Source organism: Shinella agrisoli (assembly GCF_046557955.1).
GTDB lineage: Bacteria > Pseudomonadota > Alphaproteobacteria > Rhizobiales > Rhizobiaceae > Shinella.
In genome coordinates this window covers 1-56,689 of the sequence record NZ_JBJIEP010000027.1, presented here as the reverse complement: position 1 = coordinate 56,689, position 56,689 = coordinate 1, and the positions used below count along the sequence as shown (strand labels likewise).

51 protein-coding genes (1 of these 51 cut by a window edge) are annotated in these 56,689 nt (G+C 64.9%); 13 read left to right on the top strand and 38 right to left on the bottom strand.

The genetic code is table 11. The features are described 5' to 3' along the window. Positions 1 to 225 carry the final stretch of a pyrroline-5-carboxylate reductase family protein gene (locus ACIIOY_RS22890; protein WP_411036984.1) on the top strand. The gene continues 603 nt to the left of window position 1, outside the view, so only the last 225 of its 828 coding nucleotides appear in the window; its start codon lies off the left edge, out of view; its stop codon occupies positions 223 to 225. A 67-nt stretch (positions 226 to 292) separates the two neighbouring features. Next, on the top strand, positions 293 to 1,294 hold the full coding sequence (locus ACIIOY_RS22885; RefSeq protein WP_411036983.1) for an ABC transporter substrate-binding protein: 1,002 nt from the start codon (positions 293 to 295) through the stop codon (positions 1,292 to 1,294). A gap of 86 nt (positions 1,295 to 1,380) precedes the next feature. Here ACIIOY_RS22885 and ACIIOY_RS22880 read toward each other — a convergent pair whose 3' ends face one another. Next, positions 1,381 to 2,259, bottom strand: coding sequence for a LysR family transcriptional regulator (locus ACIIOY_RS22880; RefSeq protein ID WP_411036982.1), 879 nt, complete (start codon positions 2,257 to 2,259; stop codon positions 1,381 to 1,383). Between the two features lie 141 nt (positions 2,260 to 2,400). Here ACIIOY_RS22880 and ACIIOY_RS22875 point away from each other — a divergent pair, with 141 nt between their 5' ends. Both ACIIOY_RS22875 and ACIIOY_RS22870 read left to right on the top strand, forming a co-directional pair. Then, a complete protein-coding gene (locus ACIIOY_RS22875) occupies positions 2,401 to 3,639 on the top strand; it encodes an aromatic ring-hydroxylating oxygenase subunit alpha (RefSeq protein ID WP_411036981.1) in 1,239 nt (412 codons plus the stop codon). A 4-nt stretch (positions 3,640 to 3,643) separates the two neighbouring features. Next, positions 3,644 to 4,705: an FAD-binding oxidoreductase gene (locus ACIIOY_RS22870; RefSeq protein WP_411036980.1), complete on the top strand. Its 1,062-nt coding sequence runs from the start codon at positions 3,644 to 3,646 to the stop codon at positions 4,703 to 4,705. Positions 4,706 to 4,767: 62 nt separating this feature from the next. Here the strand turns inward: ACIIOY_RS22870 and ACIIOY_RS22865 are convergent, their stop codons facing one another. The 5 genes from ACIIOY_RS22865 to ACIIOY_RS22845 all read right to left on the bottom strand — a co-directional run bounded on the left by ACIIOY_RS22865 (position 4,768) and on the right by ACIIOY_RS22845 (position 9,520). Beyond that, positions 4,768 to 5,502, bottom strand: coding sequence for an SDR family NAD(P)-dependent oxidoreductase (locus ACIIOY_RS22865; RefSeq protein WP_411036979.1), 735 nt, complete (start codon positions 5,500 to 5,502; stop codon positions 4,768 to 4,770). Further along, positions 5,499 to 6,233: an SDR family NAD(P)-dependent oxidoreductase gene (locus ACIIOY_RS22860; protein ID WP_411036978.1), complete on the bottom strand. Its 735-nt coding sequence runs from the start codon at positions 6,231 to 6,233 to the stop codon at positions 5,499 to 5,501. The genes ACIIOY_RS22865 and ACIIOY_RS22860 overlap by 4 nt, the downstream gene beginning before the upstream one ends. A 248-nt stretch (positions 6,234 to 6,481) precedes the next feature. Beyond that, positions 6,482 to 7,468 (bottom strand): glycine betaine/L-proline ABC transporter substrate-binding protein ProX, encoded by a 987-nt coding sequence (gene proX / locus ACIIOY_RS22855; RefSeq protein WP_411036977.1) that lies wholly within the window; start codon positions 7,466 to 7,468, stop codon positions 6,482 to 6,484. Between the two features lie 28 nt (positions 7,469 to 7,496). Then, the gene (locus ACIIOY_RS22850; RefSeq protein WP_411036976.1) at positions 7,497 to 8,432 is read right to left on the bottom strand and encodes an ABC transporter permease; all 936 of its coding nucleotides are present in this window, start codon (positions 8,430 to 8,432) and stop codon (positions 7,497 to 7,499) included. After that, complete coding sequence (locus tag ACIIOY_RS22845; RefSeq protein ID WP_411036975.1) at positions 8,432 to 9,520, bottom strand: quaternary amine ABC transporter ATP-binding protein; 1,089 nt, start codon at positions 9,518 to 9,520, stop codon at positions 8,432 to 8,434. The genes ACIIOY_RS22850 and ACIIOY_RS22845 overlap by 1 nt, the downstream gene beginning before the upstream one ends. Positions 9,521 to 9,649: 129 nt before the next feature. On the opposite strand from ACIIOY_RS22845, the gene ACIIOY_RS22840 reads away from it, so the two are divergent. From ACIIOY_RS22840 to ACIIOY_RS22815, 6 genes are all read left to right on the top strand, one after another. Beyond that, positions 9,650 to 10,357 (top strand): GntR family transcriptional regulator, encoded by a 708-nt coding sequence (locus ACIIOY_RS22840; RefSeq protein WP_411036974.1) that lies wholly within the window; start codon positions 9,650 to 9,652, stop codon positions 10,355 to 10,357. A 9-nt stretch (positions 10,358 to 10,366) separates the two neighbouring features. Then, a complete protein-coding gene (locus tag ACIIOY_RS22835) occupies positions 10,367 to 11,272 on the top strand; it encodes a dihydrodipicolinate synthase family protein (protein WP_411036973.1) in 906 nt (301 codons plus the stop codon). A gap of 1 nt (position 11,273) precedes the next feature. Further along, a complete protein-coding gene (locus ACIIOY_RS22830; protein ID WP_411036972.1) occupies positions 11,274 to 12,773 on the top strand; it encodes an aldehyde dehydrogenase in 1,500 nt (499 codons plus the stop codon). Continuing rightward, complete coding sequence (locus ACIIOY_RS22825; protein ID WP_411036971.1) at positions 12,770 to 14,116, top strand: NAD(P)/FAD-dependent oxidoreductase; 1,347 nt, start codon at positions 12,770 to 12,772, stop codon at positions 14,114 to 14,116. The genes ACIIOY_RS22830 and ACIIOY_RS22825 overlap by 4 nt, the downstream gene beginning before the upstream one ends. 70 nt (positions 14,117 to 14,186) lie before the next feature. Next, the gene (locus ACIIOY_RS22820; RefSeq protein WP_411036970.1) at positions 14,187 to 15,740 is read left to right on the top strand and encodes a trimethylamine methyltransferase family protein; all 1,554 of its coding nucleotides are present in this window, start codon (positions 14,187 to 14,189) and stop codon (positions 15,738 to 15,740) included. Positions 15,741 to 15,800: 60 nt separating this feature from the next. Continuing rightward, positions 15,801 to 16,907 (top strand): mandelate racemase/muconate lactonizing enzyme family protein, encoded by a 1,107-nt coding sequence (locus ACIIOY_RS22815; protein ID WP_411036969.1) that lies wholly within the window; start codon positions 15,801 to 15,803, stop codon positions 16,905 to 16,907. Between the two features lie 72 nt (positions 16,908 to 16,979). On the opposite strand, the gene ACIIOY_RS22810 is transcribed toward ACIIOY_RS22815, so the two are convergent. The 5 genes from ACIIOY_RS22810 to ACIIOY_RS22790 all read right to left on the bottom strand — a co-directional run bounded on the left by ACIIOY_RS22810 (position 16,980) and on the right by ACIIOY_RS22790 (position 21,593). Beyond that, on the bottom strand, positions 16,980 to 18,017 hold the full coding sequence (locus tag ACIIOY_RS22810) for a CE1 family esterase (protein WP_411036968.1): 1,038 nt from the start codon (positions 18,015 to 18,017) through the stop codon (positions 16,980 to 16,982). 375 nt (positions 18,018 to 18,392) lie between these two features. Then, a complete protein-coding gene (locus ACIIOY_RS22805) occupies positions 18,393 to 19,532 on the bottom strand; it encodes a formylglycine-generating enzyme family protein (protein ID WP_411036967.1) in 1,140 nt (379 codons plus the stop codon). After that, positions 19,529 to 19,915 (bottom strand): DoxX family protein, encoded by a 387-nt coding sequence (locus ACIIOY_RS22800; protein WP_411036966.1) that lies wholly within the window; start codon positions 19,913 to 19,915, stop codon positions 19,529 to 19,531. Before ACIIOY_RS22800 ends, ACIIOY_RS22805 begins: the two co-directional genes overlap by 4 nt. A 9-nt stretch (positions 19,916 to 19,924) precedes the next feature. Then, a complete protein-coding gene (locus ACIIOY_RS22795) occupies positions 19,925 to 20,665 on the bottom strand; it encodes an SDR family NAD(P)-dependent oxidoreductase (RefSeq protein ID WP_411036965.1) in 741 nt (246 codons plus the stop codon). After that, positions 20,652 to 21,593, bottom strand: coding sequence for an NAD-dependent epimerase/dehydratase family protein (locus ACIIOY_RS22790; RefSeq protein WP_411036964.1), 942 nt, complete (start codon positions 21,591 to 21,593; stop codon positions 20,652 to 20,654). The genes ACIIOY_RS22795 and ACIIOY_RS22790 overlap by 14 nt, the downstream gene beginning before the upstream one ends. 91 nt (positions 21,594 to 21,684) lie before the next feature. Between ACIIOY_RS22790 and ACIIOY_RS22785 the strand changes: the two genes are divergently transcribed. Next, positions 21,685 to 22,575: a LysR family transcriptional regulator gene (locus ACIIOY_RS22785; protein WP_411036963.1), complete on the top strand. Its 891-nt coding sequence runs from the start codon at positions 21,685 to 21,687 to the stop codon at positions 22,573 to 22,575. Positions 22,576 to 22,820: 245 nt separating this feature from the next. Here ACIIOY_RS22785 and ACIIOY_RS22780 read toward each other — a convergent pair whose 3' ends face one another. After that, on the bottom strand, positions 22,821 to 23,939 hold the full coding sequence (locus ACIIOY_RS22780) for an NADH:flavin oxidoreductase (RefSeq protein WP_411036962.1): 1,119 nt from the start codon (positions 23,937 to 23,939) through the stop codon (positions 22,821 to 22,823). A 100-nt stretch (positions 23,940 to 24,039) separates the two neighbouring features. Here ACIIOY_RS22780 and ACIIOY_RS22775 point away from each other — a divergent pair, with 100 nt between their 5' ends. Further along, a complete protein-coding gene (locus ACIIOY_RS22775) occupies positions 24,040 to 24,405 on the top strand; it encodes a winged helix-turn-helix transcriptional regulator (protein ID WP_411036961.1) in 366 nt (121 codons plus the stop codon). Positions 24,406 to 24,504: 99 nt separating this feature from the next. Here the strand turns inward: ACIIOY_RS22775 and ACIIOY_RS22770 are convergent, their stop codons facing one another. Both ACIIOY_RS22770 and ACIIOY_RS22765 read right to left on the bottom strand, forming a co-directional pair. Then, entirely contained in the window at positions 24,505 to 25,287 is a 783-nt protein-coding gene (locus tag ACIIOY_RS22770; RefSeq protein ID WP_411036960.1) for an aspartate/glutamate racemase family protein, read from the bottom strand. Between the two features lie 151 nt (positions 25,288 to 25,438). Next, positions 25,439 to 26,239: a transporter substrate-binding domain-containing protein gene (locus ACIIOY_RS22765; RefSeq protein WP_411036959.1), complete on the bottom strand. Its 801-nt coding sequence runs from the start codon at positions 26,237 to 26,239 to the stop codon at positions 25,439 to 25,441. Between the two features lie 197 nt (positions 26,240 to 26,436). On the opposite strand from ACIIOY_RS22765, the gene ACIIOY_RS22760 reads away from it, so the two are divergent. After that, entirely contained in the window at positions 26,437 to 26,853 is a 417-nt protein-coding gene (locus ACIIOY_RS22760) for an Lrp/AsnC family transcriptional regulator (RefSeq protein ID WP_411036958.1), read from the top strand. Positions 26,854 to 26,898: 45 nt separating this feature from the next. Here ACIIOY_RS22760 and ACIIOY_RS22755 read toward each other — a convergent pair whose 3' ends face one another. The 24 genes from ACIIOY_RS22755 to ACIIOY_RS22640 all read right to left on the bottom strand — a co-directional run bounded on the left by ACIIOY_RS22755 (position 26,899) and on the right by ACIIOY_RS22640 (position 56,315). Continuing rightward, positions 26,899 to 28,860, bottom strand: coding sequence for a pyridoxamine 5'-phosphate oxidase family protein (locus ACIIOY_RS22755; RefSeq protein WP_411036957.1), 1,962 nt, complete (start codon positions 28,858 to 28,860; stop codon positions 26,899 to 26,901). A gap of 66 nt (positions 28,861 to 28,926) precedes the next feature. Then, on the bottom strand, positions 28,927 to 29,811 hold the full coding sequence (purU, locus tag ACIIOY_RS22750; protein ID WP_411036956.1) for a formyltetrahydrofolate deformylase: 885 nt from the start codon (positions 29,809 to 29,811) through the stop codon (positions 28,927 to 28,929). 7 nt (positions 29,812 to 29,818) lie between these two features. After that, positions 29,819 to 30,352 carry an aminomethyltransferase family protein gene (locus ACIIOY_RS22745; protein WP_411036955.1) on the bottom strand — a complete coding sequence of 178 codons (534 nt, stop codon included), beginning with the start codon at positions 30,350 to 30,352 and terminating at the stop codon, positions 29,819 to 29,821. Further along, positions 30,345 to 33,209 carry a 2Fe-2S iron-sulfur cluster-binding protein gene (locus ACIIOY_RS22740; RefSeq protein WP_411036954.1) on the bottom strand — a complete coding sequence of 955 codons (2,865 nt, stop codon included), beginning with the start codon at positions 33,207 to 33,209 and terminating at the stop codon, positions 30,345 to 30,347. The genes ACIIOY_RS22745 and ACIIOY_RS22740 overlap by 8 nt, the downstream gene beginning before the upstream one ends. Beyond that, the gene (locus ACIIOY_RS22735) at positions 33,206 to 33,469 is read right to left on the bottom strand and encodes a sarcosine oxidase subunit delta (protein ID WP_411036953.1); all 264 of its coding nucleotides are present in this window, start codon (positions 33,467 to 33,469) and stop codon (positions 33,206 to 33,208) included. The genes ACIIOY_RS22740 and ACIIOY_RS22735 overlap by 4 nt, the downstream gene beginning before the upstream one ends. A 9-nt stretch (positions 33,470 to 33,478) precedes the next feature. Beyond that, a complete protein-coding gene (locus ACIIOY_RS22730; protein WP_411036952.1) occupies positions 33,479 to 34,738 on the bottom strand; it encodes a sarcosine oxidase subunit beta family protein in 1,260 nt (419 codons plus the stop codon). Between the two features lie 134 nt (positions 34,739 to 34,872). Next, positions 34,873 to 35,640 (bottom strand): amino acid ABC transporter ATP-binding protein, encoded by a 768-nt coding sequence (locus ACIIOY_RS22725; protein WP_411036951.1) that lies wholly within the window; start codon positions 35,638 to 35,640, stop codon positions 34,873 to 34,875. Then, on the bottom strand, positions 35,637 to 36,293 hold the full coding sequence (locus ACIIOY_RS22720; RefSeq protein WP_411036950.1) for an amino acid ABC transporter permease: 657 nt from the start codon (positions 36,291 to 36,293) through the stop codon (positions 35,637 to 35,639). Before ACIIOY_RS22720 ends, ACIIOY_RS22725 begins: the two co-directional genes overlap by 4 nt. Continuing rightward, entirely contained in the window at positions 36,290 to 36,952 is a 663-nt protein-coding gene (locus ACIIOY_RS22715) for an amino acid ABC transporter permease (RefSeq protein ID WP_411036949.1), read from the bottom strand. Before ACIIOY_RS22715 ends, ACIIOY_RS22720 begins: the two co-directional genes overlap by 4 nt. Before the next feature lie 35 nt (positions 36,953 to 36,987). After that, positions 36,988 to 39,399: a GcvT family protein gene (locus ACIIOY_RS22710; protein WP_411036948.1), complete on the bottom strand. Its 2,412-nt coding sequence runs from the start codon at positions 39,397 to 39,399 to the stop codon at positions 36,988 to 36,990. Between the two features lie 192 nt (positions 39,400 to 39,591). Further along, complete coding sequence (locus ACIIOY_RS22705) at positions 39,592 to 40,251, bottom strand: TetR/AcrR family transcriptional regulator (RefSeq protein WP_411036947.1); 660 nt, start codon at positions 40,249 to 40,251, stop codon at positions 39,592 to 39,594. Positions 40,252 to 40,477: 226 nt separating this feature from the next. Next, positions 40,478 to 41,641, bottom strand: coding sequence for an acetylornithine deacetylase (gene argE, locus ACIIOY_RS22700; RefSeq protein WP_411036946.1), 1,164 nt, complete (start codon positions 41,639 to 41,641; stop codon positions 40,478 to 40,480). A gap of 40 nt (positions 41,642 to 41,681) precedes the next feature. After that, positions 41,682 to 42,359 (bottom strand): DUF1028 domain-containing protein, encoded by a 678-nt coding sequence (locus ACIIOY_RS22695; RefSeq protein WP_411036945.1) that lies wholly within the window; start codon positions 42,357 to 42,359, stop codon positions 41,682 to 41,684. A 12-nt stretch (positions 42,360 to 42,371) separates the two neighbouring features. Continuing rightward, positions 42,372 to 42,794, bottom strand: coding sequence for a RidA family protein (locus ACIIOY_RS22690; RefSeq protein ID WP_411036944.1), 423 nt, complete (start codon positions 42,792 to 42,794; stop codon positions 42,372 to 42,374). A gap of 100 nt (positions 42,795 to 42,894) precedes the next feature. After that, positions 42,895 to 44,511: a GMC family oxidoreductase gene (locus ACIIOY_RS22685; protein WP_411036943.1), complete on the bottom strand. Its 1,617-nt coding sequence runs from the start codon at positions 44,509 to 44,511 to the stop codon at positions 42,895 to 42,897. Continuing rightward, positions 44,511 to 46,160 (bottom strand): amidohydrolase, encoded by a 1,650-nt coding sequence (locus ACIIOY_RS22680; RefSeq protein WP_411036942.1) that lies wholly within the window; start codon positions 46,158 to 46,160, stop codon positions 44,511 to 44,513. The genes ACIIOY_RS22685 and ACIIOY_RS22680 overlap by 1 nt, the downstream gene beginning before the upstream one ends. Positions 46,161 to 46,212: 52 nt before the next feature. Beyond that, the gene (locus ACIIOY_RS22675; RefSeq protein WP_411036941.1) at positions 46,213 to 47,229 is read right to left on the bottom strand and encodes an extracellular solute-binding protein; all 1,017 of its coding nucleotides are present in this window, start codon (positions 47,227 to 47,229) and stop codon (positions 46,213 to 46,215) included. 19 nt (positions 47,230 to 47,248) lie between these two features. After that, positions 47,249 to 48,058 carry an ABC transporter permease gene (locus ACIIOY_RS22670; protein ID WP_411036940.1) on the bottom strand — a complete coding sequence of 270 codons (810 nt, stop codon included), beginning with the start codon at positions 48,056 to 48,058 and terminating at the stop codon, positions 47,249 to 47,251. Further along, positions 48,055 to 48,984 (bottom strand): ABC transporter permease, encoded by a 930-nt coding sequence (locus ACIIOY_RS22665; protein ID WP_411036939.1) that lies wholly within the window; start codon positions 48,982 to 48,984, stop codon positions 48,055 to 48,057. The genes ACIIOY_RS22670 and ACIIOY_RS22665 overlap by 4 nt, the downstream gene beginning before the upstream one ends. Further along, positions 48,981 to 50,054, bottom strand: coding sequence for an ABC transporter ATP-binding protein (locus ACIIOY_RS22660; protein ID WP_411036938.1), 1,074 nt, complete (start codon positions 50,052 to 50,054; stop codon positions 48,981 to 48,983). The genes ACIIOY_RS22665 and ACIIOY_RS22660 overlap by 4 nt, the downstream gene beginning before the upstream one ends. A gap of 10 nt (positions 50,055 to 50,064) precedes the next feature. Continuing rightward, positions 50,065 to 52,146, bottom strand: a complete 2,082-nt coding sequence (locus ACIIOY_RS22655) for an oxidoreductase (RefSeq protein ID WP_411036937.1) — start codon at positions 52,144 to 52,146, stop codon at positions 50,065 to 50,067. Positions 52,147 to 52,444: 298 nt separating this feature from the next. After that, positions 52,445 to 53,929 carry an aldehyde dehydrogenase gene (locus tag ACIIOY_RS22650; RefSeq protein WP_411036936.1) on the bottom strand — a complete coding sequence of 495 codons (1,485 nt, stop codon included), beginning with the start codon at positions 53,927 to 53,929 and terminating at the stop codon, positions 52,445 to 52,447. Continuing rightward, complete coding sequence (locus tag ACIIOY_RS22645) at positions 53,926 to 54,885, bottom strand: LysR family transcriptional regulator (RefSeq protein ID WP_411036935.1); 960 nt, start codon at positions 54,883 to 54,885, stop codon at positions 53,926 to 53,928. Before ACIIOY_RS22645 ends, ACIIOY_RS22650 begins: the two co-directional genes overlap by 4 nt. A 173-nt stretch (positions 54,886 to 55,058) precedes the next feature. Beyond that, a complete protein-coding gene (locus ACIIOY_RS22640; RefSeq protein ID WP_411036934.1) occupies positions 55,059 to 56,315 on the bottom strand; it encodes a flavin-containing monooxygenase in 1,257 nt (418 codons plus the stop codon). Between the last annotated feature and the right edge of the window lie 374 nt (positions 56,316 to 56,689).

Sequence of the window (56,689 nt, the reverse complement as noted above, 5' to 3'; positions counted from 1 at the left end):
CGCCAGGTCGCCCGGCGCGCGGTCAATGCGGTTCTCGTCGGCGCCGGCCGCCTGCTGGAACAGCGTGACGACTGTCCCACCGAGACGGTCAAGACGTTCCTCGACTATCGCGGCACCACGGCGGCCGCGATCGAGGAAATGATCAAGGCGGGCTTCGGCACCGCCGTTATGCGCGGACTGACCGCCGCATTCGAGAAATCGGTACGCATGGGAGAAACCTCCTAGCTCCGTCAGGGCGGGCTTTGCGGCGCCCCGCCCCTAGAACATCTGCCGCACAACAGAGGGAACAACAATGAAGAGCCTGCTTGCATCGACATGCCTGATCTTCGGCACTCTCGCCGTATCGTCTTCCGCCCATGCCGCAGACTGCGGAGACGTCACGATCGCCAGCATGAACTGGCAAAGCGCGGAAGTGATCTCCAACCTCGACAAGTTCATCCTCAACGCGGGTTATGGCTGCAACGCCGAGATCACCATCGGCGACACCGTTCCGACCATCACGTCGATGGCCGAGAAAGGCCAGCCCGACATCGCGCCCGAGGCCTGGATCGACCTGCTTCCCGATGTCGTCAAGAAGGGTACCGACGAAGGCAGGATCATCCAGGTCGGCTCCCCTCTTCCCGATGGCGGCATCCAGGGCTGGTGGATCCCGAAATACTTCGCCGACGCGCATCCCGACATCAAAACCATTCCGGACGTTCTGAAGCATCCCGAACTCTTCCCCGATCCGGAGGATCCGGGCAAAGGAGCGATCTACAACGGCCCGCAGGGCTGGGGCGGCACGGTCGTGACGGCACAGCTCTACAAGGCCTTCGAGGCCGAAAAGGCTGGCTGGACCCTCATCGACACCGGCTCCGCTGCCGGTCTGGACGGGGCGATCGCCAAGGCCTACGAGCGTGAGCAGCCCTGGGTCGGCTACTATTGGGCGCCGACCGCCCTTCTCGGCAAATACGAGATGGTGCAGCTGGAAGCGGGCGTGCCGTATGACGAAGCGGAATGGAAGCGCTGCAATACCGTCGCGGATTGCCCGGACCCCAAGCCGAGCGCCTGGCCTGTCGATACGATCGTGACGCTCGTTGCCAAGCCGTTCTCCGAAAAGGCCGGCCCGCAGGTCATGGACTATCTGAACAAGCGCTCCTTCAGCAACGACACCATCAACAAGCTGATGGCCTGGATGACCGACAACCAGGCGACCGGCGAGTTGGGCGCCAAGCATTTCCTTGAGGAAAATCCTGACATCTGGAAGCAGTGGGTCTCCTCCGAAGCCGCAGCCAAGATCGAGGCTGCCCTCTGACCGGTGTGCCTACGGCGTGCCAAGGCGCGCCGCAAGTATCGGCGCGATGCGCGGCGAGCACATCGCGCCGAATACCGGCCTTCGGCCTACGTGGTCCTGACAAGCCAATCGGCGAACAAGCGCGACTGAGCGGTCGCCTTCGCATGGATTTTCAGATGGAACGGCACAGGCGAGGCAACGGTCTCGGGCACGAGAGGCACGAGCCGCCCGGCGTCCATCACCCCTTTCACCAGCCCGTCCCAGCCCAGCACCGCTCCCACATCGTCTTGGGCGGCCTGAAGCGCGATCATGTAGTTGTTCACGTAGAAACTGCGGCCCTTCGGCGCCCCTCGCCCCAGCGCCTGAAACCAATCCGCCCAGGTCGTCCAGCCGTTCTCCTCGTTGCTCATGTGAATGAGCGGCACCTTGAGCAGGTCCTCGACGCTCGTGATGCGATACTGAGCGGCGAATGCTGACGTCCCCATCGCCACGATGCGGTCCTGAAAGAGGATGCGGTGCTCGACGCCGTTCTCGTCCGGGTCTCCATAGTGGATGCTCAGGTCGCAGGGACCGCTTACGCCGGGAACATCGCTGGTAATCTGGGAGACGGTGACGGCCGGATAGATTTTCCAGAAGGCGGAGATCTTCGGCGTGAGCCAGAGCGAACTCACCGCCGTCGTCGTGCGGATCGTCACGTCGACGGTTTCGCGGCGGTCGCGGATCTGCGCGACGGTATCCGATATCGCCTCGAAGCCACGCCGGATCGAGAGGAACAGGAAAGCCCCCTTCTCCGTCAGCTCGACGCCGCGGCTGCGACGGACGAAGAGGCTGCACCCGAGATCCGTCTCCAGCGCCTTTATCTGATGGCTGACGGCCGCCGGCGTCACGTTCATTTCCTGGGCGGCGTCCTTGAAGCTCGCCTTTCGCGCTGCGGCCTCGAAGCAGGCAAGGGCAGTCAGGGAAGGAAGATCATATGGCCGGGGCATGAGGCAGCCTTTAGAGTGTGCCCGATCGCAGGCTTTGGCATTAGTTCATCTAATCTCACATCAAAAAAAGTGCCGTTGTCAATTGGGTTTGCCGCAATAACAATTCTCCTCAGATGAACGTGTCGAATGTGGAGTCCTCCTATGACAGCCTTCTCGTCTTCCATCCATGACCTGCTGGCCCGCCGCATTCCAGGCCATGCCCTCGAACAGCCCTTCTACACCTCTCCAGCCATCTACGATCTCGATCTGGAGCATCTCTTCTACAAGGAATGGCTTTATGCCGTGCCGGCGTGCCAGCTTGCGAAGGCCGGAAGCTACGTCACGATGCGCGTCGGTGCCTATGAGGTGATCATCGTGCGCGGCCGCGATGGCGAAATCCGCGCCTTCCACAATTCCTGCCGCCACCGCGGCTCGCTGATCTGCAAGGCAAGGCAGGGACAGGTGGCCAAGCTCGTCTGTCCCTATCATCAATGGACCTACGAGCTCGACGGCAAGCTGCTCTGGGCAAACGACATGGGCCCGGATTTCGATGCCTCCAGGCACGGCCTCAAACCGGTCAACCTGCGCAACCTCGAAGGGCTGATCTATATCTGTCTGTCGCAGGCGCCGCCGGATTTCGAGGCCTTCGCGCAACTGGCCCGTCCCTATCTCGCGATCCACGACCTCAACGACGCCAAGGTCGCCCATACCTCGACCATCGTGGAAAAGGCGAACTGGAAGCTCGTGTGGGAGAACAATCGGGAATGCTATCACTGTAGCAGCAACCACCCTGCCCTTTGCCGTTCCTTTCCGCTCGACCCGAACGTCGCCGGCGTCTCGCCGGACGGATCGGTCTCGGACGTCCTCCAGGCCCATTTCGACCGCTGCGAGGCATCCGGCGCGCCCGCGCAGTTCAGGATTTCCGAAGACGGCCAATATCGCCTGGCGCGCATGCCCCTGCAGGAAAAGGCGCTGAGCTACACGATGGACGGCAAGGCCGCCGTGAGCAAGAACCTCGGCCGCGTGCGCCTGCCCGATGCGGGCACGCTCCTGAAGTTCCATTATCCGAGCACATGGAACCATTTCCTGCCCGATCATTCGCTGACCTTCCGGGTGACGCCGATCGGCCCGATGGAGACGGAAGTCACCACGACCTGGCTCGTGCACAAGGATGCCGTCGAAGGCGTCGACTACGATCTGAAGCGCCTGACCGAGGTCTGGATCGCCACCAACGACGAGGACCGTGAGATCGTCGAGACCAACCAGCAGGGCATTCTCTCACCCGGCTATGTCCCCGGCCCCTATTCGCCGAACCAGGAAAGCGGCGTCATCCAGTTCGTTGATTGGTATGCCACCTGGCTCGAACGGTCTCTGGTTCCGATGCGGCATGCCGCGGAGTAAGCGGATGAGCGCTTTCAGGAACCTTTCCTTCTGGACCGACGCGGAAATGCTCGAATGCGTCACGCGCACGCCGGAAGCGCCGAATGTCGTGACCTTCAGCTTCCAGAGCCCGTCGGGCGCGCTGTTCAACCACGATCCGGGGCAGTTCGTCACGCTGGAACTGCCCGTTCCCGGCGGGCCGCTCTACCGCACCTATACGATTTCATCCTCTCCTTCCCGGCCCACGGCCCTGACAGTCACCGTCAAGGCGCAGGCAGCCTCCCTCGGCACCCGCTGGATGCTGGACAACCTGCACAAGGGCATGCGCATCAGGGCGATCGGGCCGGCCGGCAAATTCTCGATCGTCCATCATCCGGCGGAAAAATACCTCTTCATCTCGGCCGGCTCAGGCATCACCCCGATGGTGGCCATGACCACATGGCTCTACGATTCCGGCCGGGAGCCGGACATCGTCTTCATCAACTGCGCGCGCCGCCCCTCCGACATCATCCTGCGCGACAGGATGGAGCTCATGGCCTCGCGCATCGTCGGCATCGACCTGAAATGGGTGGTGGAAGAACCGGACCCCTTCCGGTCCTGGACGGGCTACCGGGGCATGTTCAATCAGATCATGCTGGGCCTGATGGCGCAGGACTATCTCGACCGCGAGGTTTTCTGCTGCGGTCCGGAACCCTTCATGCGGGCGGTGCGCGAGGCGCTTGCCGGCCTCGGCTACGACATGAACCGCTATCATCAGGAAAGCTTCAGCGCCGAACCCGCCCATGCCGAAGACGTTTCCGAGGACGTGCTGCCCGATGCGCAGAACCAGGCAGAAATCGAGTTCGCATTCTCCGGCATCACGGCGAAATGCAACGAGACGGACACGATCCTGGCGGCTGCGAAGGCCGCAGGACTGGTGATCCCCTCCGGGTGTTCGATGGGCATCTGCGGCACCTGCAGGATTCGCAAGACCGAAGGCCAGGTCCATATGGTGCACAACGGAGGCATCACCGACGAGGACATCGAGGACAACTATATCCTCGCCTGCTGCTCCAAGCCCATCGGACGCGTGAGCGTGGAAGCCTGACGCCGAGGGTTTCACGGGTCCACCCGCCCTGTTGGCGCGGGAAGGTGGGCCTTCCGCTGCCGCTATGGAAGGCTGAGCTTCGCCATCCGCCCGCCGTCGACGGCCCAGACCTGCCCCGTGACGAAAGCGGCCTCGTCCGAGGCGAGCCACGCGACGAGGCTCGCCACCTCCTCGGGCTTCCCGGTGCGTCCGACGGGATGGATCTTGCCGATGGTCCGGCGGAAACCGTCCGGATCAGGCATGCTTTCGATGAAGTCTATATTGAGGTCCGTGTCGATCCAGCCGGGGGCAACCGCGTTGCAGCGCACGCCCTCGGCACCGTGGTCGACCGCCACCGCCCGCGTCAACCCGTGCAGGCCGGCCTTGGAGGCGCAGTAGGCCGCGTGCCTCGGGTTGGAGCCGAGGCCTTCGATCGAGCCGACATTGACGATGGCGCCGCCGGTCTTGCGCAGGGAGGGCAGCGCCGCCTTGATCAGCATGAAGGGCGAGGTGAGGTTGACGGCGAGCGTGCGCTCGAAGTCCGCAAGCGCCATGTCCTCGACGAAGGCTTCCTGCATGACGCCGGCATTGTTGACGAGCACATCGAGCCGTCCGGCTCGCGCCACCACCGCAGCAACCGCGCCGGCCGCGCTTGCCGGATCGGTGAAATCGGCGGGAATAGCCTCGAATTCCCGATCCTCGCCGCGCTGCGCGGTGAAGACACGCGCGCCCTCGCTACGGAACCTTCGGGCGATCGCCTGGCCGATGCCGCTCCGCCCGCCCGTTACCAGGGCTACCTTTCCATCGAATCGGGTCATCCTACCGGCTTTCCTCCGTTGACTTCGACCAGCGCGCCGCACATGTAGCGCGCGGCGTCCGAGACCAGGAACAGGACCACGTCGGCGATGTCCTCCGGCTCCGCGATGCGGCCGAGCGGCACGGTCTTGCCGAGTTCGGCGACGGCGGTGTCCGGATCGAAGCCGCGCTTGGCAAAGCCCGTGCGCAGCATGGGCGTGTTCACCTCGTTGGGGCACACCGCGTTCACACGGATGTTCTGGCGCGCGTGATCCATGCCCATGCACTGCGTCAGCGAGGCGACCGCCGCCTTGGTCATGCAGTAGACCGCGTGGTTCGGCCCCGGGCGGACGCCCCAGCACGACGAGACATTGACGATCGCGCCGCCGCCCGCATGCGCCAGGATCGGGATGGCGGCGCGGCAGACGCGGAAGGGCGCCTCGACATTGACGCCGACGGAGAGCGTCCAGTCGGCATCGGTCGTCTCCGTCACCGCACCGCGCGTGATGACGCCGGCATTGTTGACGACGATGTCGAGCGCGCCGAGCAGTTCGAAAGCAGCCCCGGGCAGGCCGTCGGCATAGGCCGGATCCAGCAGGTCGCCGGCAAGATGCGCCTCCGCCTCGATGCCGCAAACGTCCCGGTCCGCAACGGCGACGGTCGCTCCCTCGGCGCGCAACCGGCGCACGATCGCGGCGCCGATCCCGCCGGCAGCGCCCGTGACAAGTGCCGCCTTCCCCCGAAATCTTTCCATGGTTTCCTTCCGGATGTTGGGCCGGTTGTCAGTTGAGAACGGATCGCTGGCTGACCGGCGATCTGCCGAAATGATCGCGGTAGACCCGCGAGAAATGCGATGTCGAGGTAGCGTCCGATGCCGAGCCTTTTGGCAAGCTCGCAGCTCGTCAGCGGCGTTTCGAGATTCTCCTCGATCAGCCGGATCGCCTGGCATGATCCAGATACCCGGCAAGTTGCGGGCCGCCCGAGGGCGGCCCGCCTTTGAGATCATTTCGCTGCGTCGCGGGCTGCCGCCAGCCAGCTGTCGTATTCGGCCTGGTGGTCCTTGATCCAGGTATCGACATGCCGGTCGATGTCGGCCGAGTTCTTCTCGCCGTCGGCGATCTGCTTGTTCTCGGCCGAGATGTCGTTGATGTCGATCTTCGCGACCTCGAACAGCTTGGCCGCCGCCGGATTGGCCTTCAGGAAATCGTTGCGGGCGATGATGCGCAGGTTGTCGACCGCAAAGCCGAGGTTCTTGCCGCCGAACTCGGTATTGCCCGTGGCGCCGTCGGGCAGCGAGGTATAGGGCACGCTCAGCCACTCGACATCCTTGCCGGGAACCAGCGCACCCGAGACCCAATAGGGTGTCCAGGTGAAATAAAGCACCGGCTGGCCGTTCTTCACCCGGGCGATCGTGTCGGCGATGATGGCGTTGTATTCGCCCTGGTTGTGCGTGATCGTGTCGCGCAGGCCGTATTCGGTCAGCGCGTGCTCGATCACCCGCTCGCAACCCCAGCCGGGCACGCAGCCGGCGAGATCCGCCTTGCCGTCGCCGTCGGCATCGAACTTCTTGGCGACTTCAGGGTCCTTGAAATCGCCGAGGTTCTTGACCCCGGCGTCATAGCTCGCCTTGTCGACGAGATAACCCTGAAGCGCCCCCTCGACCAGCGTGCCGACCTTGCTCATGACGTCGGGCCCGCCCGCTTCCTTGAAGAAGGTATCGTGGAGCTGGTCCCAGCTGTTGGTGAAATAGTCGGCATCGCCCGTGCCGACAGCAAGATGCGCCGTCTGGGCGATGACCTCCTGCGGCTCGGCGACCGTATAGCCAAGGTCCTTCAACGCGCGGTCGACGATGCGCGCCTGGAACAGCTCCTCAAGCACCGGCTGCACGACGGGGCGGACGGTCACGCCTTCGCCCGGCTTGTCGTTGGCGAAGAGGGAGGTTGCGGAAAGCGACAGCACGAGAGCCGTCGTCACGGAAAGGAATTTCATATGCGTTCTCCTCTGAGGTTGGTTTTCTTTAGGCTTGCTTATGGAAGAGGTTCGCGACGAGCCCGACCGGCCCCGTCTGCCACCAGTGGCGATGCCCGCGCTCGCGCCCGGAGCGGCCGAGGCCCTGCGTGATGCGGTCGAGCACGATGGCGAGCATCACGATGCCGAGGCCGCCGACGATGGCCTTGCCGGCATCGAGGCGCCCCATGGCGCGCAGCACCTCGTTGCCGAGGCCCTTGACCGAGATCATCGAGGCGATGACCACCATGGAGAGCGAGAGCATGATCGTCTGGTTGAGGCCGGCAAGAATGGTGGGCGTCGCCAGCGGCAGCTCGACCTTGAAGAGGATCTGCCGGGGCGTGGCACCAAAGGCGCGCGCGGCCTCCACCACATTGGCGTTGACCGTGCGGATGCCGAGCGAGGTCAGGCGCACCAGCGGCGGCAGGGCGAAGACGATGGTGACGATGACGCCCGAGACGTTGCCGATGCCGATCATCATGACGACGGGCACCAGGTAGACGAAGGCCGGGATCGTCTGCATCGTATCGAGGACGGGGCGGATCGCCTGCTCGAAGCGGTCGCTCTTGCCGGCGAGAATACCGAGCGGCAGGCCGATCAGCACGCAGAGGATCACCGACGAGATCACGATGGCGAGCGTCGTCATCGCCAGCGCCCAGGCGGTCGGATCGAGCAGGCCGAGGACGATGAGGCAACAGAACACCAGCAGCGCCACGCGGCGGCCTGCGGCCTGCCAGGCGATCAGCGTCAGAAGGATCAGCATGACCAGGGGCGGCACGGCCTGGAGCGTGCTCTCGATCCGTACGATCACGCCCTCGAAGAACGTCTTCAGCGGCTGGATCAGAGAACGGTTCGCCATCGCCCAGCCCTTGATGCCGTCAGCCCATTCACCGATGCCGAGATCGATGGAGGTGAAGGGGTCGAGCCAATTGAAACCACTGTCCATCAGACGGCCTCCGCTTGCGGTTGGGTTGTCTCCTCGCGCCCCTGGATGCCGCGCAGCAAAACGCGTTTCGTGACGACGCCGACGGGCGCGCCGTCGGCGACGATCAGGATCGGATGGTCCGTTCCGACCGCCAGGTCCACGAGGGTGTTCAGCTTGTCGCCCGGGGCCGCGACCGGCCATCCCGTGGTATCGGCCATGCCGCCCGCCTGCCGATAGGACGCCAGCGGCTGCATGATGCGGGCCGCCGTCACCAGATCGAGCTTGGAAATGCCGCCGACGAATTCGGCGACGTAGTCGTCGGCCGGCTCGGTGACGATCTGCTCCGGCGTGCCGATCTGGACAAGCACGCCGTCCTTCATGATGGCGATGCGGTCGCCGATGCGGATGGCCTCCTCGAGGTCGTGCGTGATGAAGATCGTCGTCTTGTGCAGCTCGGCGGAGAGCTCCATGAAGGTGCCCTGCAACTGCCGGCGGATCAGCGGATCGAGCGCAGAGAAGGGCTCGTCCATGAGCAGGATCGTCGGGTCCGCCGCGATGGCGCGGGCGAGGCCGACACGCTGCTGCATGCCGCCGGACAGCTCGTCGGGATATTTGTGGTCCCAGCCGGTGAGCTCGACGGCCTCGATGGCCCTGCGGGCCACCTCGCGCCGCTTTTCCTCCGGCACGCCGCGCACTTCCAGCGCGAAGGCGACGTTGTCGCGCACATTGCGGTGCGGCATGAGGGCCATGTTCTGGAAGACCATGCCGATCTTCTCGGCCCGGACCGCCCGCAGTTCCTTGGCACCCATCTCGTTGACATTGCGTCCCTCGATGTAGACGGCGCCCTGCGTCGGCTCGATGAGCCGGTTGATATGGCGGATCAGCGTCGACTTGCCGGAGCCCGACAGGCCCATGATGCAGAAGATCTCGCCTCGCGCGACGGAGAAGGTGGCGTCGCGCACGCCCACGACGCAGTCGAGCCTGTCGCGGATATCCTCCTTGGTCAGGCCGCCCGCCTGAATGGCGCGTATCGCCTCCTTCGGATTGCCTCCGAAAACCTTCCAGATTCCCTCACAGCGGATCACTGCGTCTTGCGGCTGACTGGCCATTCACCCTCCTGTCCGACTTGTTGTCTTATTCTTCTTACAACACAAATTTTCATTGTAGACAATATGTCTTCTACTGCGCTACAAACATAATCAGATAAGATTGCGGCGCATGAACAGCGAGGAAGCACTATGAGCGGCGACGCAAAACGCAATAAATTGAATTGCTTGGAAGACCTGAAGCGGCGAATCCTCACCGAGGCGCTGGCGCCTGGCGTCTATCTCGACGAGATGGAGCTCGCGGACGAGTACGGGATTTCACGGCCGCCGCTGCGCGAAGTGCTGCGCCAGCTGGCCGGCGAAGGCTATGTGGTCCTGCACGAGAACCGCGGCACGCAGGTCTCCCCGATGACCCACAAGACGCTGCGCAACTTCTTCATCGTCGCACCGATGGTCTACGCCGCCATCGGGCGCCTTGCCGCACAGAACGCGACCCGCGCCCAGATCATGCGGCTCAAGGATACGCAGCTTCTCTTCCGCGCCGCCATCCGCGACGGCGACGGCGAGCAGCGTGCCCTGACGAACGAGCGCTTCCACTCGATCATGGGGGAGATGGCCGACAACGAGTTCCTGATGCCGAGTCTCAGGCGCCTGCTCATCGATCACACCCGGATCGGCATGATCTTCTACAGTCCGCGCAACGCGGAGATGGCCGACCAGCGCGCCATCGCGGCCGACCAGCACGACGAATTCATCGCGCTCATCGAAGCGGGAGACGCGGACGCCTGCGCGGATCTTGCCATCGCGCATTGGGAATTATCGCGCGCGCAGATCGAAAGCTTCGTCACGCCAGGCAGCATCTTCGCGCCTCTCGGCCGTCTCCCCAACAGCATAGGTTAGGAGGATTCCATGAACTTTGACGGCATCTACACGCCCGTCATAACGCCCCATCGCGACGACGGCTCGATCGACCGGGACGCGTTCGCCCGGATGATCGAGCATCTGATCGCCTCCGGCGTTCACGGCCTCATCAATGGGGGCTCGACCGGCGAATATTACGCCCAGTCGATGGACGAGCGCGTGGAGATGGCGAAGTTGGCGAAGGACGTCATCGGCGACCGCGTGCCGCTCGTCGTCGGCACCGTCGCCATCCGCCTGGAAGACTCCCTCATCATGGCCGAGACGGCGGCGAAGATCGGCGCATCCGCGATCCTGGTCGGTTCGCCGCCCTATTCGGTCCCCACCGAGCGGGAGAACGCGCTGAATGCCCTGGCGATCGACCGCGCCGCCGACCTGCCGATCATGCTCTACAACTATCCCGGCCGCATGGGCATCAACATGGGCGAGGAATTCCTCGATCGCGTCGGCCGCAGCCGGAATTTCCGCGCCATCAAGGAAAGCTCCGGCGACATCAACCGCGTGCATCTGCTCGCCCGCGACTATCCCCATATCCAGATGTCCTGCGGCATGGACGACCAGGCGCTGGAATTCTTCGCCTGGGGCGCGAGGAGCTGGGTCTGCGGCGGCTCCAACTTCCTGCCGAAGGAGCACATCGCGCTCTACAAGGCCTGCGTTCTCGACGGCAACTTTTCGAAGGGTCGCCGGATCATGTCGGCGCTGATGCCGCTGATGCGCGTGCTCGAACAGGGCGGCAAGTTCATCCAGTGCATCAAATACGGCTGCGAGATGGACGGCCTCGTCGCCGGCCCGCCGCGCCCGCCGCTCAAACCCTTGAACAAGGACGACATGCGGCAGCTGGAACAGGTGGTGCGTGTCCTGAAGCGCACGATCGCGGAAATCGAAGCGGAGGCGTGATATGGGCGATCTTCTGACACATGACGAATACAAGGCAATCGCCGCTGGCCTCGATTTTCCGACGCAGGCCTTCATCGACGGCAGCTTCCGGCCCGCCATCTCCGGCAAGACGTTCGAGACGATCAATCCGGCTACCGGAAAGGTCCTCGCGAAAGTGGCGGCCTGCGGCCCCGAGGACGTGGACTTCGCCGTCGCCAAGGCGCGCGACGCCTTCGAGGACGGCCGCTGGTCGCGGCTTCATCCCTCCACACGCAAGGAAATCCTCATCCGCCTCACCAAGCTGATGAAACGCAATGCCCGTGAGCTTGCCGTCCTCGAAAGCCTCGACAGCGGCAAGACGATCTACGACTGCGAGAACGTCGACGTTCCCGAGACGATCCATTGCCTCACCTGGCATGCCGAACTGATCGACAAGATCTACGACCAGGTCTCGCCGGCCTCCGACAATCACATCGCCATGATCGTGCGCGAGCCGGTCGGCGTCGTCGGCCTCGTGCTGCCGTGGAATTTCCCGCTCCTCATGCTCGCCTGGAAGATCGGCCCTGCCCTGGCGGCCGGCAACTCGGTCATCGTCAAGCCGGCCAAGGAAACGACATTGACGGCGCTGCGCGTTGCGGAACTCGCCATGGAGGCCGGCATCCCGGCCGGCGTGTTCAACGTGCTTCCCGGCGGCGGCGCGGATGTCGGCGAGCCGCTCGGCAAGCACATGGACGTCGACATGGTCTCCTTCACCGGTTCCACCGAGACCGGGCGCCGCTTCCCGCGCTACTCGGCCGACTCCAATCTCAAGGAAGTCACGCTCGAAATGGGCGGCAAGAACCCGGCTGTCGTTCTCGACGATGCGGAAAACCTCGACCGGGTGGCCGCGCACCTCGTCAACGGTGCCTTCTGGAACATGGGCGAGAACTGCTCGGCCTCTTCGCGCCTGATCGTCCAGCGCGGCGTGAAGGACGAGCTCCTGAAGCGCATGGTCGCCCATGCCCGCGAATGGCCGATGGGCGATCCGCTCAACCCGGAAAACCGCGTCGGCGCGCTCGTCTCGAAGGCGCATTTCGAGAAGGTCAGCTCCTATCTCGAAAAGGGCCAGAAGGTCGTGCTCGGCGGCAAAGCCAAGGACGGCTTCGTCGAGCCGACCATCATCGACATCGCCGACCGCGAGGCAAAGGCGGTGCGCGAGGAAATCTTCGGGCCGATCCTGACGGTGCTTACCGTCGACAGCTACGAGGAGGCGATCGCGCTCGCCAACGACACCGAATACGGCCTTGCGGCGTCGATCTACACCGCTAATGCCAAGCGGGCGATCCGCGGCGCCCGCGCCATCCGCGCCGGCACCGTGACCGTGAACTGCTTCGGCGAGGGCGACATCACGACGCCCTTCGGCGGCTTCAAGTCGTCCGGCTTCGGCGGCCGTGACAACGGCATCCACGCCCACGACCAGTATACGCGCATCAAGACGATCTGGATCGACCTCACCGACGACGTGGACGAGGCCGTGTCTTGATCAACCTCAAGGCCGAAAGGCTGCCGGTCCATCGCGGGCCGGCGGCCTGGAGCGCGATCCTTCCCAATCAGGCGCCGCCGGTCAGGCTTGACGAAAATCTTTCCGTCGACGTCGCCATCGTAGGCGGCGGCTTCGCCGGCCTCTCCGCCGCCCGCCGGCTACACCAGATCGATCCCAGCACCCGCATCGCGGTGCTCGAAGCCGGCCGGCTGGCGGAAGGCGCATCCGGCCGCAACTCCGGCTTCATGATCGACCTTCCGCACGACCTGTCCTCTGAGGACTATGCCGGCAAGGGCGTCGCTGCCGACCGGAAGACCATCGCCCTCAACCGGGCGGCCATCGCCTTCGCCCGCTCGGCGGTCGAGGAATACGGGATCGATCCGGCCTGGTTCGATCCGGCAGGCAAGATCAACGGCGCCGCAAGCACTACGGCCCACGAATTGAACCGCAGCTATGCGGCCCATCTCGGCCATCTCGGCGAATCCAGCGAAATGCTCGATGAGAAGGCGATGTTCGAGGTGACCGGCAGCCGGCATTATATCTCGGGCCTTTATACGCCCGGCACCGTCATGCTTCAGCCCGCCGGCTATATCCGGTCCGTCGGCGCGAGCCTGCGCAGGGCGGGCGTTTACATTTTCGAAGAATCGCCCGTGGCACGCATCGCCCAGACCGGGCAGAGCTGGGAGCTGGCGACGACACGCGGCAAGGTCGCCGCCGCCAAGGTGATCCTTTCCAACAACGGCCACCTCGAAAGCTTCGGCTTCAAGCGCGGGCGGCTGATGCACATCTTCCTTTACGCCTCGATGACCGTCGATCTCGACAGGAACACGCTGGCAAAGCTCGGCGGCCATCCGCGCTGGGGCATCACGCCCTCCGACCCGATGGGAACGACCATGCGGCGGATCGATACCGCCCAGGGCGGCAACCGCATCATCACGCGCACCTGCGCCAGCTTCGTGCCGGGCATGATACCCTCGGAGGCCGCGCTCGCCCGCACGGCGCGCATCCACCGCCGGAAGTTTGCCGACCGGTTTCCCTCGATCGCCGATGTGCCGATGGAATACAGCTGGGCCGGCCACCTCTGCCTCAGTTTGAACGGCGTCGCTGTCATGCGCGAGCTGGAACCGGGTCTTTTTTCCGCCTGCTGCGACAACGGCCTCGGAACGGTGCGCAGCACCCTGACGGGGATCGGCGCCGCTGACCTTGCCGCGGGCAAGCCCTCGGAAATCTCGGCCCATTTCCTCGCCGAGGGGGAGCCGGCGAAGCTCGCCCCCGCCCCTTTCGCGCAAATCGGGGCGAACCTCTACCTCAAATGGCGGGAATGGCAGGCGCGCCGGGAGTAGCGCGCACGCGGCGGAACCGTCGTTTTTCTAAGCCCTCATACCTTGTTGGAACCATCAGGAGGAAAGCCCTATGAACGATGTGGCAGTCCGGCAGAGCCGACACGGGGGACGCGACGCGCGGCGCAGCCGCCGCACGGCGCCAGATTTCGCGATGCTGCCGTCGCTTCACCGCGGCCTGCCGGTCACGGAGCTCATGGACGCGGAACATGTCGCGCGCATCGACGACGCGTCGATGTCCATCCTCGAAGAGGTCGGCGTCGTCTTCCGAGATCCGATCGCGCTGGAAGACTGGAAGCGGGCGGGCGCCGACGTGCGCGGCGAGCGCGTGCATCTCGACCGCGCCCTCATCCGCGAGCTGATCTCGACGATCCCCGCCGGCTGGACCTACCGCGCCCGCAACCCGGAACGCAGTCTTCCTTTCGGCGGCAAGCATTCGATCTTCGTACCGATGACCGGGGCGCCCTTCATCCGCGACCTCCATGACGTCCGGCGCTGGCCGACGATCGCCGACCTCAACATGTTCCACAAGCTGGCGCACATGTCGCCGGCGCTCCATTCGACCGCGCACCATATCGTGGAACCCATGGACATCGTGGTCAGCCACCGGCACCTCGCCATCACCTACTCGTCGATGAAATATTCCGACAAGACCTTCATGGGCATGACGACGTCGGGCAAGAACGCCGAGGATGTCATGGACATGTGCGAGATCCTATTCGGCGCCGAGACCATGGAGGAAACGCCTGTCGTCACCGGAAACTGCAACGGCAACTCACCGCTGGTCTGGGACGAGACGATGCTCTCGGCCATGCGCGCCTTCTGCAGGCGCAACCAGCCGGTGCTCTGCTCGCCCTTCGTGCTCGGGGGCGCCAACACGCCCACATCGGTCGCGCCCGCCGTCGCGCAGCTCAATGCCGAAGCCCTTTCCGCCCTCGCCTATACCCAGGTCATCCGCAGGGGGTGCCCGGCCATTTACGGTCACTATCTTTCCACGGTTTCAATGAAGTCTGGCGCACCCATGGCCGGGACGCCCGAGATCAGTCTGATGAACTTCATGATCGGCCAGATGGCGCGGTTCTACGGCGTGCCGTGGCGCACCTCCAACCTCCTCGGCGGCGCCAAGACCTTCGACGCGCAGGCAGGCTACGAGAGCGCCATGACCATGAACGCCGTGCTGCATGCCGGCGCCAACTACATCTGGCACTCCGCCGGCTGGAACGAGGCGGGCATGCATTGCTCGGTCGCGAAATTCGTCGTCGACGCGGAAATGTGCGCCATGGGCTACCGCATGACCGAAGGCGTGCGCTGGGATGATTTCGACGAGGCGCTGTCGGCGGTCCGCGACGTCGGCCCGGGCGGCCACTATCTCGGCCATCCGCATACGCAGGCGAATTTCGAGCGCGCCTTCTTCATGCCGAAGCTGTTCGACAACAACTCGATCGAACAGTGGCAGGCCGACGGTTCGCAGGAGATCACCGCCCGCGCCCTGCAATATGCCCGCAAGCTGCTGGATGACTACCAGGAGCCCAAACTCGACGAGGCCGTCGACGAGGCGTTGCAGGACTACATGGCCCGCCGCAAGCGCGAGATCCCCGCGGTCGATGCGCTGAACACCGAGCACTGAACCCGTTCCCTCCCAGCCTGGCCGTCTTTGCGAAGACGGCCATTTTTTTGAGGCCGTCCCATGAAGATCAAGGAAATCCATATCTACTCGCATATCCTGCCGGTGCTGAACGGTCCCTACCTGATCGCCAGCAGCAGGGTCTCTTCGCTCGATTCCACGCTCGTGAAGATCGTTGCGGATAACGGCCTCGTCGGCTGGGGAGAATCCTGCCCCGTCGGCCCGACCTACCAGCCGCATCATGCGGCCGGCGCCCGCGCCGCGCTGGAGGCGATGGCGCAAGGCCTGATCGGTGCCAACCCGCTGCGGCCCGTCGCGCTGCGCCGGACCATGGATGGCCTCCTGAACGGCCACCAATATGCCAAGGCTGCGGTGGATATCGCCGCTTACGACCTCATGGGCAAACATTTCGGCGTGCGTGTCGCCGACCTCCTCGGCGGCGCCGTCACCGAGCGGGTTCCGTCCTACTACGCTTCCGGCGTCGGCGAGCCGGACGAGGTCGCCCGCATCGCCGCGGAGCGGGCGGCGGAGGGCTATCCGCGCCTCCAGGTCAAGGTCGGTGGCCGCCCGGTCGAAATAGACATCGCCGTCGTGCGGAAAGTTTGGGAGCGGGTCGGCGGCAGGATGCGCCTCGCCGTCGATGGCAACCGGTCGCTTACCACCGGCGACACGCTGCGTCTCAGCCGCGAATGCCCCGAGATCCCCTTCATCCTGGAACAGCCCTGCAACACTCTCGAAGAGATCAAGGCGATCCGCCACCAGCTGCACCATGCCGTCTATCTCGACGAGAACGGCATCGACCTCTCGACAGTGCTTCGTGCCATAGGCGAAGGCCTATGCGACGGATTCGGCATGAAGGTCACCCGGATCGGCGGCCTCCAGCAGATGGCCACCTTCCGCGACATCTGCGAGGCACGCTCGATGCCCCACACCTGCGACGACGCCTGGGGCGGCGACATCATCGCCGCCGCCTGCACCCATGTCGGCGCGACGGTTCTGCCGCGCCTGAACGAGGGAGTGTGGCTCGCCCAGCCCTATATCCAAGGCCACTACGACCCGGAAAACGGCATTGCCATCGAGGGCGGCCATATAAGGCTGCCGGAGGGCGCGGGCCTGGGCGTGGTTCCCGAAGAAGGCCGGTTCGGACCGCCGGTCGCCTCCTTCGGATAGCACGAACGGACTTTGCCGATCGCCGTGCTTTGACTTTGCCGGCACTCAACGCGGTGGGCTATCGAACGCCGCTCAGCCGGACCGTTCCGTCGCGTTCCCCGCGGTCAGCGGCATTTCTTCCGGCGTGCGCGTGTTCTTGAAGAACTCCCACATGCGGCCCGTCGCGTCCCGCTCCGAAGTCACCTTGCCGTTCGCATCGAAGGTCCGGAACAGGACACTGCGTGCCGGCCAGGCATGGGTGTTCTCCTTGAGCAGGTAGGACGTGATGCGCGCGCCGCCGGCGCAAGCCTGGAACGACAGGGCCGTCATCGAGGCTTCGGTGACGACGTTGCCCTTGCCCTGGCACTTGTCGAGCTCCGCCCAGCGCCTCAGCGCGGCCTCGCCGCCATATTGCCAGTAAGGTTTGCCGCCGCCCAGGAAAGGATTGGTGACGTCCTTCATGCCCGAGAAGGCGATGATCGAGATGGGATGGCCGGGCTTGCAGCTTGCGACATCCGGCTGCCAGACGCCGTCGCGCTCCACGGGATAGCCGGCGCGCAGGCCCATGACGAAGCCGGCGGCGGCGAATTCCCGATGTCCGTTGCAGATATATTGGGACAACATGCGTCCGCCGCCCGAATAGCCGGAGGCGTAGATGCGGGTCGGGTCGACGCAGAACGTGTCCCTGACCGTCTTGATCGCATCCTTGATATAGCGCTCGTCGTCGAGTTTCCCGCCGTGCGTCACGCCCGGCACGTTCCAGGCATGGGTGCCCTCGTATTGACCGTCGAGGCTGCCTTGCAGCGCGACCGCGACGAACCCTTCATGCTCGGCAACGGCATCCCAGCCGCTGCGGCGGAACTGGCCTGCCGGACCGGAATTGCTGCCATGGAAGTCGAAGACGACCGCAAGCCTGGTCTTCCCGTCATAGGCGGCCGGGATGTGAGCCAGCGCCGGCCGCTCGATGCCGCCGGTCTTCACCGTGAATTCCATCCGGCCGGGTTTCAGCGGCTGGCCGCATCCTGCGGCGAAACCGGAACCCGCCAGGCCGAGGAAGAAGAGCAGCCCCATCGCCGTCACGCGGACGGAGGCTTCAGGCCGCAACCGGCCACGCAGACGAAGTATATCCATCAAACGCCCTGTGATTTCTGAAGTGTTATGGCGGCTCTTTTGGCCCGCACTGAGGACCGACTCGCCTGACATCGAGGCTGCTGCCGCCGCACAATCACATGCCGCGGCGCTCCCGGCATGTCAAGCGCCGCGATCGTCGCCCTGCGAACAATTTCAGCGACATCCGCACTGCTTCGACCGCCCGAGGCAGATCATGGCATGGATTGGCGCCGTTCTAAGGGGCGTGGTCGCCTCGGTGCTTCAGACCATCCGCACCGCACGCTTGTGAGGACACCCGGGAGATATTTGTCGGAAAGTGACACCGTGAGATCGTGAACAAGGCCACCCAGCAGGCGCAGGAGCGTCATTTATGCTCGGGTACCGTTCTTCTATGGGTCAAAGGCTTCGGGCGACCCGGATGCCGCCGCCGCTGCCCCGTGCGTCGGGCGCATGTGCGTCACGGTCGGCGGCGCGCAGGCGCACCTGGTCGTTTCCCCAGGAACCGCCGCGCAGCACACGCTTGGCGCATTGTCCCGCCAGGCTCGCGGAGCCGTCCAACGGCGCTTCCGCATAGTCGGCGTAGCAATCTTCCGTCCACGACCAGACATTGCCCGCCATGTCGTGAAGGCCAAACGCGTTCGGCGGGAAGCGTCCGACAGGAGCGGTGAAGTGGAATCCATCCGAACAGCTGAAAGCGCTCCAGTCCGGGAACCGCGCCTTGAGCGTGGCGTCGGCGACATTGGCATGAGCGCATGCGTCAGCTTCGTCATCGCCCCACTGAAACCGCGACCGGGTTCCGGCCCGGGCGGCGTATTCCCACTCGGCCTCCGACAGGAGCCGATAGCCATGGCCGGTCTTGGCGGACAACCAGGCCGCATACGCCTTGGCGTCGTCCCAGCTGACGCAGACGACCGGCTCGTCCGGCCCCTGTTTGAAACCGGGATCGCGCCAGTTCGCCCGGGGATTCCTCCCTCGTTTGCCGTTGCTGTCTGCCGTGTTGCAGCCGCTGACGACAGCCCGGCCGGTGTCGGCCGTGAACGTCTCATACGCGGCCACGGTCACGGCGAACCGTCCCACGGCGACGGGCTGGTCGATCGTCACCCGACGCGGCGGACCTTCGTCCGGCTTATGGCCGGCGTCGCCTTGAGCCGTGCCCATGGTGAATTCGCCGGCGGGGACGACCACCATCTCCGGACAGATACCGGCGCAGTCGATGATGCTGGTGATCGCTCCGGGGACGGCGTGGACGACCGACGGCCGGTCGATGGCCGGACCAAGGACCTGTGAGGCCTTCGCGGCGGCGACCAAGGCCGCCGTCTTCGCCTTGAGGTCGGCGATTTCCGCCGCGGGATCAGGATGCGCCGCCTTCCAGGCGTGGTAGACATCGGCCGGCGCCGCTGCAGCCGCCACCGGCGACGCCAGGGCCAGCGCCAGGCTCAAGCCCAGCCGTCGCTGCATCGACCGCCACCGCACGACTGAAACCGGCTCTTCCTTCGATCGGTGCGCTGCAACCGATGCGTCGAGAATGTCGGTCATGGAGCAAATCCTTTCGTGCGTGGCACCTGTTCCCTTCGCAACCAAAGCACGGCGGTGCAGAGAAGCAGCAGGACGATAGCGGGCAGCGGATTGCCGCCGATAAGCGCCAGATGGGTGAACACGGCGCCCGCCATGGTGCAGGCCAGAAGGCCGGCACCATAAATCGCACTGCGCGGCGGGAGGACCAAAAATCCTCCCGCGATTTTGATGGCGCCGGTCAAGAACCGAAACCACTGACCGACGCCGATCTGGTCGAATAGCGCCACCATCTGCGATGCGCCGGAAAGTTTGGCTGCGCCGGCCGCCAGGAACGTCACGGCAAGAAGAATGCGCAGGGTCCAGTCCGCGATGAGCAGCCGCCGCGCCTTGAATCCGATCGGCATGGCTACCTCCTACAGCCGCAGCCAGCCGCCGTCGACAACGAGCGTCTGACCGGTGACGAAGCGGGCATCGTCGCTGGTAAGAAAGGCGACGGGACCGGCGATGTCCGCCGGTGTGCCGAGGCGCTTGATCGCCTGCTGCATATAGACCTGCGCCTTCTGCTCGTTGGGCATGCCGCTTGCGCCTTCGGTATCGGTGATACCCGGATGGACGGCATTGACGATGATGTTGTCGGCGGCCAGCTCGCTGGCAAGCGCGCGGACCAAACCGATGACCCCCATCTTCGAGGTCACATAATGCGAAAACCCCATGCCGGGTGGCGTGACCATGCCGACAGCGTCGGAACCGATCGCGACGATCGAGCCGCCGCCGCCCTTGCGCATCAGGGGGACGATAGCGCGTGCGCCCAGCAGGTGGGCGTCGAGGTTGACTGCCATAACCTTTCGCCATTCTTCCGGTGTCATCTGGTCAAGGGTCGCCATGGGATAGATGCCGGCTGCATGGACGAGAATGTCGGCTCGTCCGAACTTCGCCTCGACGTTCCTTGCAACGTTCGCCCAGTCCGCCTCCTGCGTCACATCCGCCGCGATGGCAACCGCCCCGTTGCCGATCGACGACGCCGCGTCCGATGCCTTTTCGCGGTTGACGAGGACGACCTTTGCTCCTCGCTTGGCGAGCAGATCCGCAACTCCGCGGCCGATCCCCTGCTTGCTGCCGGTGACGATCGCGACTTTTCCTTCATGAGTGGTCATTGTTTGGTCCTTCCAGGGTTGATGGTGTGGCAAGCGCCCGCAAGCGCGGTTCGCCGATTTCGGACAGCATGTCCGTATGGCGCGGCGCCCAGCCGAGTGACTTTCGTGTCTTTGCATCCCGCACACGGCTCGATACGCTCATGATCAGCGCACCGAACTCTCCCCAGATTTCGGCGGCCTCGGACATGGAGACCTTGCGGGTCTTGCAGCCGAGGTCGCGGGCGACCGCTTCTGCAATCCAGCGATTGGGGATTTCGCCGGCGGCGGCGTGATAAACGGCACCGGCTTCGCCCCTGGCTATCGCGAGCTCGAACAGCCGGGCGACATCGTCGATATGGACGTTCGAATAGGAGGCAAGGCCCTCGCCGATGTAGCAGGCGGCACCTGTGGCGGCGACCGAACGGTAGACCATCGACACGTGCCCATGATCGTTCGGCCCCCAGATCAGCGGCGGACGCACGACGATGCCACGGACGCCGCGCGAGGAGGCTGCGCGGACGAGCGTCTCTGCTTCAACCCGGGCGGCGGCGAGCGGCTCGGGCTCGAACGGATCGTCTTCGCCAAAGCTTTCGGCGCTCCAAGCTCCTTCCGTGCGCTGGCACAGGACACCGGATCCGGACAGGAAAACAAACGTCTTGCCGGTCCCCTCGAGCGTATCCAGCAATGTCTCGACTGCTTCAAGTTCGACAGGCGGTGGGACCTGTGCCGCGAGAACGACGACATCGGCCTGCCGGGCAAATTCGGTCACCGCCAGCAAGCGCGCGTCGAGATCGCCGATCTGTGCGGCCATTCCGGCTGCGGCCAAACGCCCGGCAGCCTCGCCGTTACGCGCCAGGCCCGTGACACGATAGCGACGCGATACGAAATGACGGGCAACGGCGTTACCGACAAATCCAGTCGCACCGATGATGAAAACGTGCTGAGCCATTGCAATGCTCCTTTCGCAACGAAAGGTAGGAATTGCAGATCAAGAGATGTAGCCTATATCATTCGATAGAATCTATCTGGAAAGCAGATACATGCTTGACGGCGTCTCCCTCGACCACCTTCGTACATTCGTCGCAGCCGCCGATGCCGGCAGCTTCTCGGCGGCCGGCAGGGCGATCGGCCGTGCCCAGTCCGTCGTAAGCCAAAGCATTGCAAATCTCGAAGGCCAATTGGGTGTCAGGCTTTTCCAGCGCAGCGGCCGCTATCCGGAACTGACCCAGCAGGGCGTCAATCTGCTGGAAGATGCCCGACGCGTTGTGCTGGAAGCCGACAAGTTGAAAGCCAAGGCCAAGAGCCTGTCTGGCGGACTTGAGCCGGAACTGTCGATCGTCGTCGATGTCATGTTCCCGCACAATCTTCTCACCAATGTTCTCTCGAGGTTCAAATCGCAGTTCCCGTCGACCCCGCTTCGGTTGCATGTGGAAGCTTTGGGCGCCGTCTCGCAGACAGTGCTGGATGGGCGTTGCAGCCTTGGAATTACGGGTACGCTGCCGTTCCCTCCCCCGACCCTATCGACGGAGGCCCTTCTGAGCGAGCCGCTGGTTACCGTAACGGCGCCGGGATCACGCCTGGCCTCGGTTGAGCAACCTGTGAGGCTGCAAGATATCGCCAACGAAACGCAATTGGTCCTGACAGACCGCTCGGCGATTACTCATGGCACCGACTACGGGGTGCAGGCCAAGAATATCTGGCGGTTGGCCGATTTGGGCGCCAAGCATGCCCTGTTGCGGGCAGGCCTCGGATGGGGTCACATGCCGCTTTGGCTCGTAGCCGATGACCTTGATGACGGTCGTCTCGTTACGATCACCCTGGAAGGTCCTGCCGCAGGAATCATGCCGTTTCAGGCGGTCTATCCGACGAACACCCTCCCCGGCCCTGCGGGACGATGGTTTCTTGATCACATTAAAATTGAAGAAAAATGATTGCGGCCATCCTACTTCACAAACCGGTCATGCAGCTTACGCCATCTGTATCGATGAGCCGCGGGACATCCCGCGTCGGAAGGCCCGGCAAATGCCCCGCAAGGGCGGTGAAGCGGGCCAGCGGACCGATACGAATCCAGATCGGGACGCGCTGCGGGGCGGCCATTGATCAGCCGCCGCCGATTTCCCCTGACATCCCGGCCTATCGGCCCGCTGGCCTGTTGCCTACGACACGACGAGGTCGCTCAGACCAGTTCCGCGAGCGCCGCGGGGCTGAAACCCTTCAGCTTCTCGAGGTCTCCGTCTCGAACATGCGCCACCCATTGCGGATCGCTGAGAAGAGCGCGACCGACAGCGATCAGATCGAACTCGTCGCGTTCCATCCGTTCCACCAGCCGATCGAGCGCGACGCTCGTCGATGACTCGCCGCCGAAGGCCGCGAGGAATTCGCCCGACAGGCCGACAGATCCGACGCTGATGGTCGCGGCACCGGTGAGCTTCTTCGCCCAGCCGGCGAAATTCAGCCCGTTCGCGCCATCGACCTCGGGAAATTCGGGTTCCCAGAACCGGCGCTGCGAGCAATGCAGCACATCCACGCCGGCGTCCACAAGCGGCTGAAGCCACTCGGCCATTTCACGCGGCGTCTCCGCCAGCCTCGCGCCATAGTCCTGCTGCTTCCACTGGCTCACGCGAAAGCTGATGGGAAAGCCTGGCCCAACCGCGGCGCGCACCGCCGCGACCAGCTCCTGGGCGAACCGGGCGCGCTCGCCTATGCCGGCGCCGCCATAACGATCATCGCGCAGATTGGTCCCGGCCCAGAAGAACTGGTCGATCAGATAGCCATGCGCGCCATGCAGTTCGACGATATCGAAGCCAAGCCGCTTGGCCTCAGCGGCAGCCTTGGCAAAAGCCGCGATCGTGTCGGCGATCGCACTGTCGCTCATGGTTTCGCCGCGTGGCGTGCCGGGAGCCAGCAAGCCCGACGGACTCTCGACGGGTACATCCGGCTCCCAGCCGCTCATGCCTTTCGTTGAGCCTGTGTGCCAGAGTTGCGGACCCATCCGGCCGCCGGCCGCGTGCACGGCATCGATCACGCCCTTCCAGCCGGCAAGCGCCGCCTCGCCATGAAAGAACGGAATGCCGGGCTCGTTGCGTGAGGCCGGACGATCGATCACCGTGCCTTCCGACAGGATCAGGCCCGCGCCGCCTTCGGCCCGGCGGCGATAATAATCCGCGTTGGCGGAGCCAGGCACGCCGCCGGGTGCGAAGCCGCGCGTCATCGGCGACATCACGATGCGGTTCGGCAGTTCGAGCGAGCCGATGCGAAAAGGGCGGAAAAGAACGTCGGTGTTGGTTGCAGTCACGTTGCGGTGCTCCGTTGAAAATGGAGCCTTATAGGTATACAGAGGAAACCTGGGGTCAATAACGCACTTTCAATTGCCCAGGTATACCGGAGTAAACCGCATGAGCACGCCGCAACGTTTCGCCGTCGATTGCCCGAGCCGCCTCCTCTTCGATCAGATCGCCGACAAGTGGTCGATGATGGTGCTCACCGTCCTGGACGACGGCCCGATGCGGTTCAATGCCGTGAAGCGGTCGCTGGAAGGCGTCACACAGAAGGCGTTGACGCAGTGCTTGCGCCGCCTTGAGCGCAACGGGCTGATCTTGCGGCGCGTCATCCCCGTTTCGCCGGTCGCGGTCGAATACGAAATCACGCCGCTGGGGCGGTCGCTGCAAACGCCGTTCAAAGCGCTCTACTCGTGGACGTTGACGCATTTCGACGAGGTGGAAGCAGCACGCCAGGCCTTCGACAAGCGGACGGCCAATTAAGCGCCGATCGATGTGCACCGGAGGATTGCAGCGCGTCGGACGGTCGGGCCAATGGCTCGCGCCTCTTCAGCTCAAAACGAGATCGGGCATATCCACGTCTTAAACATGCCCATAGAAATCGCGATGAACCGCGACTGAATAGGCGTAATCCAGCAGCGTCGACCAGCTGAATACCGGCATATCGATTTCTCGCTGTATTGCACGGCCGAATGGCTGGAAGCCCGTGCATTCCAAGACCATTGCCCCCATGTTCGGGTGGGCGAGCGCGAAGTCCTTGGCGACTTTCACCAGTTCGCGTTCCGCGAGATCGTAATCGGCGGTAGGGACGTCAGGACGGACGTCCCGGTTCCAGAGGTTATGGAGTTCGGGTATCTGACCGTTGTCCATGGCGCCGTGGACGACATAATTTGTCCCGAGCGTGACGCCTACCCCAGTCAAATGGCGGTCGCGCAGATAGTCGGCAACTGCTACGAGGACACCGACAACCTTGTCAGGGCCGGTCACCATCTGCGCCAATGGTATCTGCAAGAGGCTCGATGCAAAGACAGGCACATCGACCGCACTTGCGATTTCCTTCTGAAACCATGCGAAATAGCCGCATTCGGCAGCGATGGCGCGGCAACCCATGCGCTCCAGCTTGCGCGCCGCCTTCAGGATCGGCTCCAGAAGCTCCGCCTTATCTTCATTGCGGAGCAGTTTGGCGATGTCTACGTCCTCGGCGATCTCGTACTGGATCGGAAAAGGATAGGCGCTGGCGTTTCGTACATCGCCGGGAAAACCCGGATAGGGGTCGTCGAGGATGATGATGCCGAGGCCCATGCCGTAGCAGCACTGGTTCCGTCGGGCATGGATGCGTGTAATGGCAGAATCGCGCAACGGCATGAACGTGGTTTCTCCGGCACTTCCAAGTCGCCAGACTTCGGAGGGTTGGCTTCGTCAACAAAACCGCGACGGCCACGGCGAAGAAGCTGTCGCGCAGGTCTTCCGTGCGCGCGGAGGCCGCCTGGATTCTCCGCGCGCCCTGAAATACCGTCTAGAAAATGTCTGACCCGACCCACTTGTTGGCGATTTCAAGATATTTCCCGCTTTCCCTGATGCTGGCTATCGCCTTGTTGATCGCCTCCCTGAGTTCCGGATTGTCCTTCCGGATGGCGACGGCCACATCCCACTTCGGAAGATCGGGAGCCTCGACCATGCGAACGTTGGCCTTCTTGTCTTTCACCGCCACGAGAACCGGAACGTCGTCGGTCACTATGGCGTCGATGCGGCCGGACTGAAGCTCAAGCAGGAGCTCGGGCAGGCCCTTGTAGGTTCGAAGCGTCCAGCCCCCGCGCTTCTGCGCCCACTCCTCGCCCAGTTCGCCGAGGGTGACGCCGATCGTCTTGCCTTCGAGGTCGGCAACGCTCTTGGCCTGTGATCCTTCGCTCACAAAGATCGCCAGGCCCGAATGGTAGTAGGTGTTCGTGAAATCGACGGCCTTCTGCCTTTCCTCGCTGACGCCCATGGAGCCGATGATGGTGTCGTATCGCCCGGTCACCAGCCCTGCGAGGATGCCGTCCCACGCCGTCGTGACCACCTTTGCCTTTACGCCGAGCTCCTGCGCGACCGCATTGCAGATATCGACGTCGAAGCCGACGACGTTGTTCTGTTCGTCGACGAAGCTGAACGGCGGGAATGCGCCGGAAAGGGCGCAACTCATCTCGCCTGCATCCTTGATCTTTTGGAGATCGTCCGCATTCGCGGAAGAGAAACCGATAATGAGCGTAAGAATAGCCGCACTGATCGGAGCTGCCAGTTTCATTGTCGTAACCTTTCTGCTGCTCTGCACAGCCACGCCATTTCTATCGGAAAGTGAATAGCTGGCGGGCTCGCTTCAAGCTGTTCCACCTGTTTGTTGTTCGTGAGCGAAACCCGTCACGACACCTAGAAAGATAGTCCGATTTCGAAAATGCAGAACATTAAATTGGAGCAATTCCGACAGGAATCTGTCAGTTTAGACAGCACAAGTTCCACAATCGTCAGGCCGGCCAAATGAGTGATCTCGACCAGCGTCTAATCGCCGAACTTCGGATAAACGGGAGGGCATCCGTTCCGAAGCTTGCCGACATATTGGGGGTTGCGCGCGGGACGGTGCAGAAGCATCTGGATAAGTTGATCGCCGACGGCACCATCAAAGGCTTCACGGTCCGCCTTCGCGAGGCGCAAAAGGGAGAGTTGATACGCGCCATCGTCATGATCGAGCTTGGCGGCCGGCATATATCGGCCACCATCTCGAACATAAAGAAGATGCCCGGCTTCGTGGCGGTTTCGACCACCAACGGACATTGGGACCTGATCGGCGAAATCGAGGTCCCGACGATGAACGAGTTGAACTCCCTGACATCGACCGTGCGTCAGATGGAGGGGGTCGCGAAAAGCGAAACGTTCATCATTCTCGGACCGGCTTGATGTGCCGCAGGGGCCTGCTCCCGCGCCAGTCCGGCCGGGCACGTTTCAGCAATCGACCACCAGGTCCCCCTGTGGAATTGCCTGGCACAGCAGGACCTGGCCGTAGGCCAGCAGCGGCACCTCGCCGCCGGGATAATCGACAAGCCCGCTGACAATATTCTGGACGCAGGATCCGCAGTCCCCCATTCGACAGGAATAGGCTACGTCGACGCCATTCTTGAGCGCGAGATCGAGCAGCGATCCCTCGCTCGGCGACCAGACAGCCGTCTTGCCCGACTTGGCGAACGCCACGGTGCTGGCGCTGGCGATAGCCCTGCCCGGTACCTCGAACGCAGCGCCCGCGGACGCCTCGAATGCTTCGATCTTGATCGCTTCGGGCGCCGCACCATGGGCGATGAGCCCGTCACGGAGCGACATCATGAAGGCAGAAGGGCCGCAGATGTAAAAATCCGCTTCTTTCACCTGGACCATGCGAGCAATCGCGGCGGCATCGATGCGGCCTGACAGATCGCAGGCGTCTTCCGGCCGTGGGCGGGAATAGCAGGACACGAGACGGATGCCGCCATTCTTTGCGCGCGCCGCAATCGCGCGGGCCTCTCCTTCAAAGAGATGATGAGCGCCGTCACGGGCGGCATGGACGAACAGGACCTCGCGGCCGCTATCCTCGCCCACCACTTCCTCCAGCATGGGCAAGAGCGGCGTGACACCGACGCCGGCGCTCAGGAAAACAATGGGGCGTCCTGGCGGGGTCGAGAGAACGAACCGGCCCGCCGGGCTGCCGACGAGAATCTCGGTCCCCGGCTCGGCCGTGTCGTGCAGAAGGTCCGACACGCCTCCGGCGCCGATGCGGCGCACCGAAATGCGCAGCGTTTTCCCGTCCGGTCGGCGCGAGACGGAGTAGGACCGCTGTCTCGGCGTACCATTTTCGTCGGGCAATGAGACCGTGATGTATTGCCCCGGCAGAACCGGGCCGATCGGAGCGTTGTCGAATGGCTTGAGGACGAACGAGGTGACGTCGGGGCTCTCACGATGGCGCTCGACACAGATGAAGCGGCGCTTTCCCGACCAAAACTTGCGCCGATCCTGCTGCCAGATCCGCGCGCGGGAAAAGGCGGCGGAGCAATGGAAGAAGACCTCGCGCGAGGTGATCGTCAACGCACCGGCTTCCCGTTCGAAGCGCCCGTTGATGCGAAGAAGCTCGTTTTGGCCCGGCACGACGACGAGAAGCGCGCATTCACCCCTTGCGCCCGTCGAGACATCGGACGGAAGCTGCAGGCGATAGACGGGCGTGTTGCCCGACGGGACGACCGACACCGGCGCCTCTCCCGCCAGGCCGATGGCGACCTCTCCATCGGCGCGATCGTGCGCGATGACCACGAACGTCGCCTTTTCAAGGAAACGCAGGCCGGCGGGACCGGCGAACTGGCCGACTTTCCGTAGCACCAGCGCGCTCGGCATGGCGTAAACGCCGCGCACGCCCGCCGCCGCCAGGACATGTTCCTCCTCCCCGTCCCTGGGGACGAAATCCGAGCCTGCAGCCGTATTCGCGGCCTGGTCCTCGCCGATGATCGCGACGAGATCCAGCGGCGGCTTGCGCCTGGTGGGGTCAGCCCAGAAATCCCCGCGCGCGAAGGCTTCGCTTTTCGCGAATTCAATGGCTTTCGGTTGGAGGACGAGCACGCTGAGCGCCGGATTTTCATCGGCGGGGAAGAGGAGCAGATCCTCCTTCAGGAACGACACGGCCGCCTGCGCGGTGATATGCAGGTACCTGTCGCAGCCTCGGTTCACAATGAGCAGCGCGACATTGGGATTGGTCAGAAGATTGGCGATCGTATCCAGGCGGCGATTGCCGCTGTAGTCGGGCAGCAGCAACGTGCCGTCGTCGGTAACCCGCACGACGCTTGGCTGGCCGCCGCGCGGTGAAACGTCAACCATTCCCTTGGCATTGCGGGATGCGATGAAAAGGAGCGTCGCATTCTCGATGAACTGTCGCGTTTCCAGGTCCATGCCAGGCTTCTCCTCTTGCCGTAAGGCACCAAGATAAGTGCTGCTCCACCGTGGCCGGAGCGTCCCCTAGCCCATCCTCTCGGAGGCGTAGGAGCCGGGCGACGCGGGAAAGACGACGGTCTTGTTGCCGTTCAGGAAAACCCTTCTGTGAATGTGGGCGTGCATGGCGCGGGCGAGGACCTGGCTCTCCACATCGCGCCCCAGGGTGACATAGTCGTCGGCGCTCTGAGCGTGCGTAACCCTGACCGTGTCCTGCTCGATGATCGGTCCTTCGTCCAGATCGGCGGTCACATAGTGCGATGTGGCGCCGATCAGCTTGACGCCCCGCTCATGGGCCTGCCTGTAGGGATTGGCGCCCTTGAAGCTCGGCAGGAAGGAATGGTGGATGTTGATGATGCGGCCGGACATTTTCCTGCAGAGCGCATCCGACAGAACCTGCATGTAGCGCGCCAGCACGATCAGCTCCGCACCGGTCCGGTCGACCAGCTCCAGGAGCTGGGCCTCCGCCCTCGCCTTGTTCTCCTTGGTGACCGGGATGCAATGGAAGGGGATGTCGTGATTGACGACGAGCTTTTGATAGTCGAAGTGGTTCGACACCACGGCGACGATGTCGATCGGCAGCGCGCCGATCCTCCATCTGTAGAGCAGGTCGTTCAGGCAATGGCCGAAGCGCGACACAATGATGAGGACCTTCATTTTCGAGCGCTCGTCATGGAAGGCCGATTGCATGTCGAAGTCTTGCGCAATGGGCTCGAAGCCCTGCCGCAAGGCCGCAAGGTCCTTTGCTTCCTCGGAAACGAAGCTCACCCGCATGAAGAACCTGCCGGTCGCCGTATCGTCGAACTGCGCGCTGTCGGTGATGTTGCACCCTTGCCCGGCGAGGTAGGCGGAGATGGCCGCCACGATCCCCCGGGTGGATTTGCAGGCGACGGTCAGGCAGAATTTGGTCATCGTAAGCTCATCGGGGTTGAAGGTCGGCTGCACGGGCATCATCCCACCCTTTGGCGACGTTGCGCATGACCGTTTCGAAATCCCGGCCGAAGGAGCGTGCCACCAGGCAATGAAACGCATCCGCGGCGGCGCGGATGAGGTATACCGGCGCCTCGTGATGGACGGTCGCAATGCCCTTGCCGATCGGGAAGGACGCAGTCGAAAAATCGATCGCAAAAAGCGACGCCAGAAACCGCTCGGCGCCGGAGCCGCTGACGACATAGGCGCTGCGGGAATGGCTGAGCTCGGTGACGCAGCCGAAATGAGGAGGCACGGCATCGGCGGTGCCGGACCAGCCGCTCGAGACGGGGCTATAGAGCATCACCCGGCCGGGCGCGGGCGAAAAGGTGAAGCAGCCGTCTGCGGTGAGGCCGGCCGGTATCGGAAGATGCCCGGCGGACCCGCTCCCGCTTCTCGCATAGAAGGCGATCTGCACCAGCCTTGCTTCGCAAAGGCCTTCGATCCGCAGCGCCATCGACCGGTGAATTGCACTCTCAGCCATTCTGACGTTCCCCCTCTGGATCGAAAAAGTGCGGAGAGACGACCCGGACCTTCCCGAAACGCGATCGCAACGGGTCGCTTTGCCACAGCACCTGCCCCAACCGCTCCCGGCCGGCGCTGAGCAGGCCCAGGGCAATGGGCCGCCCCAGGCTCGGCGACAGGCAGGCGGAGGTGACGTGGCCGAGGCTTGGCACAGGTCCGCTTTCCGCGGAACGTTCGGTGATATGCGCTCCGCCGCTGATGGTCTGCCCGTCTTCCGGGATCAGGCCGACGAGTTGCAGGCGGTCTGAAGCATTGAGGCCCGGCCGTTCCATCAGGACCTTGCCGACGAAGGGCTTTTCCTTCGAGAGCGCCCAGGCAAGCCCGAGGTCCCGCGCGGTCGTCCGGCCGTCGATCTCGGCGGCCGTCAGATGGCCCTTCTCGATGCGGAGCGTGTCCAGCGCCTCGATCCCGTAGGGCGTGATGCCCATGGCGGCGCCCGCGTCGAGCAACCTCTGCCAGACCGAAAGCCCGTTTCCGGCGGGCGTGAAAACCTCGAAGGCGCGCTCGCCGGAAAACGACAGCCGGGCGACCATGACCGGCCTGTCCGCAATGGAGCCGTGGACGATGCCCATCCTGGGCAGAGCTTCGTCGGAAACGGCGATGCCCGACACGCACGCTTCAAGAACGTCCCGCGACTTCGGTCCCGCGATCGCCATGCCGGCCCATTCGTCGGTGACCGGGCAGACCGCGACCTTGAGATCCGGCCAGAGGATGTCGAGGCAATATTCGAGATGCATCAGGACATTGCCGGCCTGGCCGGTCGAGGTCGTCATGAACCAGTCGTTCTCGGACAGTCGCCAGACCGTTCCGTCATCCATCACGTGGCCGTCCTCGCGCAGCATCACACCGTAGCGCGCCCGGTCGGGCAGGAGCGTCGAGAAGCGATTCGCATAGATACGGTCGAGAAAGGCGCCCGCGTCCGGGCCCTGGACCATGATCTTGCCCAAGGTCGAGACATCGACCAGGCCGACGCCCTGGCGGACGGCCAGCGTCTCACGCGTGATCGCATCCTGAAGCGTCTCGCCGGCGCGCCGGTAGATCCGGGGACGCTGCCACAGGCCGGAAGGCATCATCTCGGCGCCGTGGGCGAGATGCCAGTCGTGCATCGGGGTCCGCCGGATCGCGCGGACGTGATCCTTGCGCTCGGCGGCGAGCGCGGCCACCGGGACGGGCGCGACCGGGGGCCGGAACCGCGTCGTGCCCGTCGCCTCGACGGAGCGGTCCGTCAGCCTTGCGATCATCGCCATCGCCGCGACATTCGCGCTGCGGCCCTGGTCGGTCGCCATTCCCAGGGTCGTATAGCGTTTCAGATGCTCGATCGCGCTGAAGCCCTCCCGATGGGCGAGGCGAATATCGTCCGTGGTGACGTCATGCTGGAAATCGACGAACGCCTTTCCCTCGGCGTCGACCTCCAGGACATCGGCGGGATTTGGAGACAGGCCCGGTCCGAAATCGAATTCCGCCGCGGCCATGCCCGCGGCGCCTTCCACCGTGAAGCACTGGCGTGCCGCATTCCAGACGGGCTTCGAGCCGCCATGCGTCGCAAGCTGGATCGCGGGCGACCAGCCGCCCGAGATTGCCAGGCAATCGCAGGCCAGTCGGCGCGTGCTCCCGTCCCCGCTGCGAACCACCACGCCGTCGATCGCCCTGCGGCCGCGGGTTGCAACGACCACATGATCCACAAGGAGCTCGGCGCCGACGTCGCGGGCGATGGCTTTTGCGGCGTCCGGGACGGCAGGACGCAGGTCGGCGATGGCGGACACGCTCACCCCGGCCGCGTGCAGGATGCGCGCACTGGCATAGGCGCTATCATTGTTGGTGAAGACGACCACGCGCCGCCCGGGGGCAGCCGCATATTGCGACGCATAGCGCGCAGCGCTCGCCGCCAGCATGACCCCCGGCCTGTCATTGCCCGGAAAGACGAGCGGCCGCTCATGCGCGCCCGTCGCATGCACAACGCTTTCGGTGCGGATGACCCAGTGGCGCTGGCGCGGCGCGCCCGGCGCGGGTTTCCCGCGATGATCCGAGACCTTCTCCAGGGCGGCGAAGACCGACCCGTCATAGGCGCCCCAGACCATGCATCTCAGGAGGATCCGGACATTGCCGCGCCGGCGCAGCTCGGCCTCCGTCTTGTCGATCCACTCATTCGCCGGCTGGCCGTCGACCGTGCTTCCCGACCACCTGGCGATGCCTCCGAGGTTCGGGCCGCCATGCGCAAGAATGACCCTGGCGCCGGATTCCGACGCGGCAAGAGCCGCCCGCATGCCGGCGACTCCGCCGCCCGCCACCAGAACGTCCGCGAAGGCGTTGACCTTCTCGTAGCGATCCGGATCGGCGGCCTCTCCGGCTTTTCCGAGACCGGCAGCCCGGCGGATGAAGCCTTCGCAGACATGCCAGAAACGCGTTCCGCCGAGCGCCTTCGGCCCCATGAAGGTCTTGTAGTAGAAACCCGCCGAGAGGATCTTCCCGGCCATGCCGTTCACGGCATGGACGTCGAAGTCGAGCGAAGGAAACCGGTTCTGGCTCTCGGCGACGAGGCCGTCGAACAGCTCGACCTCGGTGGCGCGAAGGTTGGGCTCTCGGCGATCGCCGCGCAGAACCGTGACGAGCGCATTGGGCTCCTCGATCCCGGCCGACAGCAATCCGCGCGGCCTGTGATACTTGAAGGAACGTCCGAACAGGGTATTCCCGGCAGCCAGCAGAGCGGACGCAAGCGTATCGCCGTGCAAACCGGCATAGGCCCGGCCGTCGAAGGTGAACCGCACCGGCCTGGCGCGATCGACATCGAGGCCCTTGGCGAGGCGGTATCTGGTCATGACCTGCCTCCGGTAGCGAGCTCCACGGCATGAATCCGATGATCCCGCGTATCGCGCAGGACGCGAAGATGGGACCGGCAGCCACCGGTGTGGTGCCAGAACTCGCTGTGCGGCCCGGCCGGATTCTTGCGGGCGTGCACGTACCGATCCCAGAGATCGGCATCGTCGCTGTCGAGACCGGGATAGTCCCGCGTGGCATCGCCCTGATAGGTGAATTCCGACAGGTCGCGCGGGCCGCAATGGGGGCATCTTATCTGCATCGCCGGGTCTCAGTGCAAACGGGGTGTGGGGCCGGAACCGTTTTCCGAGAGCACCTTGCCGAGGGCGAAACGGTTCAGGTTGAAGGGTTCGACGAGCCTGTGCGGCCGGTCGTTGGCGATGGTATCCGCAAAGCAGAAGCCCGATGCCGGGGTCGCCTTGAAGCCGCCGTAGCACCAGCCCGCATTGAGGTACATTCCCGGCAGCGGGCCGGTCGTGATGATCGGCGATCCGTCCATCGACATGTCCATGATGCCGCCCCAACTGCGCAGAAGACGAACCTGTGCGAGCCCTGGGAAGAAATTGACGATGCCCGCCATAAGATCTTCGAGCACCGGCAGGTTTCCCCGCTGGGCGTAGGAATTGTAGCCGTCCAGATCGCCGCCGAAGACGAGCGAGCCCTTGTCGGACTGGGTGATGTAAAGATGGCCGGAGCCGAAGACGATCACGGTGTCCAGGACCGGCTTCAGCGAGTCCGACACATAGGCCTGGAGGACATGGCTTTCGATCGGCAGGTCATGGATACCGGCCATCGCCATGACCTCGCTCGTCGCGCCGGCCACGGCGACGGCGACCTTATCGGCACGGATCGTTCCCCGCACCGTTTCGACGCCGACGACACGCTCCCCCTCGCGGATGAAGCCGGTCACGCCGCAGTTTTCGATGATATCGACGCCGAGGCGGTCCGCCGCCCGGGCATAGCCCCAGGCGACGGCATCGTGCCGTGCTGTGCCCGCACGCGGCTGATTGAGACCGCCAAGGATGGGAAAGCGCGCGTCGGCCGCGATGTCGAGACCCGGCGCGAGATCCCTCACCTGTTGCGGCGTCAGCATCTCCGCATCGATTCCGGCGAGCCTCATCGCATTTCCACGGCGGTAGAGCGCGTCCATCTGGCCGGGGTCATGCGCCAGGTAGACCGAGCCGCGCTGGGAAAACATGACGTTGTAGTTCAATTCGTGGGATAGCTGCTCCCAGAGCTTCAGGCCGAACTCGTAGAACTGCTGATTGGCCGGCAGCAGGTAGTTCGACCGGACGATCGTGGTGTTGCGCCCCACATTTCCGCCCCCGATCCAGCCCTTCTCCACGACGGCCACATTCGTCAGGCCATGGTTCTTCGCCAGATAGTAGGCCGTCGCAAGCCCGTGCCCGCCGCCACCGACGACGACGACGTCGTAGCGGTCCCTTGGTTGCGGCTTGCGCCATGCCTCGCGCCAGCCGCGGTTGCCGCCCAGCGCGTGCCTGACAAGCGAAAAAACCGAATATTCAGCCATGTTCGTTCCGATTGATGATCCCATCGCTTTTTTTTGCAGCACGCCACCCTGCCCGCAGAGCGCGCAGAACCTCCGCCATGGCCATGCGGCCATGGATCCCGTCCCACCCTCGCTTTTCCGTCTCGTCTTAGGTTCTAGCCACCCAGATATTTGCGAAGGAAATTGCGCGTCCGCTCCTGTATCGGCGCCGTGAAGACCTGGTCCGGCGGCCCCTCTTCGACGATCACGCCGCCGTCCATGAACAGAACCCGGTCGGAAACATCCGCGGCGAAGCGCATCTCGTGGGTCACGATCAGCATCGTCATGTGCTCCTCGGCCAGTTGCTTCATCACCATGTTGACCTCGTCGACCAGTTCCGGATCGAGCGCCGAGGTCGCTTCGTCGAAAAGCATGACCTTCGGCTGCATCGCGAGCGCCCGCGCGATGGCGACGCGCTGCTTCTGCCCTCCCGACAAACGGGCGGGATAGACGTCGGCCTTCTCGGACAGGCCGACCTTCGCGAGGAGCGCCCGTGCCCGGTCTTCCGCCTCGCGCTTGCCAAGACCCTTGAGCTTGATCGGGCCGATGGTGATGTTCTGCATTACCGTCAGGTGCGGAAACAGGTTGAACTGCTGGAAGACCATGCCCATTTCCTGCCGCACCTTGTTGATGTGGGCTTCGAAGGCCCTGCCCTTCAGCGGTGCGTTCACCCGGACGCCGTCAAGCCAGATCTCCCCTGCATTGACGGTCTCGAGCATGTTGATGGAGCGCAGGAGCGTGCTCTTGCCGGAACCGCTCGGGCCGATGATCGAGAGGATTTTTCCCCGCGCCACACTGAGATCGATGCCCTTCAGCACCTCAAGGTTCCCGTAGGCCTTGTGGATGCCCTTGAGGTCGACCATGCCGGCAGGATGGTGGGTCATCGAATTTCCTCCGTTTTGGCAGCCACCCAGCGCAAAGCGAACTCCATGGCGAGGTTGATGACGTAATAGAATGCGGCCGCGGTGATGTAGAACTCGAAGGGGCGGAAGGTACGGCTGATCGCCAGTTGCGACGCCAGGACCAGCTCGGTGATGCCGAGCACGGAAAGCAGGGCGGAATCCTTGAGCAGGATGATCATGTTGTTGCCGAGCTGCGGGACGGCATTGAGCAGAGCCTGAGGAACCACGAAATACCGCAACGTCGCGATCCGGCCGAAACCGAGCGTGCGCGCCGCCTCGCTCTGCCCCACATCGACGTTGCGGATCGTAGCCTTGATGATGTCCGCGTTGTAGACCGCGTAGTGAAGGCCGAGACCGGCAACGCCCGTCCAGAACGCCGGCAGGTTCACGCCGAGCTGCGAAAGACCGTAGTAGATCATGAAGAGTTGCAGCAGTAGCGGCGTTCCCATGAACAGGAACACGACGAAGCGGACCGGAAGCCGGATCAGCGGGTGTCCGTAAAGCAGGATCAGCGCGAAGCCGATGCCGCCGGCCAGGCTGATTGCGGCGGACAACAGCGTGATGACGATCGTCCAGAGGCCGCCGATCGCGATCGTTCCAAGGAAAGCCGGCACAACGGTGAAGTCGAGGCTCATTTGGCAAGGCTTTCGTTGTTCCGGAAACGGGCTTCAAGCCAATCCACCGCCTTCGCCACACCGTAGATGATGACGAGGTAGTAGACGGCGGTCACGCCGAAAACCTCGAACGGCTTGAAGGTGGACGTCACGAGGCGCTGCGCGGAGTATGTCAGGTCGACAATGCCGATCGTCGAAATGAGCGCGGTGGATTTCACGAGCACGACGGTGTTCACGCCGATCGACCGGACCATGAGGGGCGCCGCCTGCGGCAGGATGAAAAACCGCATCGTCTGCGCGCGGCTGAATCCGAGGCTGCGCGCCGCCTCCCTTTGTCCCGGGTCGACGGCGAGGATCGCACCGCGGATGGCCTCCGACATGTAAGCGCCGAGATTGAAACCGAAGCTGATCACGGCGGCGGCCATCGGTTCGAGGTGCAGGCCCACTTGCGGCCCGCCGAAGAAAACGATGAAAAGCTGCACGAGGACCGGCGTGCCGCGGATCACGCTGACGTAAGACGCGGCCAGCAGCCGGACCGGGAAAAACCGGGAGAAGCGCGCGACCGCGATCACGGCGCCCACCGCCAGGCTGAGGACAAGCGTCATCGCGGCGACCTCGACCGTCACGATCGCCGCCTGAAACAGTGTCGGGATGATCCGTTGGATCAGTTCGAGGTCCATCTTGGTACCTTCTCAAGGACTGAACGGAGTGACTCTTACCGCCTCATCGCCGCGCCGCCAGGATCATAGGGAGATGGCGCAATGACCGTTGCCGAACGCTCCCGACCGACGACGTGAACGGTGACGGACGTTCCTTCGGCGGCGACGGCCCGGTCGACGAGCGCCAGGGCAAGGCTCTTGCCCAGAGTGTGGCCATAACCGCCGGACGTCACGTAGCCGACGAACTTGGAATCCTGCCATATCGGCTCGTATCCGCTGGCATCGGCATCGACGGCATCGATCTCAAGCGTGACGAGGCGGCGCAAACTCCCGCGCTCCCTGTCGGCGAGCGCGGCGCTCCTGCCGATGAAATCGCCCTTGTCGAACGCGATGAAGCGATCGAGCCCCGTCATGGCCGGCGTATAGCTCTGCGTGAATTCCCGGTTCCAGATGCCGAAGCTCTTCTCGAGCCGGAGCGAGTGTCCCGCGGCAAACCCGACCTCGACAAGGCCGAACGGAGCCCCGGCCTCAAGCAGCATCCGCCGAAGCGTCGCATGCTCGACGGCCTTGCAGTTCAGCTCGTAGCCGATCTCGCCCGTCAGCGAGATGCGGGCCGCCTTCAGCCGCAGGAGCCCGACATCGAGCTCGGAACAGGCGAAGAGGGGAAAGGCTTCGTTCGACAGGTCGCGATGCGTGAGTTTCTTGAGGATATCGCGCGACCTCGGCCCGGTGAGGGCGAAGCCGACGACGCTGTCGGAGATGTCGTCGATCCGGACGTCCTCTTCCAACAGGTGCTCGAACCAGCGCATGTGCCATTCGCGCAGGTAATAGGAGCCCATCAGCCACCATCTGCCGTCTCCCCAGTTGAGGACGGTCAGATCGCCCTTCAGGCGGCCGTCATGGCCGAGCATGGGAGCAAGGCGGGACCGGCCGGGCTTCGGCAGCCTGGACGCAAGGATACGGTCGAGCCATTGGGCCGCCTTGGCGCCCGTGACCTCGTAACGCGAATATGCCGAGATATCGAGGAGTCCCGCGCTTTCACGCACCGCGCGCGCTTCCCTTGCGACGATCTCGAAGGCGTTGGAGCGCTTGAGCGTCGGCTGCTCGACGAAATCGTCCTTCGCGAAGTAAAGCGGTATTTCGAGACCCCAACTAACCCCCCATCGCGCGCCGGCGGCCGTCATCGCATCGTAGGCAGGCGGCATCTTCAGAGGCCGGCCGGCGGGAAGCTGCTCGTTCGGATAGGTCATGACGAAGCGACGCGAATAAAACTGGCCGGTGGTCTGGCGGATATATTCGCGGTTGGACGAGAAGGCGCCGTAGCGGGCGATGTCCATGCCGAAGACGTCGGCCTCCGGCTCTCCATGGACCATCCACTCCGCCAGCGACTTGCCGACGCCGCCGCCCTGCAGGAATCCCGCCATCACGCCGCAGGCCACCCAGTAGTTCCGGACGCCGCGCACGGGACCGACCAACGGATTGCCGTCGGGAGAGAAGGTGAAGGCGCCGTTCACCCAGCGGCGGACACCGGCCTTCTCCAGAACGGGATAGCGGTTGAACGCCATGACGAGCTCGTCCGCGATCCGATCGGTGTCCTCCTGGATGAGCTCGATGCCGTAATCCCACGGGGCGCCGTCCATGTTCCAATGCTGGAACTTTCGCTCGTAGATGCCGAGAAGGACGCCCTTCTGCTCCTGGCGCATGTAGGTGAAGCCTTCGAGGTCCACGGCCGCCGGGAACTCCTGTGCCAGCGAAGCGACTTCCGGAACGGTTTCCGTCACGAGGTAATGATGTTCCAGCGGAGACACCGGCAGATCGACGCCGGCCATGAGGCCGACCTGTTTGGCCCAGAGCCCGCCGGCATTGACGACATGCTCGGCGCGGATGGTGCCCTTCTCCGTCACCACGTCCCAGGTTCCGTCCGGCAGATGCTTCAGCTCCAGGACCCGGTTGTGCTCGATCACGTCCGCGCCGCGCATACGCGCGCACTTGGCATAGGCATGGACCACACCCGAGGGATCGATGTAGCCTTCCCTCGCCGCGTAGAGGCCGCCTATGATCCCTTCGGCGTTAATGATCGGAACCAGCCGCTTGATCTCGTCCGGCCCGATCAGTTCCACATCGTTCATGCCCATCGTCTGGAAGACGCGATAGGTCGACTGCAGCCATTCCCACCGTTCCGGAGCGCAGGCGAAGCTGATGCCTCCGGTCATGTGCATGCCGACGCTCTGGCCGGACTCGCGCTCGATCTCCTGCAGGAGGTCGATCGTGTAGGACTGGAGAGCCGCGATGTTGGGATCGGAATTCAGGGCGTGGAAGCCGCCGGCTGCGTGCCAGCTCGAACCAGCAGTGAGGACTTCACGTTCGACGATGGCCACATCTGTCCAGCCCATCTTCGTCAAGTGATAGGCCACGGAAGCGCCGACGACGCCGCCACCGATGATTATGACGCGATAGCGGGTCTTCAAGGCCGACCTCCCTTGGCTGGACATGCAGATGACGTAACATCTATGTTCATATGTGTCCAGAAATTTGTTCGAAGAAGCCTGCACACGTTTCCGAACGCCCAAGAATTTCCAAGCGGGGAAGGCGCCGTGGGCGCGTGGCGCAGGTTTTCGCCGATCGATGGTTCGGACGGAGCGTCGCCCCGCGCGCAACAGTTATGCGGGCCTGCCCTTCAGGCCCTCGATCCGCCGGATGTACGCCTCCAGCGCGCTCTCGTCGGGTTCCGACCCCATATGGGCCAGCAGATAGTTGCGGAGGTGCTTTGTTCGGGTCTCAAGTGACTCGCGCACCTCCAACGCAAAATAGCCGACCTGCGTGAAATAGAGGACTCGTGCGCGGATGAACGCTTCCCCGTCCTTCATCCCGTACCGACTGAACATGTGAGTCAAGGCCTCGATTCGTTGACGATCGGCCTGTTCTACGATGGATCTAACGTTCGGATCCTTGCGCGCCCAGAAACGGACGACCGTGTCTAGGCTTGAATCAAACAGCGATGGATTGATCCAGCATTCAAAGACATTGCAGACCGCTTCGGTGAGGTTTTTCGCTGGGCGCATAGCGCGTTCGATCACCGGACCGGTGTTGCGTCGCAACCAGTATGAGAGCAGCTCATCCTGCAGCTCGCCGATGTCCTTGAAAAACCAGTAGAAGCTGGAGCGGGAAACGCCGAGCCTCTTCGAGATCACCTGTATCTTTACCTGATCGATGCCCTCCAGGATCAGGATATCGACCGCGGCAGCGATCCAGTCGTCCTTGGTGGATTTCGAGATTGGAGAAGGGTGGCGGTCATTCCTGACGGCACTCGGCCCGGTCATCTCATTCTCCAAGAAGCGGTCGCGGTTCGGCCTGGCGAGTCAAACACCACGCTGGCCGTGTCTGTATTTCCTGATCATGTGTGTACACAATCATCGCTTCGCAGTGAAGAATTCATTTGAGGATTATTTGTGCAGCCGCAATGGCCCGCAATGATGCTCGGGCTGAAAGGCGGCGATCTCGTCGGACTTTAGGGGATAGCGCCCCATCAAGCTTCTTTGGACCTCACTATGCGCACGAGGCGAGGTCCTCGACCAGGCGGGCAAGCATTGCGTCGCATCGCGCGAGCTGGTCGCTGCTGACGAATTCGTCCGGCTTGTGTCCCTGCTCCATGGAACCGGGGCCGCAGACGGCGGTGGAGATGCCGAGTTCCTGATGGAAGAGACCGCCCTCGGTGCCGAAGGCGACCTTGAGCATGGCGCCGTCCTCGCCGAGGATCCGGTTGAGGAGCCGTACCGCCGGGGCGTCGGGGCGGGTGTCGAGGCCGGGATAGCCGGAAACCCGCTCGATCTCGATGCAGGCCATCGGGAAGCGGTTGCGATGGGGCGCGGCGATGGTTTCGGCGTCCGCCTCGATGCCGGCGAGGATGTCCTCGGCGGCGTCTTCGGCGATGTTGCGGATCTCGAAGTCGATCTCGCAGGCGTTCGGGACGATGTTGAGCGCAGTGCCGCCCCGCATCATGCCGGCATGGATGGTGGAATAGGGGATGTCGTAGCCGGGATCGCGCCTGCCTGTAAGGGAGATTTCCTCCTGCCGCGCCTGCAGGGCGGTGATGAAGGCCGCGCCGAGATGCAGCGCATTCAGCGCGTTGGGGGCAAGCGCGGAATGCCCTTCCTGTCCGTGGCAGCAGGCCCTGAGCGCCAGCTTGCCCTTGTGGCCGGTCGCGATCCGCATGCCGGTGGGTTCGCCGACGATGCAGAGCGCCGGGCGCTCCGGCCGCGCCGCCAGCGCCTCGATCATGCCGCGCACGCCGATGCAGCCGATCTCCTCGTCATAGGAGAGTGCCAGATGCAGGGGCCGCTTCAGCGGGCGGGAGGCGGCGGCAAGGGCGGCGCGAAGCGACGCGGCGACGAAACCCTTCATATCCGCCGCGCCGCGCCCGTAAAGGCGCCCGTCCCGCTCGGTCAGGGTGAAGGGATCGGTGCTCCAGTCCTGCCCGTCGACCGGCACGACATCCGTGTGGCCCGAAAGCACGACTCCGCCCGGTCCGTGCGGGCCGATGGTCACCCAGAGGCTGGCCCGGCTGCCGTCCGGATGAAAGAAGCGCTCGATCCTGGCGCCGGCGGGGCGGAGCAGGCCCTCGACATAGTCCAGCAGGGCGAGGTTCGATGTCCGCGAGACCGTCGGCTCGGCGACGAGGCGGGCGAGGATTTCCGGGGTCGAAGGGATCATGCGCCGTCCGTTTCCTGAACGATGGGCGAGGGCCATCCCCTCAGCGGTCGCCCGGCACGCCGTAGCTCGGCGCGTCGGCCGGGTTCAGCGCCCGTGTGACATAGGCGTCCATCTCGTTGCGCCAGCGTTCCCAGAGCGCGGCGCATTCCTCGATCGGATCGCCCTCGGTCCAGTCGACGCGCAGGTCCGCGACATTCCAGGGAACGCGGTCGACCATCACGAGACCCATCGAATGGACCGGCCCCTCCTCGCCGCCGGCCATGATCGCCGCGCGCATCGCCGCGATCAGGCGGTCGCCGAGATGCCGGCCCCTTGCCGCTTCGAACGCCTCGACCATTTTCTGCGGGATTTCGGTCGTCGTCAGCATGTTGCCGGCCGCAACCACATTGTCGCCGCGGGCGGATGCATGGGTGCCGAGCGTCCTGGGCCCGGAATAGGTGGCGGTCCGCCCCCCGGCATCGACGAGCGCGAGCTGGCGGTACTCGATAAGCGGCGCTTCCGCGACGAGGCGCGCGAGCGCGGCTTCCGCCGAAAGCCCCCCGGCCATCAGGTCGAGGCCCTTCGGGCCGAGGCGGGGATCGGTGACGTTCTGCGTCGAGACGGCGCCCACGCCGGCCCGCACATGGGCGCAGCGTGCCGCGACGCTCGGCGAGGACGAGGAGACGGCAATGCCGAACATGCCGGTGTCGGCGCAGCGGCCGGAGACGGAAAAAGTCATGTCGTCCTCCCGTCAGGCTTCGTCGGGAATGACGGCGGTCGCCTCGATTTCGACCAGCCATTCGGGCCGGGCGAGCGCCGATACCACGAGGCCCGTGGAGACCGGAAAGACGCCCTGGAGATACTTGCCCATTTCCCGATACACCGCCTCGCGGTAGCGGATGTCGATCAGGTAGACGACGACCCGGCAGATGTGGCTGAGGTCGGAGCCCGCCTCTTCGAGCAGCATTTTGATGTTTTCCATCGCCTTGCGGGCCTGGGCCGCGGCATCGCCGATATGCAGGCTTTCGCGCGTATCGAGGTCCTGCGCGATCTGCCCGCGCACGAAGACCGTCGTGCCGCGCGCCACCACCGCCTGGCAGAGGTCGTTGTTCAGCTTCTGCTCGGGATAGGTGTCCTTCGTGTTGAAGGGGCGGATGCGGGTGTGGACGGGCATGTGGATCTCCTTGATGCGCGGCACGGATGAACCGGCGGACTCTAGCGCTGCGCTCCGGGGCGATTAAGTCGTTTTTACTGACCCTCCGCTTCGGAAAAAGCTATGTCCCGGTCCCTGCCGATCGCCAGCCAAGCATCGCGCGGGCACATTTTTCCCCGATCATCATCGAAGGCGCATTGGTGTTGCCGCCGATCAGCGTCGGCATGACCGAGGCATCGGCCACGCGCAGGCCCTCGATCCCGTGGACCTTCATCGAGACCGGATCGACGACGGCCAGCGCATCGCGGCCCATCTTCGCCGTGCCGACGGGGTGATAGACGGTCAGCGCCTCGGCCCTGAGATAGGCGAGGAGCTCGTCGTCGGTGCGCACATCCGGCCCGGGCAGGATCTCGCGGCCCTTCAGATATTGCATCGGCGGGGCGGCGAAGATCGCGCGGGCGAGCTTGATGCCCTCGACCAGCACGCGCGCGTCCTGAGGGTCGCTGAAGAAGCGGTGATCGATCTCCGGCGCGAAAAACCCGTCCTGCCGGGAGAGGCGGATTTCGCCGACCGATTTCGGCCGCAGCACGCAGGTGTGGATGGCAAAGCCGTGGCCCCATTCGACGAGGCGGCCGCGATGGCTGCGATAGCCGGGCACGAAGTGGAACTGCACGTCCGGCAAATCGCCGGCATGGCGCGTTTTCGCAAAGCCCCCGGCCACGACATAGTTGGTGGAGAAGAGCCCCTTGCGGCCGAGCGCGAAACGGAAGGGCGCGGCAAGGAGCTTGCCGGCATTGCGCAAGGAAATGCCGAGCGTGCGGGTGGAGGAACTGCGCACGGTGATCATGCCGTCGACATGGTCGCGGAGATTCTGGCCGACGCCGGGAAGGTCGCGGGCAACCGTCACACCCTCCTTCTGCAGCGCCGCACCCGGCCCGATGCCCGACGCCATGAGGATAATAGGCGTGCCGATGGCGCCGGCGGACAGGACGATGTCGCCGCGGCAGGCGACGGTGACCGGCCGGCCTTCGCGCAAGACCTCGACGCCGGTGACGCGCGCGCCGTCGAGGACCAGGCGGCGAACCTCGGTGCCGGTCCAGATCGTCAGGTTCGGACGGCTGCGCACCGGTTCGAGGAAGGCATTGTAGGCCGAGAAGCGGATGCCGTTCCTCTGCGTCACGTCGTAGATGCCGAGGCCGAGCTGGCTCGGGCCATTGAAGTCGGTGTTGCGCGGCAGGCCGAGCTTTTCGCCGGCGGCGATGAAATCCTGGCAGACCGGGTTCGGGTCCTTCGGGCGGTCGACACAGAGCTCGCCCTCGGTGCCGTGCAGCGCGGGGTCCTGCCCGATCCGGTTGCCTTCGAGCGCCTTGAAGACCGGCAGGACGCCCTGCCAGCCCCAGCCCTCGCAGCCGAGGTCGCGCCATTCGTCGTAATCCTGCGGCGCCCCGCGGATATAGAGCATGGAGTTCAGCGAGGAGGAGCCGCCCAGCATGCGGCCCCGGTTCACCGGGATGCGGCGGCCGTTCAGCTCCGGCTGCGGCGTGCCGACGAAACCGTAGTCGAAGCGCGGGCGTCCGTACATGGCGAGGATGCCGGCCGGCACCTTCACGCGCACGTCGCGGTCGCTGCCGCCGTTCTCGATCACCAGCACGCGCCTGGCGGGATCGGCCGACAGGCGGTTGGCAAGCACGCAGCCGGCCGAGCCCGCGCCGATGACGATATGGTCGAAGGTCTCCATTAGTGTGCCTCGTCGTAGGTGATTGTTCCGTTGCAGACCGTGAGCGCGATCCGGGCCGCGTCCTCGGCTTCGCCAAGGCCTTCCAGCGAGCCCTCGACCAGCACCAGATCGGCGTCGAAGCCGGGTTCCAGCCGGCCGCGGCGGTGCTCGGCGAAATCGGCATGGGCGCCGCCGGCGGTATAGGCGAGGAGGCATTCGTCGAGGGTCAGCCGCTGGTCGGGCATGTCGGGCGCCCACGGGCGGCGCGTGAGTGCGCAATGGATCGCGTAGAGCGGCGAGATGGGCGAAACCGGCCAATCCGTGCCGAAGGCGAGCGGCACACCGCGCTCGCGGATCATCCGCCAGGGAAAGGCGGTCGGCCAGCGGTCGCGGCCCATGATCGTGGTCGTGGGTTCCAGCGGAAGCCCTGCCGACCCCGGCGGGTGGACGGGCTGCATGGACGCGACGATGCCGAGGGGAGCGAGCCGTTCCAGGTCCTCGCGCGTGATCGTGTCGATATGCTCGATCCGGTGGCGGGAATCGCGCGGGCCGTTGGCCCTGCGGGCGGCCTCGTAGCCGTCGATCGTGGCGCGCACCGCACCGTCGCCGACGGCATGAGTCGCGATCTGGAGACCGCGCCGGTCGGCCTCGATGCAAATCGCATTGAAGATGTCGGGCGCGATGAGCGGCTCGGAGCGGAAGCCCGGCCGGCCGGGATAGTCGGTGACGGTCAGCGCCGTCCAGGTGTCGTAAACGCCGTCCATGAAGAGTTTTATGCGGCCGAAATGCAGCCAGTCCGGCACCTCCGGGCCGAAGCCGTCGATCAATGCGACGCCTTCCGCACCGTGACGCTGTTCCAGCCGGAGCGGCAGGCTCACCCGCACGGGCATGTCGCCGGCGAGCGCCAGATCGCGCATCAGTCCGGCCTGGTAGGCATTGCCGTCCATGTTGACGGCGGTGGTGATGCCGTGGCGGGCGCAATAGTCGCCGGCCTTGCGGATCAGCGCCTTGTCATGGGCGCGGTCCTCGTCCGAAACCGCGCCGCCGCCATCGTAGTCCAGGCCATCGCGGCCCTTGAGGCGGGAGAGCATCCTGACACGGTTCATGGCGGCGAATTCGCGCAGCTCGCCGTTGGCAAGCCCGTCGTCGCCCATCACCACTTCGGCACCGTGGCCGACATCGGCACCTTTAAGGATGCCTGCGAGCTCCAGGGCGCGGGTATTGGCCCAGGCGCAATGCATATCCGTCGCCAGCAGGCAGAGCGGGCGGTCGGCGATGATCGCGTCCAGCAGATGGCGGTCGGGCCGCCGGTCCTCGCCGAAGATCACGTAGTTGACGGCATAGCCGAAGAGGATGTCGTCGCCCGGATTGGCGGCGGCGAACGCCGTAAGCGCGGTACGGGCCGCCTCGAAGCCGAAGGTGGCGCCGAGGTTCAGCATGGCGAGCGTCGCCCCGCCCATGAAGAGATGCAGGTGGCTTTCTATGAAGCCCGGCAACAATTCCCGTCCCTGCGCATCAATGAGGCGCGTGCCGGGCCCGGCATGGGCGCGGATCGCTTCATCCGGGCCGAGCGCGAGGATGCGCCCCCGCGAAACGGCGACGGCGGTCGTTCCCGCCGGCGCGAAAACGGCGCGCACGCGGGCATTCACGATGATGAGATCGGCGGGCATGGCTGGCTCCGTTCCGCGAGGAGCGGCGGGGGCTGGTCGCCCCCGCCGCGGATTACTGCAGAAGCTGGGTCCAGACGCGCGTCACCAGGTCCTGCGCGGCGGGCGAGCAGGTGCGCGAGAAGACCACCGGCACTTCCGGGTAGAGTTCCGGCGCCTTTTCCTTGGTGTAAACGACCTTTTCCTGCACGAGCTTCATCGGCGAGGAATGGGCGTAGAAGTTCATCTGCTCGGTGGCGTTTTCCGGCGTGGACATGAACTCGATGAACTTGATCGCGTTGTCCTGGTTCGGCGCGCCTTTCGGGATGACCATGCTGTCGATCCAGCCGACGAGGCCCTCCTTGGTCATCGCGAGCGCGAAGGGCGAACCGTTGGTGCGGGCCTTCAATTCCTCGCCGTCCCACCAGAAATGCGCCGCGACCTCGCCGGAGGCAAGGCGGCTTGCGATATTGTCGGAGGAGTAGACGGCGACGGACGGCTTCTGCGCCATCAGGAGGTCGAGCACCTTCTTCATCTCGGCCTGGTCCTCCGTGCAGAAGGGCACGTCGAGATAGAGCTGGGCGGCGCCGATCACCTCGTCGGGGTAGGAGAGCATGGCGATCTTGCCCTTGAGCTCGCCGTCCGGCTCGAAGAAATACTTGAGGCTGTCGGTCGGCCCCTTGTACTGCTCGGTGTTCACGACGAAGCCGGCGGTGCCGTAGGCGATCGGGATCGAATATTCCTGCTCCTCGTCCCACCACTGGTTGCGCCAGCGCGTGTCGATGTTCTCGTATGCCTTCAGCTTGTTGGCGCCGTAGTTCTCGATGAGGCCTTCATCGATCATCACCCGCAGGAAGTGTTGCGAAGGGGTGGCGATGTCGTAGCCGGACGATCCGGCCTGCAGCTTGGTCAGGAGGTCCTCGTTCGAGGTGTAGCCGTCGACATTGACCTTGACGTCATGCTCCTTGGAGAACTTTTCGATCAGGGCCGGCGAGATGGACTCGGCCCAGACATAGAGGTTGAGCTGTCCCTCCGCCTGTGCGGCGGTCGCAAAGCCCAGAGCAAGGGCGGTGGCTGCCAGGTATCTTTTCATCGTCTGTTCCTCTCTTTGGTTATGGTTCGGGCATTTCACGGGCGCCTCGCGCCGCGACCAGAAGGGCGACGGTGGCAAGGACCAGCGAGGCAAGGATCAGCAGCGTGGCGATCGCGTTCAGCTCCGGCGACGTGCCGCTGCGGATGAGCGAGAAGATGTAGACCGGCAGCGTGGTGGTGCCGCCGGTCGACAGCATGTTGGAGGTGATGAAGTCGTCCATCGAGATCAGGAAGGCGAGCATCGCGCCGGAGAAGACGCCGGGAAAGATCAGCGGGAGCGTCACCCGCCGGAAGGTCGTCCAGCGGTCGGCGTAAAGATCGGCGCTCGCTTCCTCGAGATCGAGCGACATGCCTTGCAGGCGCGCGCGGATCGGCAGGAAGGCGAAGGGCGTGCAGAAGGCGGAATGCGCGATGATCAGCTTCAGCATGCCGTTCTGGATGCCGATCAGCGAGAAGAGGATCAGCGTCGCCACCGCCAGCACGATTTCCGGCAACAGCAGCGGCAGGTTGACGATCGTCTCCGAGAGCCTGCGGAAGCGCACGTTCCTGCCGCGGATGATCGCCAGCGCCGCCGCAAGGGCGATCAGCGTCGAGGCCACCGTCGCCACGGCCGCCACCGTCAATGAGGTCTCGAGCGCATTCATCAGCGCCGCATTGTTGAGCGCCGAGGCGTACCATCGCAGGGAGAACTCGGTCCAGACGCCGGCAATCCGGTTGGCGTTGAAGGAATAGATCACCACCACGGCCAGCGGCGCGTAGAGGTAGACGAAGAACAGCACCGTCAGCGGGCCGAGGCCGGGGTAGCGCTTGACGTCGTGGCGGGTGCTCATCGGGTATCCTCCCTGTGGGCGGCGCGCAGCGCCGTGTAGATCAGGAAGACCATCACGAGCGCCATCAGCGTCATGGCGATCGCCGCGCCGAAGGGCCAGTTGCGCCCGCCGCCGAACTGAAGCTGGATCAGCGAACCCATCATCATCTGCTTGCCGCCGCCCATCAGCGTCGGCTCCAGCACCGCGCCGAGCGAGGGCACGAAGACGAGGATGGCGCCGGCGACGATGCCGGGGGCGGTCAGCGGCAGGATCACCCGGCGCAGCGTCACCCAGCGGTCGCCGTAAAGGTCGTGCGAGGCCTCGATCAGCGTGCCGTCGAGCTTCTCGATGGAGGCGAAGACCGGCAGAACCATCAGCGGCATGGCGGTGTAGACCATCGCCGTCAGCGTCGCGCCGTCGTTGAACATGAAGCTCATGCCGGCGGGGAAGCCGAGATTTTCGAGGAAGCGGGGCAGCGTGCCGTCCTTGCCGAGCATGATCATCCAGGCATAGACGCGCAGGATCATCGAGACCCAGAACGGCAATGTCACCAGGTAGACGAGGGCCGCCTTGCGGCCGGCCGGCTGGCGGGAGATGAAGTAGGCGACCGGGATGGAGAAGACGAGGCAGATCAGCGTCGTCGCGCCGGCGAGCAGGAAGGTGCGCGCGATGATCAGGAGGTATTGCGGGGTGAATTCCAGCTCGCCCGTCCAGCCTTCGTTGAACAGGATCTGGCGATAGCCGGCAGGATTCAGATCCCAGGTGAAGCCGCCGTGCGCGCCGCGCGTGGCGACGGAGACGGCGGCGATGATGGCGATGGGCAGGATCAGCGCGAAGCCCATCAGCAGCCAGGACGGCAGCAGCCCCCAGAAGGAAAGGTCGTGCCAGAAACGGGCGCGGGGAGCGCGTTCCGTTTCGGCGGGGGCATGGAGCGCGCTGTCCGTCATGCCGCCAGCACCCGCGCCGCGCCGGCGACGAAACCCACCGGAACGGTCGCCCCGAGCGGGATCGTGTCTCCCTCGCGCGAGGCGTTGCGGCGCGAGGCGCGCAGCGCCGTACCCGCGACGTCCAATGTGTAATGGGTATAGCCGCCCATATAGTTCTTGTCCGTGATGCGGCCGGTGAAGGCGATGCCCTGCGCCTGGTCGCCGAGATTGATCTTCTCCGGCCGGATCGAGAGCGTGGCGCGATCCCCGGCGGCACGGCCGGTTGCCGGCGCCGTCAGCACCACGCCGAAGGGCGTGCGGACGGTCGCCTGGCCGGGCGCGGTCTCCAGCACCTCGACGTCGAGGAAATTCGTCTCGCCGACGAAATCGGCGACGAAGCGGTTGACCGGTTCCTCATAGATCTGGGTCGGCGTGCCGATCTGCTGCACCTCGCCGCCGCCGAGCACGGCGATGCGGTCCGACATGTCGAGCGCCTCCTCCTGGTCGTGCGTGACGAAGACGAAGGTGATGCCGGTGTCGCGCTGCAGGGTCCGCAGCTCGTTCCGCATCGCCTGGCGGAGCTTCAGGTCGAGCGCGGAAAGCGGTTCGTCCAGCAGCAGCACTTCCGGCTCGGGGGCCAATGCGCGCGCAAGCGCGATGCGCTGGCGCTGGCCGCCGGAAAGCTGGGCGGGCTTGCGCCTGGCCATGGGGCCCATGTGCACCCGTTCGAGCATCTCGCCGACGCGGCGGCGGATGCGCGCCTGGTCCCAGCCGAGGTTTTCGAGCCCGTAGGCGACGTTCTGCTCCAGCGTCATGTGCGGAAACAGCGCGTAGCTCTGGAAGACCGTGTTGACGCGCCGCCTGTGCGGCGGAACGTCGATGACCTCGCGGCCGTTCAGGAGGATCGATCCGCCGTCGGGACTCTCGAAGCCGGCCAGCATGCGCAGAAGCGTGGTCTTGCCGCAGCCGGAGGGACCGAGCATCGTGAAGAACTCGTTGCTGCCGATGATGAAGCTGACGGAGTTCAGCGCCTGGTAGGTCCCGAAGCTCTTCGAGACCGATATCACTTCGATGGCCGTGGGCTGGTTCATCCGTCTCTCCTCATGCCGGCTCGAGTTCGGTGACTTCGCGGCGGAAGGGCAGCGCATCGCCGATGTCCGGCGTGTCGAGCTCGCGCGCATAGCGGTGCCCCGCATAGGTCGCCCAGGCGATCGGCGCGGGCGCGGCGGCATCGCCGATGATCTTGACGCTCCTGACGCCGGCATCGGCCCAGTCGTCCCGCCGGGCCACGAGGTCGCAATAGAGCCGGTCGTCGGACATGCGCGAGGCGACCATGACGAGCGCATCGCAGCCGATCGCGCCGCGCTTGCCGGTATAGGCGCAGTTGGTCTCGACCTCGCCGGCGCGGATGGCGGTCACGCCGCGGTTCAGCCGGATGTCGACGCCGAGCTCGTCGAGGCGCACATGGATTGCGCCCTGCTCCAGCGTGTTGCGCGTCCAGTCTGAGACATAGGCGGACGGCGTGACGAGGATGACGCTCGCACCGGCCTTGGCCATCACCTCGGCCATGACGCCGCCCATGTAGTAGTGGTCGTCGTCATAGACCACGACGGTCTTGCCGGAGAGGCTTTCGGGATGCTTCTTCGCCATGATGTCGTCGGGCGTCCAGACGGTCATCGTGGGGTCGATCGGCATCGGCACGACATGCTGGCGGGCGACACCGTCGCGCCGCCAGTGGGAGCCGGTGGCGATGGCGACATGCTCGAAACCGAAGCCCAGCACGTCCTCGGCCGTCAGCCGGCTGTCGAAATAGGTCTCCACATTGGTGCGCTGGGAAATCTGGTACTGGCGGTAATCGACGACGCGGCCCCAGGCGGAAAGGCCGGGCAGCAAGCGTTCGCGGGCGACACGGCCGCCGAGGGTGGTGGTCGCTTCCGCCAGGGTCACGTCATAGCCGCGCAGCGAAAGGGCGCGGGTGGCCTCCAGCCCGGCAGGGCCGGCGCCGACGACGAGCACCGTCCGGCTCTCGCCCTTTTCGTTCATGCGCTCGGGGTGCCAGCCCTTGCGCCATTCCTCCATGAAGGTCGGGTTCTGCGTGCAGCGGCTGATCGACATGGTCATGTCGCCGGTGATGCACATGTTGCAGCCGATGCATTCGCGGATGTCCTCGATGCGGCCTTCCTCGATCTTCCTCGGCAGGAAGGGATCGGCGATGGAGGGACGGGCGCAGCCGATGAAATCGAGAACGCCCTGGCGCACCATGCGCGCCATCACGTCCGGCGAGGTGAAGCGGCCGACGCCGACGACGGGCTTCGAGGAGAGCTCGCGGATGCCCTTGACGAGCAGTTCCTGCGCGCCTTCCTCCTTGAAGCGCGACGGGCCGGAACAGTCCTCCCAGGCGCCGTGCGCGAGGTCCCAGAGGTCCGGCAGGTCGGCGTTCAACTCGACGAATTCGCGCACCTCGGCATTGGAAAAGCCGAGCTCGCCGATCGTCTCGTCGAGGCTGACGCGCATGGTGATCGCCGTCGTGTCGCCGACGGCCTCGCGGATGTCGGCCACCACCTCGCGGGCAAAGCGCGAGCGGTTTTCGAGGCTTCCGCCATACTCGTCGGTGCGCTGGTTGGTGGCGCGCGACAGGAAGTGCTGGAAGATGCCGAACCCGTGCGCGCCGTAAAGACAGATGAGGTCGAAGCCGGCGATCTTCGAGCGCTTCGCCGCGTTGACGAACCAGCGGCGCAGGTTCCTGATATCGGTGCGGTCCAGCGCGCGGGCCTGCACCGGATCGTTGGTGAAGGTGCGGATCGGCAGGGCGGAGGGGGCGAGCGGCACCTCCTTGGTATAGAAGTTGGGGCCGTTGATGCCGGAGTAGGCAAGCTGGATGCCGGCGAGCGCGCCGTGCACCTTCATGGCATCCGACATGCGGCGCAGGCCCGGAATGTCCTTGTCCTCCCACAGGCGCAGCTCGATGAAGGGCGTGATCTCCGAGGTGTGGTGCATCTCGGTCTGCTCGGTGAAGATGACGCCCCAGCCGCCCTCCGACTTGATGCCGCGCATGGCCGCCGCCGCCGAAGGGTCGCGGTAGCCGCCGCCGTTGCAATGCGGCACCTGGTAGAACCGGTTCTTGGCGACGTGCGGGCCGACGCTCACGGGTTCGAACAGGATATCGTATTTGCTGTCGCGCATGGCAGTCCTCAGGCTTTCTGGTGGCTATTGGATTTGGCGAAGGGCATCCGGTAAATGACGCGTTCCGGAAGCATGGATTAGGTTCAGACTAATCGGGGCTGCTCGTGTAGCGACCTGTGAATTCAACCTTAGCGAGAATCTGTGCCGGCTGCCGAGCGGAAAAAATTTTATCTTTTATTTTCAGCGGGTTGTGGTGCCGTTTCAGCCGGCCCTCGCGAGCGTTGAAAGACGCATGCAGGGGCCGGCGCCCGCGATGAGCAATCCTTGGGCCAGGCCGTGCCTCGAAACGGGCAGGTGCTTAATACTTGACCCACACGGTTTTGAGTGCGCAGTACTTGTCAAAACTGTGAATGGAGAGGTCCCGGCCGAAACCGGACTGCTTCATGCCGCCGAAGGGCGTCATGGCGGACAGCGCGTCGACCGTGTTGACCGAGACCGTTCCGGCATGCAGCCGGTCCGAAACCGACAGCGCCCGCGACAGGTCCCGCGTCCAGACGGAGGTGGCGAGGCCGTATTCGCTGTCGTTGGCGATGCGCAGCGCCTCCTCGTCGCTGTCGAAGGGCGTGATGGCGAGGACGGGGCCGAAAATCTCCTCCCGCGCGATGCGGGCCTCCGGCGGCACCTCGTTGAAGATGGCCGGCTGGATGTAGCAGTCCGAGCCGTCGCGGGTCTCGCGCTCGCCGCCGTGCGCCAGCCGGCCTTCGGCGCGGCCGATGGCGATATAGTCCGCGACGCGGTCGGCATGGGCCTTCTCGACCAGCGGGCCCATGCGGGTTGCCGGATCGAGCGGGTCGCCGAGCGGCCAGGCGGCGGTCGCCGCGATCAGCTTCTGCGTGAACTCCTCCTGCACCGAGCGGTGCACCAGAAGCCGGGAATTGGCCGAGCAGACCTCGCCGGAGTTGAACAGGATGCCGAAGGCCGCCATCCCGGCCGCCTTGTCGAGATCGGCATCGGCGAAGACGAGGTTCGGCGACTTGCCGCCGGTCTCGAGCCAGACCTGCTTCATGTTGCTCTCCCCCGCATAGGTCATGAAGAGCTTGCCGACCTTCGTCGAACCGGTGAAGACCAGCGCATCGACATCCGGATGGAGGCCGAGCGCGCGGCCGGCATCCTCGCCGAAGCCGGGCACGACGTTCAGCACGCCGTCCGGCAGGCCGGCCTCGGAGGCAAGCTCGGCCAGCATGAGGGCGGAGAGCGGCGATTGCTCGGCGGGTTTCAGCACGACGGAATTGCCGGTGGCAAGCGCCGGCGCGAGCTTCCAGGTCGCCATGTCGAGCGGAAAGTTCCACGGCACGACGGCGCCGATCACGCCGAGCGGCACACGGCGGATCATCGCGAGGTCGCCGCGGCCGGTGGGCGCGATCTCGTCATAGAGCTTGTCGATCGCCTCGGCATGCCACTGGAAGAAATGGGCCGAGCCGGGCGCGTCGATGGTGGAGCTGTCGCTGATCGGCTTGCCCATGTCGAGCGTGTCGAGCAGGGCAAGTTCCGGCACGTTCTCGCGGATGAGGGCGGCAAGGCGCAGCAGCACCTCCTTGCGCTCGGCGGGCGATTTGCCGGACCAGCGGCCATCGTTGAAGGCGCGGCGGGCGGCGGCGACGGCCGCGTCGATGTCTTCCGCCGTGCCGCGGGCGACGGCCGTCAGCACCTGCCCGTTGGCCGGGTTCACGGTCTCGAACCTGCCGCCCTTCGCCGCGTCGCGGAAACCGCCGTCGATATAGAGGCCGTTGCGGAATTTCAGGCCAGCGGCGCGGGCGCGCCAGTCGGACGTCGTCGTGGTCATGAACTGCCTTTCTGTTCCCTGGGTTCGCCGGCGGAGACCGGCAGGTGCATGCCCATGCCGCGGATCTTCTCGCCGCAGAAGTCGATGAAGCGCCGGACGGTGAGCGCGGGGCTCGCGCCGCGCATGGCGAGAATGCCCATGCGCATGGGGCGCAGATCGCCGGTGAGCGGCACGAAGGCCAGCTTGCCGCCGTCCAGCGCATAGGAGGAGACCGGCCGGATGTTGGCGATCGAATAGCCGAAACGGTTGGCGACCATGGCGCGCATGACCGACATGTCGCGTGTGCGCTCGACGATATGCGGCGTCAGCCCCGTGTCACGGAAGAGCGAGACGAAGTAGGCCGAGCTGTGCGGCAGGTCGAGAAGGATCATGGGATGCGGCGCAAGGTCCTCGACCGTCACCTCGCGGCGGGTCGCCAGCGGGTGGTCCTCGTGCAATACGGCATAGGGCGGCAGCACCGCAAGCTCGTGGAACTCCATGTCCGCGGGGATGTCGAGGTCGTAGCTGAGCGCGATGTCGAAGCGCGCCATGCGCAGCCCTTCGAGGATGCGCGCATGGTCGCGCTCGTACTGGAAGAAGTCGACATCGGGATAGGCATCGGAGAAGGAGCGGCGCAGCGACGGGATGACGGCCTGGGCGAAGGTGACGAGACAGGCGACATGCAGCGGGCCGCGAACCTGCCCGGTCAACTCGTTCGACAGCGCGTTGAGCTTCGCCGCCTCGGCGAGGATCTGGCGCGCCTGATCGACGAAACTGCGTCCTGCCTGCGTCAGCGAGAGGCCGTGGGCGTGGCGGCGCACGAAGAGCGTGATGCCGAATTCCCGTTCGAGCTGGGAGATCGCCGCCGAGACGGACGGCGCCGATACGTTCACCCGCTCCGCAGCCTCGGTGACCGAACCGTATTCCCCGACCGCGACGAGATATTCCAGTTGGCGAAGGGTGAAGCGCAAGACCATGTCTGTATCCTTGTTGAGCCGCCAATTAAGGAACAGATTCAGGCGCGGGGAAAGAGCGGCATCGCTGCCGGCATTGCGAAAGACAGGGCCGGAGCCCGCTTCGGGGTTGCGGATCATGGCATGCTCGCTTCCTGCGTGCGGCAGCCGGCGCATGCTGCCCTGCCTTTCGATTGTCACGCCCAGCTTGCGGGCCGTGACGGTGATCGCGCCTGCCGGTTTTCGGCGATGTGGCCCGCCAGATAATCCGCGTCGTGCCAGACGCCCCATATGAAGGAAGACGCCCGGCGCGACAGCCAGGGCAGGCCGACGAAGTAGAGGCCCGGCACCTTCGAGACGCCCCGCTCATGAATGGGCCGGCCCTTCCCGTCGAAGGCATCGATCTTCACCCAGCTGAAATCGAGCGCGTAGCCGGTCGCCCAGATGATCGTGGTGACGCCAACCGCCCCGAGGTCGAGCGCGAGCACGGGATCGGTCACGCAGGCGGGGTCCGGCTCCATCCTGCGGGCCTCCGGCTCCTCCGGCAGGTCGAGGCCGTTCCTCGACGCGTAGTCGTCGGCCTGGTCGAGGAGGGAGAGATAGTTGGCGTCGCCGAGCGCGATGTTCCTTGCAAGGTCGGGCGCGAAATGCATCACCCCTTCCTCGAAGGTCTCCGCCCGCCCCAAGAGCGTCATGCCGCGTGCGGCCAGCCGCCGGAAATCGACCGTCTGCCCGCCATAGGCGCCGCTGACCGCGATCGTGACGTGTTCCGTGTTGGGAGCCGGAACCTTCAGGTCCCATATGCCCAGAACCCCCAGCCACCAGCAGAAGTCCCGCCCGCGGTAGCGCCGCGGCGGCCGGTCGTGCGGGCCGAGGGAGAGATAGACGCGCCGCCCTGATCGCAGCAGTTCGTCTGCGATCTGCGTGCCGGAGGAGCCGGCGCCGATCACCAGGACGGCCCCCTCGGGCAGTTGATCCGGATTGCGATAGGCGTTGGAGTGGATCTGCCTGATGCCTGCGTCCGGCGGCACCACGGCCGGAATGACCGGACGCTGGAAGGGGCCGGTGGCGGCGACGACGTTCTTCGCCTCGATCGCGCCGTCCGATGTCTCGACCCGGAAGCCGTCGCCCTCCTTGTGAACGGCCGTGACCTCGACGCCGCAGCGGATGGGCGCCCCGATCCGTTCGGCATAGGCGACGAAATAGTCCGCGACCTGATCCTTGGGGGCGAAGGCATCGCCGTCGAGGCCGGCAAAGGTCATGCCGGGAAAGCGGTCGTGCCAGGCGGGGCCGTTGGCGACGAGGGAATCCCAGCGCCCGGTGCGCCAGCTTTCGGCGATGCGGTTCCTTTCCAGGACGAGATGGGGAACGCCGCGCTTGCCGAGGTGCTCGCTCATCGCGACTCCGGCCTGGCCGGCGCCGATGATGAGCGTATCCACTTTTTCCACTGCCATGCCGGCTTCCTCTTCACGTCAGACCTATCGGCATTTGTGTAGAGGAAGGCGGAAAGGGCCGACATGAGAGTTTGATTCAGCGCTGGTTAGGCCGCCGCTAAACTGGCGGTGGTGGCGCCGAAGGAGGAGCATGGACGGGTCCGCATCCAAGCTCACCGCGGAGCATCCTTATCGTCGCCCGCATAGAAGACCGGAGCGACCGCACCGCCAGCCTTTGAACACCAACGGTCCGCACGTCAGAACCGGATGTTGAGGCCGAGGGAGGCCGCGTGGTTGGCCTGCTCGCCGGAGAACAGCCCGTCGTAGCGGGCACGCACGGTCATGTCGTCCGACACGTTCCAGGAAAGACCCGCGCCGATACGCAGCCGGTCGCG

Coding starts and splice junctions, on each gene's coding strand:
- ACIIOY_RS22885 (WP_411036983.1), top strand. CDS start 293: ATGAAGAGCCTGCTTGCATCGACATGCCTGATCTTCGGCACTCTCGCC.
- ACIIOY_RS22880 (WP_411036982.1), bottom strand. CDS start 2,259: ATGCCCCGGCCATATGATCTTCCTTCCCTGACTGCCCTTGCCTGCTTC.
- ACIIOY_RS22875 (WP_411036981.1), top strand. CDS start 2,401: ATGACAGCCTTCTCGTCTTCCATCCATGACCTGCTGGCCCGCCGCATT.
- ACIIOY_RS22870 (WP_411036980.1), top strand. CDS start 3,644: ATGAGCGCTTTCAGGAACCTTTCCTTCTGGACCGACGCGGAAATGCTC.
- ACIIOY_RS22865 (WP_411036979.1), bottom strand. CDS start 5,502: ATGACCCGATTCGATGGAAAGGTAGCCCTGGTAACGGGCGGGCGGAGC.
- ACIIOY_RS22860 (WP_411036978.1), bottom strand. CDS start 6,233: ATGGAAAGATTTCGGGGGAAGGCGGCACTTGTCACGGGCGCTGCCGGC.
- proX (WP_411036977.1), bottom strand. CDS start 7,468: ATGAAATTCCTTTCCGTGACGACGGCTCTCGTGCTGTCGCTTTCCGCA.
- ACIIOY_RS22850 (WP_411036976.1), bottom strand. CDS start 8,432: ATGGACAGTGGTTTCAATTGGCTCGACCCCTTCACCTCCATCGATCTC.
- ACIIOY_RS22845 (WP_411036975.1), bottom strand. CDS start 9,520: ATGGCCAGTCAGCCGCAAGACGCAGTGATCCGCTGTGAGGGAATCTGG.
- ACIIOY_RS22840 (WP_411036974.1), top strand. CDS start 9,650: ATGAGCGGCGACGCAAAACGCAATAAATTGAATTGCTTGGAAGACCTG.
- ACIIOY_RS22835 (WP_411036973.1), top strand. CDS start 10,367: ATGAACTTTGACGGCATCTACACGCCCGTCATAACGCCCCATCGCGAC.
- ACIIOY_RS22830 (WP_411036972.1), top strand. CDS start 11,274: ATGGGCGATCTTCTGACACATGACGAATACAAGGCAATCGCCGCTGGC.
- ACIIOY_RS22820 (WP_411036970.1), top strand. CDS start 14,187: ATGAACGATGTGGCAGTCCGGCAGAGCCGACACGGGGGACGCGACGCG.
- ACIIOY_RS22815 (WP_411036969.1), top strand. CDS start 15,801: ATGAAGATCAAGGAAATCCATATCTACTCGCATATCCTGCCGGTGCTG.
- ACIIOY_RS22810 (WP_411036968.1), bottom strand. CDS start 18,017: ATGGATATACTTCGTCTGCGTGGCCGGTTGCGGCCTGAAGCCTCCGTC.
- ACIIOY_RS22805 (WP_411036967.1), bottom strand. CDS start 19,532: ATGACCGACATTCTCGACGCATCGGTTGCAGCGCACCGATCGAAGGAA.
- ACIIOY_RS22800 (WP_411036966.1), bottom strand. CDS start 19,915: ATGCCGATCGGATTCAAGGCGCGGCGGCTGCTCATCGCGGACTGGACC.
- ACIIOY_RS22795 (WP_411036965.1), bottom strand. CDS start 20,665: ATGACCACTCATGAAGGAAAAGTCGCGATCGTCACCGGCAGCAAGCAG.
- ACIIOY_RS22790 (WP_411036964.1), bottom strand. CDS start 21,593: ATGGCTCAGCACGTTTTCATCATCGGTGCGACTGGATTTGTCGGTAAC.
- ACIIOY_RS22785 (WP_411036963.1), top strand. CDS start 21,685: ATGCTTGACGGCGTCTCCCTCGACCACCTTCGTACATTCGTCGCAGCC.
- ACIIOY_RS22775 (WP_411036961.1), top strand. CDS start 24,040: ATGAGCACGCCGCAACGTTTCGCCGTCGATTGCCCGAGCCGCCTCCTC.
- ACIIOY_RS22770 (WP_411036960.1), bottom strand. CDS start 25,287: ATGCCGTTGCGCGATTCTGCCATTACACGCATCCATGCCCGACGGAAC.
- ACIIOY_RS22760 (WP_411036958.1), top strand. CDS start 26,437: ATGAGTGATCTCGACCAGCGTCTAATCGCCGAACTTCGGATAAACGGG.
- ACIIOY_RS22755 (WP_411036957.1), bottom strand. CDS start 28,860: ATGGACCTGGAAACGCGACAGTTCATCGAGAATGCGACGCTCCTTTTC.
- purU (WP_411036956.1), bottom strand. CDS start 29,811: ATGACCAAATTCTGCCTGACCGTCGCCTGCAAATCCACCCGGGGGATC.
- ACIIOY_RS22745 (WP_411036955.1), bottom strand. CDS start 30,352: ATGGCTGAGAGTGCAATTCACCGGTCGATGGCGCTGCGGATCGAAGGC.
- ACIIOY_RS22740 (WP_411036954.1), bottom strand. CDS start 33,209: ATGACCAGATACCGCCTCGCCAAGGGCCTCGATGTCGATCGCGCCAGG.
- ACIIOY_RS22735 (WP_411036953.1), bottom strand. CDS start 33,469: ATGCAGATAAGATGCCCCCATTGCGGCCCGCGCGACCTGTCGGAATTC.
- ACIIOY_RS22730 (WP_411036952.1), bottom strand. CDS start 34,738: ATGGCTGAATATTCGGTTTTTTCGCTTGTCAGGCACGCGCTGGGCGGC.
- ACIIOY_RS22725 (WP_411036951.1), bottom strand. CDS start 35,640: ATGACCCACCATCCTGCCGGCATGGTCGACCTCAAGGGCATCCACAAG.
- ACIIOY_RS22720 (WP_411036950.1), bottom strand. CDS start 36,293: ATGAGCCTCGACTTCACCGTTGTGCCGGCTTTCCTTGGAACGATCGCG.
- ACIIOY_RS22715 (WP_411036949.1), bottom strand. CDS start 36,952: ATGGACCTCGAACTGATCCAACGGATCATCCCGACACTGTTTCAGGCG.
- ACIIOY_RS22705 (WP_411036947.1), bottom strand. CDS start 40,251: ATGACCGGGCCGAGTGCCGTCAGGAATGACCGCCACCCTTCTCCAATC.
- argE (WP_411036946.1), bottom strand. CDS start 41,641: ATGATCCCTTCGACCCCGGAAATCCTCGCCCGCCTCGTCGCCGAGCCG.
- ACIIOY_RS22695 (WP_411036945.1), bottom strand. CDS start 42,359: ATGACTTTTTCCGTCTCCGGCCGCTGCGCCGACACCGGCATGTTCGGC.
- ACIIOY_RS22690 (WP_411036944.1), bottom strand. CDS start 42,794: ATGCCCGTCCACACCCGCATCCGCCCCTTCAACACGAAGGACACCTAT.
- ACIIOY_RS22685 (WP_411036943.1), bottom strand. CDS start 44,511: ATGGAGACCTTCGACCATATCGTCATCGGCGCGGGCTCGGCCGGCTGC.
- ACIIOY_RS22680 (WP_411036942.1), bottom strand. CDS start 46,160: ATGCCCGCCGATCTCATCATCGTGAATGCCCGCGTGCGCGCCGTTTTC.
- ACIIOY_RS22675 (WP_411036941.1), bottom strand. CDS start 47,229: ATGAAAAGATACCTGGCAGCCACCGCCCTTGCTCTGGGCTTTGCGACC.
- ACIIOY_RS22670 (WP_411036940.1), bottom strand. CDS start 48,058: ATGAGCACCCGCCACGACGTCAAGCGCTACCCCGGCCTCGGCCCGCTG.
- ACIIOY_RS22665 (WP_411036939.1), bottom strand. CDS start 48,984: ATGACGGACAGCGCGCTCCATGCCCCCGCCGAAACGGAACGCGCTCCC.
- ACIIOY_RS22660 (WP_411036938.1), bottom strand. CDS start 50,054: ATGAACCAGCCCACGGCCATCGAAGTGATATCGGTCTCGAAGAGCTTC.
- ACIIOY_RS22655 (WP_411036937.1), bottom strand. CDS start 52,146: ATGCGCGACAGCAAATACGATATCCTGTTCGAACCCGTGAGCGTCGGC.
- ACIIOY_RS22650 (WP_411036936.1), bottom strand. CDS start 53,929: ATGACCACGACGACGTCCGACTGGCGCGCCCGCGCCGCTGGCCTGAAA.
- ACIIOY_RS22645 (WP_411036935.1), bottom strand. CDS start 54,885: ATGGTCTTGCGCTTCACCCTTCGCCAACTGGAATATCTCGTCGCGGTC.
- ACIIOY_RS22640 (WP_411036934.1), bottom strand. CDS start 56,315: ATGGCAGTGGAAAAAGTGGATACGCTCATCATCGGCGCCGGCCAGGCC.